A 55,132-nucleotide genomic window follows, 5' to 3' on the forward strand; every position below is an offset into this window, starting at 1 on the left:
AGGCCAGCGCCGCAGGCAGTCACCATGGGGGCACGGAAGTCAGTTCCTACCCTCGGTCCACCTCCTCGTCGATGTCAACAAGCAGGAGGTTGCCCAATGAGCGCCGCGCAGGGCCGCCCCGAGCAAGCTCGCTCCCGCTTGGCGGGACAGGCCGCAGGCCGAAGGGTGCACCAATGACCCCGCATGGCTTTGCCGGCCGCACGGACTTCCAGCGCCTGCTCACCGAGGCTCTGGCCTGGGCCGGCGACCAGGGGCAGCGCGAACTGCATGCCTGGGACGCGAGCTTCGTCGACTGGCCGCTGTCCGACGCGGCGACACTGGCGGCCTTGACCGCCTGGGCGCGGCCCGGGCGCCAGCTGCATCTGCTGGCCCTGCAGTACGACGACGTCGCGCGGCGCCATCCGCGCTTCGTGCGCTGGCGGCGCGATTACGCGCATTGCGTGACGGCGCGCGCCGTCGAGCCCGAGCTCAGGCTGGAGGCCGCGCCCGAAAGCTTGCTGCTGGCGGTTGGTGAGCAGGGGGCGCTGAGCCTGCGCCTTTTCGACCGCCACCTCTGGCGCGGCGAGCTGGCGCTGGGGGCGGCCGAATATCAGCGGGGGCTGGAATGGTTTGATGCCCTGGCGCAACGTTCCAGCGAATCATTTGCGCCGACGACTTTGGGACTATGAGTCTTTGTGACAAGCCAACCCCTATAATCAATGGCTAGGCGAGGGAAGCGCTCGAGGTTTTCCGCGTCTTGTTCTGTTGGGGTCGACAGTCGGTGCAACGAAAAGTGCTGGCGCTCGGCCCCAAAGTTATGGTGTGCACCGTCGTTTAAACGTTTGAGGACAAGTATGAAAAAGTCGATCCTGTTGGCTTCCCTGCTGGCTGCCGTTGCCCTGACCGCTTGCAGCAAGAAGGAAGAGCCCAAGGTGGAAGTGCCCGCTCCCGTCGCCGCCGCCGCTTCGGCCGTGGTTGATGCCGCTTCTGCCGCCGCCAGCGCCGTTGACACGGCCGCCTCGGCCGTCGTGGACGCTGCCGCTTCGGCCGCTTCGAAGTAATCACTTCGTCCCCACGGAAAGAGCCGTCGCTGCTCAGGCAGCGACGGCTTTTTCTTTTCCGACACCCTGAATCCCGGGTTTCGGCCGGAATTACAAAACTTTGCCGGCTCCCTGCTGCCGCGTCGAGCGTGCAGCGCGTCCCTGCTTCAGTACAGGTCCAGCCAGTCAAAACCCAGCGCCGGATCCGCCACGCGGACATCGGCCGATGAGCGGCCCAGCGCCCCGGCCAGCGCCTCGCGGGCCAGCACGGGCGAGTTGTTGCGCTCGCTGAGGTGGGCGGCGACGACGTCGCCCAGCGCCGCATGCCGGCAGCGCGCGAGCAGGTCGGCCGCCGCGGCGTTGGACAGGTGGCCGTGGCTGCCGAGGATGCGCTTCTTCAGCGACGGCGGATAGGGGCCGTCGCGCAGCAGCGCCTCGTCGTGGTTGCATTCGAGCAGCAGGGCCCGGCAACCCGCCAGCGCCGCGGCGACGTCGTCCGGCGCGCAGCCGAGGTCGGTGAGCAGCCCCAGCCTTGCGGCGCCATCGCCCAGCGTCAGCTGCAGCGGCTCCTGCGCGTCGTGGGGCACGGCGAAGGGCCGCAGTTCCAGGTCGCCCAGCGCGACGATCTCGCCGCTCTTCACGATGCGCAGCAGCGCAGGGTCGAAGTCGGCGCTGCCGACGGCCCGCCAGGTGCCGCGGCTCATCATCAGCGGCAGGCGGTGCCGGCTCGCGAAGGCGAGCGCGCAGCCGATGTGGTCGCCGTGCTCGTGGGTGATGAAGAGGGCATCCAGCTCGGCCGGCGTGCAGCCGGCGCGGGCGAGGCGGCGTGTCAGCTCGCGTGCGCTGAAGCCGGCATCGACGAGCAGCCGTGTGCTCGTGATGCCCTGGCTGGCCTCGACCAGCGTCGAGTTGCCGGAACTGCCGCTGCCGAGACTGCAGAAGCGCATCACAACCTGTGAGCCCTGACAGCCGACCGACCCTGCCGGGGCGCCGGTGGCACCCGCGGGAAGGTTGGGCTTATTTCAGGTCGTCCATCAGCAACGACAGGATGCGCTTGGCGTTGTCGTCGGCGACGGCCTGGCCGTGTTCGTTCAGGATGCCGACCGTGCTCTTGACGCCCTCGGCCTTGACCGACACGCGGTAGCGCACCGGCGCCGCTGCCTTGGCGCCGAACAGGCGCTGGAAGAAATTGGGCTCGTCCTTGCCCGCCTGCTCGGGGTCGGCATAGCGCAGATAGAACAGGCCGGCCGCGCGGTCGCGGTCCTCGATCGTGAAGCCATGGCGGTCCAGCGACAGGCCGACGCGGCGCCAGGCGCGGTCGAAGCCGTCGGCGACGCTGAGGCTGTCGGGCACTTCGGACAGCGGGCGGCGCGCCTTCGGTGCCTCGCCGCCGACCCTCAGCGTGCTGGCCGCCGTGGCGGGTGCCGGCTTGCCGGCCTCGGCGACGACGGCCTTGGCCGCCTCTTCCTTGCCGCCGAGCTTGAGCATCAGGCGTGACAGCATCTCGGCTTCGAGATAGGGGTCGCTCGGGCGGCCCTGCCAGGCGGTCGAGTCGCGGCCGGAGGTGGTGTAGACCTCCTGCAAGCCGCGGTGGCTGATGAAGATGTCGGTGCCGTTCGCGCTGCGGTCCACGCGGGTGCGGTACATGTCGCGCTCACCGGTCGAGTACAGGCCCTCGAAGACCTTGCCGATGGTCGAGCGGATGAAGTCCTGAGGCAGCTTGGCGCGGTTCTCGGCCCAGTTGGTTTCCATGACGCCGAGCTCGGGCTGCTCCTTGACGACCTCGAGGCCGCGCTCCTGCCAGAAGGCGCGCAGCTGCGGCCAGAGCTGTTCGGGCGTGGCCGACACGTGCAGCCAGCGGTCGGTGCCGCTGCGCTCCATGCGGATGTCGCCGATGGCATTGGTCGCCACGCTGCCGGTCGCCGCGGCCTGGGCATTCGCCGAGTTGGCGGGCCTGACGGCGGACAGCTGCGAGGCCGTGATGGAGCCGCCCTGCACCTGGGCGCGACTGTCCTTGGCGAGCTGGGTCAGGTCGGGCGGGACTTCCAGGCCCTGGGTCTGCTTGGCTGCGGTGTGGTAGTCGACCTTGTCGCTAGAGAAGAGGCTGTCGAAGGTGCTGCAGCCGCCGAGCGACAGGACGAAGGCCGTGCAGGCCAGGCAGGTCGCCGTCGGGCGAATCGAGAGAAGGGACGTCACGCTGGAAATCTCCGGGGAACAAAGGCGCCGGGCAAGGCCGGCGCAGCGGCGCATTAGACCAGAGGCTCAGGCGAGCCCGGCTTCGTTCATGGCCTGGCCGACGCCGGCCTGGCCGGCGGCCGTCAGCGGCGTGATGGGCAGGCGCACCGTGGCGCCGCAGCGGCCCAGGCGCGACAGCGCCCACTTGGCCGGCGCGGGGCTGGGTTCGCAGAACAGCTGCTTGTGCAGGCCGAGCAGCTTCAGGTGGATCTTGCGGGCCTCGACGGCGTTGCCTTCGATGGCGAGGCGGCACATCTCGGCCATCTCGCGCGGCGCGACGTTGGCCGTCACGCTGACATTGCCGTGGCCGCCGAGCAGCATCAGCGCCACCGCCGTGCCGTCGTCGCCCGAGTAGACGTGGAAGCCCTTGGGCGCGTGCTTGATGAGGTGGGCGGCGCGCTCGATGTTGCCGGTGGCCTCCTTGACGCCGAAGACGCCGGGCAGCGAGGCGCAGCGCAGCGTCGTCTCGGGCAGCATGTCCGCGACGGTCCGGCCGGGCACGTTGTAGAGCATCATCGGGATGTCCACGGCCTCGGCGATGGCCTTGAAGTGCTGGTAGATGCCTTCCTGCGAGGGCTTGTTGTAGTAGGGCACGACGGACAGCGTGCAGTCGGCCCCGACCTCCCTGGCGTAGCGGCTCAGCTCGATGGCCTCGGCCGTCGAGTTGGCGCCGGTGCCGGCCAGGATGGGGATGCGGCCCTTGGCGTGCTCGACCGCGACACGGATGATTTCGCGGTTCTCTTCCATGCTGACCGTGGGCGACTCGCCCGTGGTGCCGACGACGCCGACGCAGGCCGTGCCGGACTCGACATGCCAGTCGATCAGGCGACGCAGGGCCGGGTAGTCGATGCTGCCGTCATCGTTCATGGGGGTGACGAGGGCGACGATGCTGCCGAGGATGGGCTTCATGGTGTGAATGTGCTGTGAATCGGTCGATTTTAGGGCGGTCGGACGGCCGCAACGCGCTGGACGAAACGTGGCGGCGTTTCGGCTTTAGCGCCGTTCTCGAACAGGTCTTCGTAAGCCACGATGTTCCAGCCCTCGCAGACGCGCAGCAATTCGCCCCGCTGCAGCAGGAACTCGGGCCGCGACGGCCGGCCGATGCTCTGCTGGCCGTCGGCGAAGGTTTCCCAGACCAGCCAGCCGCCGGGCTCGACGGCGGCGCGGATGTCGCCGAGCAGCGGGCGCCACAGGTAGTTGCAGACGACGACCAGGTCGAAGCGGCGGCCGGCCAGCGGCCAGGGGCCGGATTCGATGTCGGCGTCGATGATCTCGGCCTGCGCGCGCAGCGGCGCGGTGGCGGCCGTGTCGCGGTCGAGCCCGGTGACCCGCCAGCCGGCCGCGGCCAGCCAGGCCAGGTTGCGGCCCGAGCCGCAGGCCAGGTCCAGCGCCGTGCCGGGTGTGGCGGGCGCGAAGCGCCGCAGCCAGGCCGAGGGCGTCGGGCTCATCCGAAGCAGGCCCAGATCTGCTCGCTGAGCTGGATCATGACGGCCGGGTGGCGGTAGGCCAGCGTGGTCGCCGCCAGCACGGCGACGGCGAGCGCGGGCAGGATCCAGCGGCGCGGTTTCATGCCGGCTGGGCCTGCAGCGAGCGCGCGATGGGCGTTTCGCGCACCGGCAGATTGGCCAGCAGGGCCATCAGGCCCAGGGCCACGGCCAGCCACCAGACGACGTCGTAGCTGCCCGTCGCGTCGTACAGCCGCCCGCCCAGCCAGACGCCCAGGAAGCTGCCGATCTGGTGGCTGAGGAAGACGAAGCCGCCCAGCATGGACAGGTGTTGGGCGCCGAAGATCTGGGCGACGACGGCATTGGTCGGCGGCACGGTGGACAGCCACAGGAAGCCGATGACGGCGGCGAAGACGTAGACGCTGGCCGGCGTCAGCGGCAGCGAGATGAAGGCGACGATGGCGATGGAGCGCAGGCCGTAGATGGCCGACAGCAGATAGCGCTTGGGCAGGCGCTGCCCCAGCATGCCGGCCGCAAAGGTGCCGAAGATGTTGAACAGGCCGATCAGCATCAGCGCGCCGGTCGACACGCCCAGCCCCAGGCCGTGGTCGCGCAGATAGCTGGGCAGGTGCACGCCGATGAAGACGACCTGGAAGCCGCAGACGAAGTAGCCCAGCATCAGCAGCTGGAAGCTGCGGTAGCCGAAGGCCTCGCGCAGCGCATGGCCGATGCTTTGGTGGCCGGCGGCGGCTGCGCCGGTGCGGCGCTCGCGGATGCCCAGTGCCAGCGGCACGATGAGCAGGGCCGTGCCCGCCAGCAGGAAGAGGGCGCCCTGCCAGCCCAGGTGCGCGATCAGCCAGGTCTCGGCCGGGATCATGAAGAACTGGCCGAAGGAGCCCGCCGCCGCGGCGACGCCGAAGGCCCAGGAGCGCTTCTCGTCCGACACGGTGCGGCCCAGCACGCCGTAGATGACGGCATAGGTCGAGCCCGACTGCGCGATGCCGATCAGCACGCCGGCGCTGAGCGTGAAGGCCAGCGGGTGGCTGGACACGGCCATCAGCAACAGGCCGAGCGCATAGCTCAGGCCGCCGGCGATCAGCACCTTCCAGGCGCCGAAGCGGTCGGCCAGCATGCCGGCGACGGGACCTGCAATGCCCCAGGCCAGGTTCTGCACGGCCATCGCGAAGGAGAAGGTTTCGCGCGTCCAGCCGCGCTCGGTGATGATGGGCTGCAGCCAGAAGCCGAAGCCGTGGCGTATGCCCATCGACAGCGTGACGACGAGGGCGCCGCACAGCAGCACCTGCTGGACGGACAGGCCGGGGGAAGTGGGGCGGTGGACGGTCATCGCGAGAATGTAGTCAGCGCCGCTTGACCTTGGCTTTGCCGGCCTTTTTCTTCTTCGCCGCCTTGGGCGCATCGGCCGTCGACGTGCTGACCTGGGCGCTGGACGCGGCCACGTCGGCCAGCCGGGTCAGCAGGCGGCCCTGCTTGACGCGCAGCAGCGGCATGTCCACCTGGGCCAGGTCGGCCAGCGGGTCGCCGCCCAGCAGCAGGAAGCTGGCCTCGCAGCCGGGCTCGAAGCAGCCGATGCGGCGGTTGGGGAAGAGGGCGCGCGGCGTGTCTTGGGTGGCCAGGCGCAGCAGCGTCGTGCGGTCGAGGCCGAGCTCGTCCAGCGCATGCAGCTCGGCGCGCGCGGTGCCGATGAAGACGTCGGAGCCGATCAGCAGCTGCACGCCGGCGGCCTGCAGCCTGGCCAAATTGGCGCGCTGCACCTCGCGCAGCGCGACCAGCGGCGCGGCATCGAGCTTGAAGAGGGCGGTGGCGGCCGTCGTCGTGATGACGGCGGTGTGCTGGCGGGCGGCCTGGCGGGCCGCGTTCTCGCTGATGGCAAAGACCTCGGGCGCCTCGTCCAGCGTGTTGGCATAGCCGGGCAGGTGGGCGATGGCGTCCACGCCCGCGGCCAGGGCGGCGTCGAAGTCGGCGGCGGTCTCGACGTGGGCGACGACGCGCCGGCCGTCGGCATGGGCCAGGCGGGTCAGCTCGCTGGCCGTGTCGGGCCGCAGGCCGAGTCGGCCGAACAGGGCCGGCTGCTGGCGCAGGTCGGGGCGCTCGCTGTGGGCCAGCACGATGCGCAGCCAAGCGCCGCCGCGGGCCTTGATGGCCGGCCATTGCTCGATGGCCTGCTCTGGGCCGTCGACGAGGACGATCTGCTGCTGTGCCGCGGCCGCCTCGGGGCTGGGCTCGGGCAACACGGCGGCCAGCGGGTAGCCGTCGGGCGCGGTGATGCAGGCGGTGACGAAGCTGGTGTCCGGCGCCGCGGGCCTGGCGGCCAGCGGCCGCACCGCGGCCACGCCGGCCGGGTCGCCGCAGAGCATGGCGGCGTAGAACACGCCCTCGTCCAGGTAGCGGTCGGCGTACTGGCTCCAGCCCCAGGCGGTCTGCAGATTGTGGTTGTGGGCCTCGGCCAGCGGGTTGATGAGGGCCTGCTGGTTGCGCAGGTCCATCTTGCGGTTGACCTTGGCCGGCTTCTTCGCGACGAAGACGCCGTTCTCGATATAGAGGTTGCCGCGCTGCAGCTTCTGGCCGTCGAACCAGCGGGCGTTCTTCAGCTCCCAGGACAGCGGGGCGCTGGCCTGGTAGGGCTGCGGGGTGGGCGCCTGGGCCTGGGCGAGGCCGGTGGCGAGCAGCAAAAGTGAGGTCAGGAATCTCAAGCGGCAGGGCTCGGTAGAGCAGGGCATCCAAAGGGCGGCGAATCCTACTTCTTAGAATCCCGCCCCTATGTCCAGCCGTCCGTCTTCCAATCCCGCCAGTTACGGCGAAGCCTCCATCCGTGTCTTGAAGGGCCTGGAGCCCGTCAAGCAGCGGCCGGGCATGTACACCCGCACCGACAACCCGCTGCACTGCATCCAGGAGGTCATCGACAACGCCGCCGACGAGGCGCTGGCCGGCTTCGGCAAGCGCATCGACCTGACCCTGCACGTCGACGGCTCGGTCTCCGTCGCCGACGACGGCCGCGGCATTCCCTTCGGCCTGCACCCGGAAGAAGGCGTGCCCGTCGTCGAGATCGTCTTCACGCGGCTGCATGCGGGCGGCAAGTTCGACAAGGGCTCGGGCGGCGCCTACAGCTTCTCGGGCGGCCTGCACGGCGTGGGCGTCAGCGTGACCAATGCGCTGGCCAGGCGGCTGGAAGTGGCCGTCTGGCGCGACAAGCAGGTGGCTGGCATCGCCTTCGAGCATGGCGACGTCGTGCAGCAGGTGGTGAGCCGCCCGGCTGCCAGCGGCGACCGCAAACAGGGCACAACGGTGCGCGTCTGGCCCGAGGCCAAATACTTCGAGAGCGCCGAGCTACCGCGTCACGAACTGATTCATCTGTTGCGCTCCAAGGCCGTGCTGATGCCCGGCGTGACGGTGACGCTGAAGGTCGAGAAGACCAATGAGACGACGACCTGGCTCTACAAGGCCGGTCTGCGCGACTACCTGGCCCAGTCGCTGAACGCCGACCCGCTGATCCCGCTGTTCGAGGGTGAGGGCTTCGCCACCGCCGGCGAGAGCGAGAACTTCGCCGAGGGCGAGGGCGCGTCCTGGTGCGTGGCCTTCACGGAAGACGGCGCGCCGCTGCGCGAGAGCTATGTGAACCTGATCCCGACGGTGGCCGGCGGCACGCACGAGTCCGGGCTCAAGGACGGCCTGTTCGGTGCGGTCAAGGGCTTCATCGAGATGCATTCGCTGCTGCCCAAGGGCGTCAAGCTGATGCCCGACGACGTGTTCTCGCGCGCCAGCTTCGTGCTGTCGGCCAAGGTGCTGGACCCGCAGTTCCAGGGCCAGACCAAGGAGCGCCTGAACTCGCGCGACGCGCTGCGCCTGGTGTCCGCCTACGTGAAGCCGGCGCTGGAACTGTGGCTGAACCAGCATGTCGACCAGGGCAAGAAGCTGGCCGAGCTGGTCATCAAGCAGGCCCAGACCCGCCAGCGGGCCAGCCAGAAGGTCGAGAAGCGCAAGGGCTCGGGCGTGGCCGTGCTGCCGGGCAAGCTGACCGACTGCGAGAGCCGCGACCTGACGCTGAACGAGGTCTTCCTCGTCGAGGGCGACTCCGCCGGCGGCAGCGCCAAGATGGGGCGCGACAAGGAGACCCAGGCCATCCTGCCGCTGCGCGGCAAGGTGCTGAACGCCTGGGAGGTGGAGCGCGACCTGCTGTTCAAGAACAACGAGATCCACGACATTTCGGTCGCGCTGGGCGTGGACCCGCACGGCCCCAGCGACACGCCGGACCTGTCCGGCCTGCGCTACGGCAAGGTCTGCATCCTGTCGGACGCCGACGTCGACGGCTCCCACATCCAGGTGCTGCTGCTGACGCTGTTCTTCCGCCATTTCCCCAAGCTGGTCGAGGCCGGCCATGTCTTCGTCGCCCGCCCGCCGCTCTACCGCGTGGACGCGCCGGCCCGCGGCAAGAAGCCTGCGGCCAAGCTCTATGCGCTGGACGACGGCGAGTTGACCGCGACGCTGGACAAGCTGCGCAAGGAAGGCGCCCGCGAGGGCTCGTGGAGCATCAGCCGTTTCAAGGGCCTGGGCGAGATGAACGCCGAGCAGCTGTGGGACACGACGCTGAACCCGGAGACGCGCCGCCTGTCGCGCGTGGAGTACGGCCAGTTCGACTTCATGGCCACGGTCGATGCTTTCAACAAGCTGATGGGCAAGGGCGAGGCCGCGTCGCGCCGCGAGCTGATGGAATTGCACGGCGACGCCGTGGAAATCGACATTTGAGATGAGCCTGCGCCTGCGCCCCACGATGCTGTCCGACCTCGACTGGGTGGTATCGGTCGAGCGCGACGCTGCCAACCTGCCCTTCATCACGGCCTGGGAGAGGCCGCAGCACGAGGGTGCGATCCGCTTCCCCGACTCGCGCCACTTCATCGTCGAGGAGGGCGATCAGCTGGCGCGCATCGGCTTCGTCGTCCTGCAGGGCTGCCGCAACCCGAACGGCTCGGTCGAGCTGAAGCGCCTCGTGCTGCAGGCCAAGGGCCGCGGCCTGGGGCGCGCGGCGGTGCGCCAGCTCAAGGCGATGGCCTTCACGCAGCTGAAAGCGCATCGCTTCTGGCTCGATGTGAAGGCGCTGAACACGCGTGCCCTCAAGCTCTACCAGGGCGAGGGCTTTGTCGAGGAGGGCCGGCTGCGCGAGAGCGTGCGGGTGACCATCGACGGCGCCGACGGCTATGACTCGCTGATCGTCATGTCGCTGCTCGACCGCGAATACCAGGCCCGCGTGGCCCTGGGGCTGGAGGCGGCATGAGGCGCTGGCTGCTGCCACTGTTGCTGCTGGCACTGGCGCTACCGGCCCGGGCCGAGCTCTGGGGCTTTGTGGACGCGGCCGGTGTGGCGCATTTCGCGTCTAGCCAGATCGACCCGCGCTATGCCCCCGTGCTGGGCCGCCAGGGCACGCAGCGCGTGCCGGGCAAGACCGACGCCGGCACGGCCATGCTGACCTGGCTGGACATTGCCCCCGAGGTCAAGGCCGTGCAGCCCTGGGTGCGCGAGGCGGCTGAGCAGACCGGCGTGGACGCCGAGCTGCTGAAAGCCGTCATTGCTGTCGAGTCCAGCTACCAGAAGGGCGCCGTGTCGCCGCGTGGCGCCGTGGGCCTGATGCAGATCACCCCCGAAACGGCCAGCCGCTACGCGTCGCCGGCCGAGGCGGCGCGGCTGATCGAGCCCCGCATCAACATCCACACCGGCGCGCGCATGCTGGCCGACCTGATCCGCCGCTTCGGCCATATCGACGCGGCGCTGGCGGCCTGGAATGCCGGCGAGGGCGCCGTGCGCCGCGCCGGCGGCCGCGTGCCCGACATCGAAGAAACCCAGGCCCATGTGCATCTCGTGCTCGAGCTGTACTGGGCCTTGCTGCAGCAGAGCCAGCCGGCGCATGCGCAGCGTTTGACCCTGCATCCATGAGTTCCCAGACCACGATCGACTTCAACGGCCCCACCGATGGCGGCAACAACGGTGACAGCGACAGCAACGCGCTGACGCTGGCCACCTACGCCCAGCAGGCCTATCTCGAATACGCGCTCAGCGTCGTCAAGGGCCGCGCGCTGCCGTCCTATGCCGACGGCCAGAAGCCCGTGCAGCGCCGCATCCTCTACTCCATGCACCGCCTGGGCCTGGGCTGGAGCGGCAGCTCCGGCGCCAAGCCGGTCAAGGGCGCCAAGGTGGTGGGCGATGTGCTCGGCAGCTTCCACCCGCACGGCGACCAGTCGGTCTACGACGCGCTGGTGCGCATGGCCCAGGACTTCTCGCTGCGCTACCCGCTGATCGACGGCCACGGCAACTTCGGCAGCCGCGACGGCGACGGCGCCGCGGCGATGCGCTACACGGAAGCCCGCCTCGCGCCCATCGCCCGCCTGGTGCTGGACGAGATCGACGAAGGCACGGTGGACTTCCGCCCCAACTACGACGGCACGACACAGGAGCCCGTCGAGCTGCCGGCGCGCCTGCCGTTTGCGCTGCTGAACGGCGCCAGCGGCATCGCCGTGGGCCTGGCGACCGAGATCCCCAGCCACAACCTGCGCGAGGTGGCCGCGGCCGCCGTCGCGCTGCTGAAGGACGACAGGCTGAGCGACGACGCGCTGTTCGAGCTGCTGCCCGGCCCGGATTTCCCCGGCGGCGGCCAGCTCATCAGCGCGCCCGAGGACATTCGCGCGGCCTACACCTCGGGCCGCGGCAGCCTCAAGCTGCGTGCGCGCTGGAAGATCGAGGACCTGGCGCGTGGCCAGTGGCAGCTCGTCGTCACGGAGCTGCCGCACGGCACCAGCGCGCAGAAGGTGCTGGAGGAGATCGAGGAGCTGTCCAACCCCAAGGTCAAGGCCGGCAAGAAGACGCTGAGCGCCGAGCAGCTGCAGCTCAAGGCCAGCCTGCTGGCGGTGCTGGACTGCGTGCGCGACGAGTCCAGCAAGGACGCGCCGGTGCGCATCGTCTTCGAGCCCAAGAGCCGCACGGTCGAGCAGCAGGACCTCGTCAATGCGCTGCTGGCCCACACCAGCCTGGAGAGCAGCGCGCCGGTCAACCTGACGATGATCGGCGCCGATGGCCGCCCGACGCAGAAGAGCCTGCGCGAGGTGCTGGTGGAGTGGGTCGGCTTCCGCCAGACGACGGTGCGCCGCCGCACCGAGCATCGCCTGGCCCATGTCAACGACCGCATCCATGTGCTCGAAGGCCGGCAGCTGGTGCTGCTGAACATCGACGAGGTGATCCGCATCATCCGCGAGTCGGACGAGCCCAAGGCGGCGCTGATCGCGCGCTTCATGCTCAGTGACCGTCAGGCCGAGGACATCCTCGAGATCCGGCTGCGCCAGCTGGCGCGGCTGGAGGCCATCAAGATCGAGCAGGAGCTGTCCAAGCTGCGCGACGAGCGCGCGAAGCTGGAAGACATCCTCGGCTCCGCCGCGGCGCTGCGCCGCACCGTCATCAAGGAGATCGAGGCCGACGCCAAGCAGTACGGCGACGAGCGCCGCACGCTGATCCAGGCCGAGAAGCGCGTCGTCGCCGAGGTGAAGATCGTCGACGAGCCCGTCACCGTCATCGTCAGCCAGAAGGGCTGGGTGAGGGCGCTGAAGGGCCATGAGGTCGACGTCGCCGCGCAGACCTTCAAGGCCGGCGACGCGCTGTGGGGCGCATTCCGCTGCCGCAGCGTCGACCCGCTGATCGTCATCGGCAGCAACGGCCGCGCCTACTCCGTGCCCGTGTCGACGCTGCCGGGCGGCCGCGGCGACGGCCAGCCCATCACGACGATGATCGAGCTGGAGACCGGCAGCCAGATCGCCCACTACATCGCCGGCGCGCCGACCCAGCGCCTCGTGATGGCCGGCTCGACCGGCTATGGCCTGATCGCGCAGATCGGCGACCTGGTCGGCTCTAAGCGCGCCGGCAAGACCTTCCTGGCGCTGGACGCCGGCGAGCTGCCGCTGCTGGCGCTGGTGCCGGGCGATGCGGTGGCGCTGCAGCTGGGCGTGCTAAGCGCCGGGGGACGGCTGCTGGGCTTCCCGCTCGACGAGCTCAAGCACCAGCCCAAGGGCGGCAAGGGCCTGATGCTGATGGACCTGGAGGTCAAGGACAGCGTGCTGTCGCTGGCCTGCTTCACGACCCAGCTGCGCGTGCACGGCAGCGGCCGCGGCGGCAAGCCGCGCGAGGAGCTGCTGAGGAACCAGTCGCTGGCCGCCCACGCCGGCAAGCGGGCGCGCAAGGGCAAGAACGTCGAGGGCCTGCAGAAGGTGATGCGCCTGAGCGCCGAATGAGGCGCGCCGGCCGGGGCAAGCCTGGCTTGCTGACGGCAGGCAGCGACGACCTCAAGGCCTTCGGCCTGTCGAATGCCATGCTGTCGGCCTGGCCGCCATCGGCTTCGTCGTGATGCGCCGGCGCGTCAGTCCTGCATCGGGAAGAACCGGTCCCGGAACACCATGCTCTGCGTCGTCCGCACGACGACGCCGTCCTTGAAGTGGACGTTGAAGCGCAGCCCGTAGCCCGATGCGTCGGGCTCGACGGTCCAGTCCCAGACCTCCTCGCCGCTGAGGCGGAAGAACACCCGGCTGCGCTCGGTGCCGAGCAGGCGGCCGACCTGCTCCGGCGTCATGCCGGGCTCGATGCGGGCGCGGCCGGCGGGCGAGAGGCCATCCGTGACGCCGACCAGCCGGCCATCGGCGGCCAGGCGGACCAGATAGCAATGCCTGCCCATGGGCTGGCTCGAATACTCCAGCGTGCGCCCGCCGTCGCCGTCGGGCCAGACGCGCCGTGGCTGGCCGTAGAGCGCGACCACGTCGGCCTCCAGGCTGGCGCCGGGCCGCAGCCGCGCGTCACGGTCCGGCGTCGCGCAGCCGGCGAGCAGCGCTGTGCAGAGGGCGAGGGCGGCAAGGCGCATGGCGGTCGGGTGTTCGGTCAGCGCCGGGCCAGGGCCTTGGCGCAGTCGGCCACGAGGCCGGGGCCCTTGTAGATCAGGCCGGTGTAGACCTGCACGAGGTCGGCGCCGGCCTCGATCTTCGCGCGTGCGTCGTCGCCGCTCAACACGCCGCCGACGCCGATGATGGGATAGCCCTGGGGCAGGGCAGCGCGCAGCAGGCGGATGACGCGGTTGCTGGCCTCGAAGACGGGCGCGCCGGACAGGCCGCCGGTCTCGTCCGCGTGCGCGAGGCCCTGCACCTGGTCGCGCGCAATCGTCGTGTTGGTCGCGATGACGCCGTCGATGCCGTTGACCTTGAGCGTCTGCGCGATGACGCCGACCTGGGCCTCCTCCAGGTCGGGCGCGATCTTCACGAACATCGGCACCGTGCGGCCGGTCTGGCCCTCCAGCTGCAGCTTGCGCTGCTGCAGGCGCGACAGCAGCGCGTCCAGCGCCTCGTCGCTCTGCAGCGCGCGCAGGTTCTTCGTGTTCGGGCTGGAGATGTTGATGGTGATGTAGTCGGCATGCGGGAACACGCCTTCCAGGCCGAGCAGGTAGTCGTCGGCCGCGTTCTCGATGGGCGTCGCGGCGTTCTTGCCGATGTTCAGGCCCAGCACGCCGCCGGCCGCGCGGAAGCTGTAGGCGCGCTTCACGTTCGCGACGAAGCTGGCCAGCCCCTCGTTGTTGAAGCCCAGGCGGTTGATCAGCGCGTTCGCCTCGGGCAGGCGGAACATGCGCGGCTTGTCGTTGCCGGGCTGGCCCTTGGGCGTCACGGTGCCCACCTCGATGAAGCCGAAGCCCATCGCGCCCAGGCCGTCGATGCAGCGGCCGTTCTTGTCCAGGCCGGCGGCCAGGCCGATGCGGTTGGGGAAGCGCAGGCCGGCCAGCGTGACGGGGTCGCTGATGCGCTCGCCACTCCACAGGCATTGGGCCGGCGTGTTCTGCAGCCGGGCGATGCCGTCCAGCGTCAGTTCATGGGCGTGCTCGGGGTCCAGGCCGAACAGGAAGGGGCGGGTGAGGGCGTAGGGGATCAGGGGCATGGGCGCGATTGTCCATGCCGCCCTGGGATACCCCGGGATAATCACGGGCTGCACTGGCCCGGAAGACCCGTATGAAGCCGCTCGACGACCCCCAACATGACCGCGAAGCCGGTTCCCGCGACGCGACCCGCGACACGACGCGCACCGACGACACCCGCATCGGCGCCGTCCGCGCGCTGATCAGCCCGGCCCTGCTGCTGGAGGAACTGCCCATCCCGGACGCGGCGCTGTCGCTGGTGGAAGAGGCCCGCCAGCAGATCAGCGACGTGCTGCACGGCCGCGACGACCGCCTGCTCGTCATCGTCGGCCCCTGCTCCATCCACGACCACGACCAGGCCATGGACTACGCGCGGCTGCTGAAGGCCGCCCGCGACGAGCTCAGCCGCGACCTGCTGGTGGTGATGCGCGTCTACTTCGAGAAGCCGCGCACTACCGTCGGCTGGAAGGGCTATATCAACGATCCCAGGCTCGACGGTAGCTTCCATATGAACGAGGGCCTGCGCCTGGCCCGCCAGCTGCTGCTGGACATCAACGGCCTGGGCCTGCCGGCCGGCACCGAGTTCCTGGACCTGCTGTCGCCGCAATACATCTCCGACCTGATCGCCTGGGGCGCCATCGGCGCGCGCACCACCGAGAGCCAGAGCCACCGCCAACTGGCCTCGGGCCTGAGCTGCCCGGTCGGCTTCAAGAACGGCACCGACGGCGGCATCAAGGTCGCCAGCGACGCCGTGCTGGCCGCCGGCAGCGCCCATGCCTTCATGGGCATGACCAAGATGGGCACGGCCGCGATCTTCGAGACGCGCGGCAACAGCGACTGCCACGTCATCCTGCGCGGCGGCAAGGCGCCCAACTACGACGCGGCCTCGGTCGCCGCCGCCTGCGAGGCGCTGAAGGCCTCGGGCCTGCGCGAGCAGGTCATGATCGACTTCTCGCACGCCAACTCCAGCAAGAAGTACGAGCGCCAGGTCGACGTCGGCCGCGACGTGGCCGGCCAGATCGCCGGCGGCGACGCACGCATCACCGGCGTGATGATCGAGAGCCATCTGCAGCCGGGCCGGCAGGACCTGGCCGAGGGCCAGACCCGCGCCGACCTCAAGCCCGGCGTGTCCATCACCGACGCCTGCCTGGGCTGGGCCCAGACCGAGCCGCTGCTGCGCGAGCTCGCCGCCGCCGTGCAGAAGCGCCGCGGCTGACCCGGCCCGAGAATCCACGACATGAACCAAGACCAACTCAAGCAACTCGTTGGCCGCGCGGCCCTGGATTACGTCCCCGCCGGCCAAGTCCTCGGCGTCGGCACCGGCTCCACGGTGGACTGCTTCATCGACGCCTTGGCGGCCAGCGGCATCGCCATCCCCGGCGCCGTGTCCAGCTCCGAGCGCTCGACGCAGCGCCTGCTCGGGCACGGCATCAAGGTGCTCGATGCCGCCGACGTGACGGGCCTGGCCGTCTACATCGACGGCGCCGACGAGATCGACGGCCGCGGCTTCATGGTCAAGGGCGGCGGCGCCGCGCTGACGCGCGAGAAGATCGTCGCCGACCTGGCCGCGAAATTCGTCTGCATCGCCGACGAATCCAAGCTCGTGCAGACGCTGGGCGCCTTCCCGCTGCCGGTCGAGATCATCCCGATGGCGGCGGCCCAGCTGACGCGCCGCTTCGCCAGCATCGGCGGCACGGCCAGCCTGCGTGCCGGCGTCGTCACCGACAACGGCGGCCACATCCTCGACGTGCGCGGCCTGGCCATCACCGACCCGCTGGCCTTCGAGACCGAGGTCAACCAGTGGCCCGGCGTCGTCACGGTCGGCGTGTTCGCGCGCCACAAGGCCAGCGTCTGCCTGCTCGGCGGCGCGGGCGGCGTGAAGACGCTGAGCTTCTGAACCCGGGCCGCATGCAAAAAGGGGCGTCTGCCGACGCCCCTTGCAGCGCTGGGGAGGGCCCGCCTCAGTTGCGGCCGACCGCGCTCCAGGCGGCGGCGACCTGGGCCGAGTAGTCGGCGCCCAGCGTCGTGGCCAGTTCCTGGGCCGCGGCGATGGTCGCGGCGCGCGCGCCGGCGTAGTCGGTGCTGGAGGTCATCTTCGTGGTCAGCGCGCGGTACCAGATCTTGGCCGCCGCGGTGCGGCCGATGCCGGCCAGCGTGCCGCTGCCGGTGGCCACGCGGGTGTTGCCGCTCACGCAGGTCGGGCTGTTGCCGTAGGGGCTGCTGCTGCCCTCGGCGAGCAGGAAGTAGAAGTGGTTGGCGACGCCCGAGCTGTAGTGCACGTCGAGGCTGCCCACGCCCGAGTACCAGCAGTCGGCCGAGCTGCCGTCGATGCTGGGCTTGTACATATAGCGCAGCGCACCGCCGGCCACCATGACCTTGTCGCCGATCAGGTAGTCGCCCACGTCGCTGGTGTTGGCGGCGTAGAACTCCACCATCGTGCCCATGATGTCCGAGGTGGCTTCGTTGAGGCCGCCGGATTCGCCCGAATAGGTCAGGTTGGCTGTGCGGCTGGTCACGCCGTGCGTCATCTCGTGGCCGGCCACGTCCAGCGCCACCAGGGGCTTGAGCGAGGTGCCGTCGCCGTCGCCGTAGGTCATGCAGAAGCAGGAGTCCGACCAGTAGGCGTTGTTGTAGCTGCGGCCGTAGTGCACGCGGTTGTAGGCGCCCTTGCCGTCGTTGGCGATGCCGCTGCGGCCATGGACGTTCTTGTAATAGTCCCAGGTCACGGCCGTGCCGTACTGGGCGTCGGTGGCGGCGCTGGCCGTGTCGCTGGTGGTGTTGTTGCCCCAGATGTTGTCGGCGTCGGTCAGGATGGCGCCGCCGCTGGTGCGGTTCTTCATGTCGATGGTGTAGGTGCTGCCGCGGCTGGGGTCGCGCAGCTCGTAGCCGGTGCTGGTGCTGTTGGTCGTCAGCGCGACATTGCCGCTGTACAGCGTCCTGCCGGTGCCGGCGGCGGCGGCCGTGTGGATGTCGTCCCAGGCATCCAGTTGGCGGCCGTTCGTCGCGTCGACGATCACATGCTTCTCGAACGGCGTGCCGTCGGCGCCTTCGCCGGACACGGGCACGTCCCAGGCCAGCGCGGGCGCCTGGTCGCGGGCGTAGATGACGAGTTCGGGCTTGCCCACGTTGCCGGCCAGCGTGCGCGTGACGGTCATCGCGGCGCGGTTGGCGTTCAGGGCCGGCTTGCCGGCGGCGCCGACGCGCCAGTGCAGGTTGTGGTGCATTGCGCGCAGATTGCCCATGCGGTCGGTCTGCACGACGAGGTCGCCGCCGATGACGCGCAGGCCGCCGACCGTGCGGTCCATGCGCACATGGCTGCTGCCGTCCGCGTCGACGACGATGTCCCGCACCTGGTAGCTGTGGTCGCTGCCGTGCATGCTCAGGCCGGGGAACTGGCGCACATGGGCCTCGGCGCGCGACTGCATGGATTGCAGCTGGGCCGCATCGGCATGGAAGGACTGGGCTTGGGCCAAAGAGGCCGTGAGGGCCGCACTCAGCAGCGTGAGGCGAAAGATGGGGCAATGCATGGAAAGCTCCTGACTTGTTGGAAGCGGCGGATCTGCCGCAGGTCTGCGCCGGTGAGGCGCGGGCGCGACTGTGCTTGCGCCGCCTGCGGCCAGCGGTCAGGGCTGTCCCCGATCTGGCGTCGGCGCACAACAGCCGCAGGCGGCCGACACCGGGCGCTGGAGGCGCTCATTCATTGGTGGCAGCGGGCCCGGGCCGGCATGCCTGCGATCCAGGGACGGGGAGACCCTGATTCACAAAACTTAAAAGAAGCGGGCGCCGGCCCGGGCGCCCGCGACGCGGTGCGGTAAGGCCCGCTCAGAAGGTTTCCCAGTCGCCGTCGTCGGCCGCCGGGGGCGGGACGGGGGCGGCAGGCCGCGGTGCGACGGCCGGCTTCACCGCCGGCATGGCGGCAGGCGTGGCCGCAGCCTTCCTGGGCGCGGCCGGCTTCGCGACGGGAACCTTGGCGGGCACGGGCCGCGGGGCCGCCGCCTTGGCCGCCGTCTGCCTTGCGGCCGTGCCGCCGAGCTTGAACACGCCGATGGCCTCGGCCATGCGGGCCGACTGCTCGCGCAGGCTCTCGGCCGCGGCGGCGGACTCTTCCACCAGGGCCGCGTTCTGCTGCGTCATCTGATCGAGCTGCACGACCGAGCCGTTGACGACGCCGATGCCCTCGCTCTGCTCGCGTGCGGCGGCGCTGATCTCGCCGATGATGTCGGTCACGCGCTGCACGCTGGCGACGATCTCGGTCATCGTGGCGCCGGCGGCCTGGACCTGCTCGGTGCCGGAGTCCACGCGCTCCACGCTGGCGCTGATGAGGGTCTTGATCTCCTTGGCCGCCTCGGCGCTGCGCTGGGCCAGCGCACGCACCTCGCCGGCCACGACGGCGAAGCCGCGGCCCTGCTCGCCGGCGCGCGCCGCCTCCACGGCCGCGTTCAGCGCCAGGATGTTGGTCTGGAAGGCGATGCCGTCGATGGTGCCGATGATCTCGTTGATCTTGCGCGAGCTCTGGCTGATCTCGTCCATCGTCGCGACGACCTGGGACACCGCCGCGCCGCCGCGCTGGGCCACGCTGGCGGCCGAGCTGGCGAGCTGGTTGGCCGTCATCGCCGCGTCGGCCGTCTGCTTGACGGTGCCGGTCAGCTCGGACATCGACGAGGCCGCCTGCTGAAGGTTGGAGGCGGTCTGCTCGGTGCGCTGGGACAGGTCGTGGTTGCCGACCGCGATCTCGGCGCTGGCCGTGCCGATGCTGTCGGCCGCGCTGCGCACGTCGCCGATGAGGCGCTGCAGCGAGGACTGCGTGTTCTGCAACGCCTGCAGCAGGCGGCCACCATCGCCGCTGCCGCCGTCCCGGATGGCATGGGTCAGGTCGAAGCGGGCCAGGGCCTCGGCGGCCTCGGTCGCCTCGCGCAGGCTGGCGCCAGCGCCGCCGCCGGCACCCAGCACGGCGCCGATGCCGACCAGCCAGGCCAGGCCCAGCGTCCAGCCCAGCCAGGTCTTCGCGGAGCCCGCGTCGGCGAGCGCCGAGAAGGCGGCGATGCCGCCGGTGGTGGCCAGGATCAGCACCAGGCCCAGGGCCAGGGTCAGGCGTTGCGCGGGGCTGCGCGAACCCCACAGGCTGTTCAGCATTTCTTGCTCCTTGATTGGCGGCCGCCTCGCGGCCCGCTTAGGCGTGGCAGTGTCGTCATGCCCTTCGCCGATGCGGCGGTGCTCAGTCCGGCAAAGCGGCAATAGTTGTGCGTCTGGCCCGCCGCAGCGCGAAGCGCAGCGGGTCCACCGCGTCCAGCAGTTCGGCTTCCAGCGGCCGCGGGCCGCCCAGCGCGAGCGCCGCCGCCAGCTCGCCCGCCAGCGCGGCCCAGGAGATGCCGCGCGATGCGAAGCCGGTGCAGACGACGAGGCCGGGCCGGCGGGCCTGCAGCCGCAGCTGGCTGGCGGCGGGGCCGGAGGCGGCGAGGCCGCCGACGAGGGGCAGCCGGTCGGGGGCGATCAGCCGCCAGCCGACGCGGCCGGCCAGCGGCGCCTCGGGCACGCGCGCCAGCCCGGCCAGGCGCGCATAGCGGGCGAGGTTGTCGGCCTGGTCGGCCGCACGCAGCGCGGGGTCGAGGTCGCCGTCCTGCGTCGTCGCGCCGCACCAGGCGCCGCCGCGGCCGTCGGCAATGGCATAGCCCTCGCCGGCGATGGGCAAGGCCGGGCACCAGGGCGCCTGCGGCAGATGGCTGAGCTGGCCGCGCTGCACGACGAGGCCGGTCGCCAGCTCGCCCAGCAGCGGCAGCTGGCCGTGGCCGCCGGCCAGCACGACCAGGGGCGCGCTCGCGATGACCGCACCGCCGGCGTCCAGCAGCGCCCAGCCGGCATCGGATTCGCGCAGCGCGGCCACCGGCGCAGCCAGCCGCAGTGCCGCGCCGCTGGCCGCCAGCATGGCCCGCGTGTAGGCGGCCGGGTCCAGCGCGCCGCCGCCGGGGTAGAACCAGGCCGGGTGGGCCAGCGCGGTGCCCGCCAGCGCCGCGGCCTCGGCGGCGGACAGGGCCTGCACATAGCCGTCCATGCGGCTCATCGCGGCCAGCGGCAGGCGCGTCTCCAGCCGCAGCAGGCCGGGCTGATGCGGCAGGCCCAGTTCGGCGACGAGGCGCTGCGTGGCCAGCGCCGCGGCGCGATTGAAGCGCGCGTGCGGGCCGTCGTCGGGGTTGACGGTGCCGTGGAAGAGGCCGGTCGGGTTGCCCGAGCTGGCCTGGGCGGGCGCCCCCAGCGCGTCGACGACGGTGCAGGCCACGCCGGCCCGCGAGAGCGCCAGCGCACAGGCCGCGCCGGCGAGGCCGGCGCCGACGATGACGGCCTCGCGGGCCTCGGGCGCGAGCGGCTCGCGGCCGGCCGGGCGCTGCGGACTGTGCCGCGGTGCGAAGCGGGCGACGGTCATCTCCGGCTTGTTCGCAAAGCCCGGCGCCAGACAGACCTTGAAGCCCAGCGCGGCCAGCGCGCGGCGCATGGGCCGGTTGATGCTCCAGGTCGCGGCCGTCGTGCCGGGCGCGGCATGGCGGGCCAGGCTCTTCAGCAGCCATTCGTCCCACAGCTCGGGGTTGCGCGCGGGCGCGAAGCCGTCGAGATAGAGCGCATCGGCCTGCAGCACCAGCTCGCGCAGCAGTTCGCGCGCATCGCCCAGGCCGAGCAGCAGCTCGACGCGGCCGGCCTCGAAGCGCAGCGTGTGCAGCCCCGGCGTCAGCGGCGGCCAGGCCGCGACGAGCTGGGCCGCCAGCTCCGGCAGTGGGCTGGCCGCATGAGCGCGCGCCAGGTCCTCGCGGCGCAGCGGGTGCTTCTCGACGCTGACGAAGACGAGGCGCTCGCAGCGTGCCGGGTCCTGCCGCCAGGCGTCCCAGGTGGCCAGGAAGTTGTTGCCCAGGCCGAAGCCGGTCTCCAGCACGACGAAGCGCCGCCGCCCCTGCCAGCGGCCGGGCAGACCGTTGCCGCCGAGGAAGACGTGGCGGGCCTGGGCCAGCGCGCCGGCGCGCGAGTGGTAGACGTCGCCGAAGGCGGGCGCGGCGGGGGCGGCCGGGTCGGAGAAATCGACCTCGGCGGGGACGATGGTAGCGAGCCTCAAAGCTCGACGGTCTCGCCGTGCTGGGGCACGCGCACGGGCAGGCCGAGTTCGTCCTGGATGCGGCAGCGCAGCGCATCGGCCGCGGCCGGCTCGCCGTGCACCACATAGACCTGGCCGGGCGGCCGGGGCAGGGCACGCAGCCACTGCACGAGGCCCTCGGCATCGGCATGGCCGGAGAAGCCGTCGAGGTGGCTGATCTCGGCATTCACCGGCACCCAGCGCCCGCGCAGCTTGATCTCGCGCTCGCCCGCCACCATGCGCGCGCCCCGCGTGCCGCCGGCCTGGAAGCCGGGGAAGGCGATGTGGTGCTGGGGCTGGGGCGCCAGCGTCTCGATGTAGTTCAGCACGCGGCCACCGGTGGCCATGCCGCTGGCCGAGATGACGATGGACGGCCGCGCCTTGCGCTGCGCCAGGCTGGCCGCGAGCTTGAGGCTCTGGGCCTGCTGGGTGACGTAGTGGACGCGGTCGGTCAGGCCGCGGGCCTCGTCGACGGAGATGCGGAGCAGCCTGGCGTGCCTGAGGGTCAGCTCGGTGGCTTGCTCGGCCATCGGGCTGTCCAGCCAGATCGGCACGTCCAGCGGCAGCTCGCCGGCGCGGCGCAGACGCTGCAGCACCAGCAGCAGGGCCTGGGCGCGGCCGACCGCGAAGCTGGGCAGCAGCACCGAGCCGCCGCGCTTGAGCGTCGTGCGCAGCAGCTGCGCGAGGCGGGCCTGCACGTCCTCGGCCGGGTGCAGGCGGTTGCCGTAGGTGGACTCGATCATGACGACATCGGCCGCCGGCGGCACCTGGGGCACGGGCATCAGCAGGTCGTTGTTGCGGCCGATGTCGCCCGAGAACAGCAGGCTGCGTTCGCCGCGGCGCACGTGGATGGAGGTGGCGCCGAGCAGATGCCCGGCCGGCGTGAAGCGGATCTCGGTGCCGCCCAGCGTGAGCCGGCCGTCGCGCGGCAGCGGCACGAACTGCTTCATCGTCGCCTCGGCCTCGCGCACGCCGTACAGTGGCAGGGCCTTGTCGTGGCGGCTGGACTGGTCGCGGTTGGCGCGCTTGGCGTCTTCTTCCTGCAGATGGGCGCTGTCGCGCAGCAGCACGTCGCAGAGGTCGCGCGTCGCGGCGGTCGCGTAGATGGCGCCCTGGAAGCCCTGGCGGCGCAGCGCCGGCAGATAGCCGCAGTGGTCGAGGTGGGCGTGGGACAGCAGCACGGCGTCCAGCTCGGAGGCATCGACGCCCAACGGCATCCAGTTGCGTTCGCGCAGGGTCTTGAAGCCCTGGAAGAGGCCGGCGTCCAGCAGCAGGCGCTGGTCGCTAAAGCTCAGCAGGTGGCGCGAGCCGGTCACGGTGTCGGCGGCGCCGAGGAAGGTCAGTGTCATGGAGCACCCAGGGTTTGCGTCGGGCCGGTCCGGGCCATCGCCGCGCCCCGCGCGATGAAGCGCGCCGCAGGCGATGGCATGCCCCCGATCTTAGAGAGAGACCCCGCCTGCCTCGCCACGCCGGGAGCGGCCTTCGAGCTTGGCCGGGACGCGGCCGCCACGAAAAAACGGCCCGTGCTCCTGGGAGTGCGGGCCGTTGGCGGGAGGCTCTGCCCGGTCAGCGCTTGGGCTGCGTCAGGCGCGGGCCGTTGTTGTGGCGCGGGGCGCTGCCGCCGTCACGGCTCGGCTGGGCCGAGGCATTGCGCGGCGCATGCTGGGCATGGGGCTTGGCGCCACCGTGGCCGGCAGGTGCGCCGGCGGGCTTGGCGCCGCCGTGGCCCGTGTGGGCTTGCGGCTTGCCGCCGGGGCGGCCGCCGTCGCGCGAGCCGCCGCGGTTGTCGCCGCCGCGGCCGCCGCCGTTGCCGCCGCCCGGGCGGCCACCGCGGCCGGCGTGGGCCGGCGGGTTGGGGTTGCGGCCCCGGCTGCCGTTGGGGTTCAGCACGGTGCGGCCCAGCACGATGGGTTCGGCGCGCTCGTTCGGGTCGGGCGCGAAGCCGGGCACGACTTCCTTCGGGATCTCGCGCTTGATGAGACGCTCGATGTCGCGCAGGAAGCCGTTCTCGTCCACGCAGACCAGGCTGACGGCCTCGCCCTGCGCGCCGGCGCGGCCGGTGCGGCCGATGCGGTGCACATAGTCCTCGGGCACGTTGGGCAGCTCGAAGTTGACGACGTGGGGCAGCTGGTCGATGTCGATGCCGCGGGCCGCGATGTCGGTGGCGACGAGGCAGGTCAGGTCGCCGCTCTTGAAGTCGGCCAGCGCCTTGGTGCGCGCGCCCTGGCTCTTGTTGCCGTGGATGGCCATCGCGCTGATGCCCTGGTCGTTCAGGTAGTCGGTCAGGCGGTTGGCGCCGTGCTTCATGCGCGTGAAGACCAGCACCTGGTGCCAGTCACCCGACTTGATCAGGTGGACCAGCAGCTCCTTCTTGCGCTCGCGGCCCACCGGGTGGACCTTCTGCGCGATCTGGTCGTTGGTCTGGTTGCGGCGGGCCACCTCGATGAGGGCCGGCTGGTTCAGCAGGCGGTCGGCGAGGGCCTTGATGTCGTCGCTGAAGGTGGCGCTGAACAGCAGCGACTGCTTCTGCGCGGGCAGCAGGGCCAGCACCTTCTTGATGTCGTGGATGAAGCCCATGTCCAGCATGCGGTCGGCTTCGTCCAGCACCAGGATCTCGACCTTGCTCAGGTCGAGGTTGCCCAGGCCGGCGTGGTCCAGCAGGCGGCCCGGCGTGGCGACGAGGATGTCCACGCCGTCGCGCAGCTTGTTGATCTGCGGCTGCATGCCGACGCCGCCGAACATGACCATGCTCTTCAGCTGGGGCAGGTATTTGCCGTAGGTCTGCACGCTTTCCTCGACCTGGGCGGCCAGTTCGCGGGTGGGCGTCAGCACGAGGGCGCGCACGGCCGGGCGGCCGCGCTTGTCCAGCGTGCGCTGGCCGGCCTGCAGGCGGTGCAGCAGGGGCAGCGTGAAGCCGGCGGTCTTGCCGGTGCCGGTCTGGGCACCGGCCATCAGGTCGCCGCCCTTCAGAACGGCGGGGATGGCCTGGGCCTGGATGGGGGTGGGGGTGGTGTAGCCGGCGTCGGCAATGGCCTTGAGCAGCGGAGCTGCCAGGCCGAGGGTGTCGAAACTCATCGAATCCTAAGGGGGGAGGGCACGCCTACTTTCACCGGGGCTCGCCATGCCGCCGGGGCGGCGACACCAGTCTTCGGGCAAGCCAGGCCGCGTGCGGGGGCCAGAAAAATGAAACGCCGCGCAAGACTGAGAGCGCGGCGTTGGGCTGCATTCTAACGGCGGAAGCATGAGAGAACCGTGACCGAGTCGATGCCCGCGCGCCCGTTGCGGCGACAATAGCGGCAACGCAGGCCCTACACGGGGCCTGCCGCCATTTCAGCCTCACAGGATTTGCCCCATGGCCCAGTACGTCTTTTCGATGAACCGTGTGAACAAGACGGTTCCACCCAAGCGCCACATCCTCAAGGACATCTCGCTGTCCTTCTTCCCCGGCGCCAAGATCGGCGTGCTGGGCGTGAACGGCTCGGGCAAGTCCACGCTGCTGAAGATCATGGCCGGCGTCGACAAGGAGTACGAGGGCGAAGCCGTGCCGATGCCGGGCATCAAGATCGGCTACCTCGAGCAGGAGCCCAAGCTCGACGCCGACCAGACCGTGCGCCAGGCCGTGGAAGAAGGCATCGGCGGCGTGCTGGCCGCCAAGAAGCGCCTCGACGAGGTCTATGCCGCCTATGCCGAGCCGGACGCCGATTTCGACGCGCTGGCCGCCGAGCAGGGCGAGCTGGAAGCCGTCATCGCCGCCGCCGGCTCCGAGAACACCGATCTGCAGCTGGAGCTGGCCGCCGACGCGCTGAACCTGCCGCCCTGGGACGCCGTCATCGGCGTGCTGTCCGGCGGCGAGAAGCGCCGCGTGGCCCTGTGCCGCCTGCTGCTGAGCAAGCCCGACATGCTGCTGCTCGACGAGCCCACCAACCACCTGGACGCCGAGAGCGTGGAATGGCTGGAGCAGTTCCTGCAGCGCTTCCCCGGCACCGTCGTGGCCATCACCCACGACCGCTACTTCCTCGACAACGCCGCCGAGTGGATCCTGGAACTGGACCGCGGCCACGGCATCCCGTGGAAGGGCAACTATTCCGAGTGGCTGGACCAGAAGGAACGCCGCCTGGAGCAGGAGCAGAAGAGCGAAGACGCGCGCATGAAGGCGATGAAGGAGGAGCTCAAGTGGGTGCGCTCCAACGCCAAGGGCCGCCAGGCCAAGAGCAAGGCGCGCCTGGCCCGCTTCGAGGAGCTGAGCGACGTCGAATACCAGCAGCGCAACGTGACGAACGAGATCTTCATCCCCGTGGCCGAGCGCCTGGGCAATGAGGTCATCGAGTTCGAGAACGTCAGCAAGAGCTTCGGCGACCGCGTGCTGATCGACAACCTGAGCTTCAAGGTGCCGGCCGGCGCCATCGTCGGCATCATCGGCCCCAACGGCGCCGGCAAGTCCACGCTGTTCCGCATGCTGCAGGGCGTGGAGCAGCCGGACAGCGGCAACGTCAAGATCGGCAAGACCGCCAAGCTGGCCTTCGTCGACCAGAGCCGCGCCAGCCTCGAGGCCGGCAAGACCGTCTGGGAGGACGTCTCCGGCGGCCTCGACAACATCGTCGTCGGCAAGTTCGTCATGCCCAGCCGCGCCTATCTCGGCCGCTTCAACTTCAAGGGCAACGACCAGCAGAAGCTGGTCGGCTCGCTGTCCGGCGGCGAGCGCGGCCGCCTGCACCTGGCCAAGACCCTGGCCCAGGGCGGCAATGTGCTGATGCTGGACGAGCCGTCCAACGACCTCGACGTCGAAACCCTGCGCGCGCTGGAAGAGGCGCTGCTGGAGTTCGCCGGCTCGGCCATGGTCATCAGCCACGACCGCTGGTTCCTGGACCGCATCTGCACCCACATCCTGGCCTGCGAAGGCGACTCGCAGTGGTTCTTCTACGACGGCAACTTCCACGAGTACGAGGCCGACAAGAAGAAGCGCCTGGGCGAGGAAGGCGCGCGCCCGAAGCGCATGCGCTTCAAGCCGATCAAGTAACCGGCCGGGGCACAGGTTTCGACACAGTTCTTTACCCCGCCCCCAAAGACGCCACACAGGGTCCCCGGAAGATGAGGGCATTGCCCCTTCTTCCAGGAGATCTCTGATGCAAGCCCTCCGAATCCGGACCCTGATGCGCGTGGCCGCCGTGGCGGCGGCCCTGGCCCTCGGCGGCTTGGCGGCCCAGGCCCAGCCTGGTCCCGACCGTCATGGCGCGCCCCCCGACATGATGGAGGCCGGCCCCTTCGGCGGCCACCTGGGGCATCTGCTCGATCTGGCCAACGCGACGGACGCCCAGCGCAGCCAGATCGAGGCCATCTTCAAGGCCGCCCGCCAGGATCTCGCCGGCCAGCGCGATGCCGGCCGCCAGTTGCGCGAGCAATGGGTCGCGCTCTTCGCCGCGACCAACGTCGACGCCGTTGCCATCGAGTCCGTGCGCGCCCAGATGAGCGCCCAGCACGACGCCGCCTCCAAGCGCATGAGCCAGGCCGGCATCGACGCGGCCCGCGTGCTGACGCCCGAGCAGCGCGGCAAGATCGCCGAGGCCGTGAAGAAGCACCCGGCCCGCATGGGCGGCCGTCAGCCGGGCTGATTGCCCCCCGGCGAGGAGTTCTGCGATGCTTGAGTCTCGTAGCGCCGGCGCCGAAGTGCACCGGCTCCCGTTCCCTTCCAACGCTCCCCTGATGAGTGCCCGACTGCTGTTGATCGATGATGACGCCCGCCTGACCGGCATGGTTGGCGACTATCTCCGCGCCGCCGGCTTCGAGGTCAGCGCGGCCGGCAGCCTGGCCCAGGCGCGGGAGGCGCTGACCCAGGGCCGCTTCGAGCTGATCGTGCTGGACCTGATGCTGCCCGACGGCGACGGCCTGGACTTCTGCCGCTGGCTGCGCGGCGATGCGCGCTGGCGCCATCAGCCGGTGCTGATGCTGTCGGCCCGCGGCGAGCCCATGGACCGCATCCTCGGCCTGGAGCTGGGCGCCGACGACTACCTGGCCAAGCCCTTCGAGCCGCGCGAGCTGCAGGCCCGCATCAAGGCCCTGCTGCGCCGCCTGGAGCCCAAGCTCGACGGCGACGAGGTGCTGCGCTTCGGCCGGCTCGACATCGACCTGGCGGCCCGCGTGGCGCGCCTGGACGGCAGGATCTGCGATCTGACCAGCCACCAGTTCGACCTGCTCGTCGTGCTGGCCCAGAGCCCGGGGCGCGTGCTCAGCCGCGACCAGATCATGGACGCCCTCAAGGGCCATCCGCTGGAAGCCTTCGACCGCTCCATCGACGTGCACATCTCGCGCATCCGCGCCGTCATCGAGGACGACCCCAAGAACCCGCGTCGCGTGCTGACCGTGCGCGGCGCCGGCTATGTCTTCGCCCGCAAGCAGGACGCCGACGCGGACGCGGCTTGAAGAGTCTCTACTTCCGCATCTACCTGACGCTGGTTGCACTGCTGCTGGCCTTCGCCTTCGGCTCGGCCTGGCTGTTCCAGCGCCACATCGAGCAGGAGCGCGGCAATGTCGAACTGGTGGCCGGCGAACGGCTGAACGCGATGGCCGGCCTGCTCAAGCTCGCGCTGCCGCAGGCGACGGCGCCGCGCGAGGCGCAGGCCGATGCCTTTGCCGACTGGGGCGGCCGGCTGCGCATGCCCATCGCGCTGGTGGATGCCGAGGGCCGGCGCATCGCGACGACGCTGATGTTCCAGCGCCGGGTCGACGACCGGGGGGCCATCATCGTCAGCGCCAGCCTGGGAGACGGCCGCAGCCTGGAGATGGTGCGCAGCGTGCGCCCGGCGATGCCGCAGGGCGGGCCGCCCGGCCCGCCGGGCAGCGGCCCCGCGGCCCGGCCGCCGCGGCTGGACGAGGGCCCCTGGGCCGGCCCCTGGCTGCACCGCTCGGTGTCGCCCAACGCGCCGGCCGTGTCCACGCTGGCCATCGTGCTGGTGCTGCTCTTCATCGGTGTCGCGGCCGGGGCCTATCCCGTCGTGCGCCGCCTCACGCGCCGGCTCGAGATGCTCAAGCGCGGCGTCGAGCAGTTCGGCGCCGGCCAGCTCGGCCTGCGCGTCGACGACAGCGGCAGCGACGAGGTCGCCGCGCTGGCCGGCAGCTTCAACCAGGCCGCGGACCGCATCGAGACCCTGCTGCGTTCGCACCAGAGCCTGCTGGCCAATGCCAGCCACGAGCTGCGCTCGCCGCTGGCGCGGCTGAAGATGGCCTTCGCGATGCTGGACGACGCCGGGGCGGCCCAGCGCGAGCGGCTGGCGCACGAGATCGACGTCAACATCGCCGAGCTGGACGCGCTGGTCGAGGAGGTGCTGCTGGCCAGCCGCCTGGAGGCGGGCAGCGCCGTGGGCGACAGCCATGCCGTCGAGTTGCTGGCCCTGGGCGCCGAGGAGGCGGCGCGCGCCGAGGTCGCCTTCGAGCCCGAGACGGACGCGGCCCGCATCGACGGCCAGGAGCGCCTGCTGCGCCGCGCGCTGCGCAACCTGCTGGACAACGCGCGCCGCTACGGCGGCCCCGAGGTGAAGCTGGTGCTGCGCCCGGTGGCCGGTGGCTACGAATACGTCGTCGCCGACCGCGGCCCCGGCGTGCCGGCGGACATGCGCGAGCGCATCTTCGAGCCCTTCTTCCGCCTGCCCGGCCATGCCGAGATGGCCGGCGGCGTCGGCCTGGGCCTGAGCCTCGTCAAGCAGATCGCCGAGCGCCACGGCGGCAGCGTGCGCTGCCTGGCCCGCGACGGCGGCGGCAGCCGCTTCGTGCTGTTCCTGCCCTCGTCAAAGCGCTGATTCGCGGTTCTCGTCGAAGACGCGCCTGAGCAGCAGGCCGAGCAGCAGCGCCGCGGTCAGCAGGCCCGCCGTGGCCGCCTGCCAGAAGCCCACGGCGCCCGCGCCGTGCGGGCCGAAGGCCAGCAGATAGCCGCCGCCGATGCCCAGGCCCCACAGGGCGACGACGTAGATGACCATCGGCAGCGTCGCGACCTGGTAGGCGCGCAGCACATAGGCCGCCACGGTCTGCAGCGCGTCGCCGAGGTGGAAGAACCAGACCCAGACCAGCAGCGGCAGCGCGGCGGCGGCCGTGGCCGCGTCGGACGTGTAGAGGCCGACGATGGACTCGCGCGCGAACGCGACCACCGCGCCCACGCTGGCCGCGACGAGGGCCGTCAGCACCACCGCGTGGCGGCCGACGGTGCGGGCCGCGCGCTTGTCGCCCGCGCCCAGCTGCTGGGCCACCAGCGTGCCGGCGGCGGTGGCCAGGGCCAGCGCGATCATGAACATCATCGCGATGAGGTTGACCGCGATCTGGTGGCCGGCCACCGGCGTGGCGCCCAGCCGCGCGACGAAGAAGGCCATGAAGGTGAAGCCCGTGACCTCGACGAGGATGGAGCCGCCCATCGGCAGGCCCAGGCGCACGAGCCCGGCCAGTTCGGCCCGCTGCGGGCGCGTCTGCCAGAGCGGGGGGATGCGGAAGGGCTGGTAGAAGCCGTCGCGGCGCAGCAGCACCTGGGCGGCCAGGGCCTGGGCCGTCATCGCGATGGCCGTGGCCCAGCCGCAGCCGCCCACGCCCAGCGCCGGGATGGCGCCCCAGCCGAAGACGAGCACGGCATTCAGCGGCACCTTGGCGGCCAGGCCGGCGAGCTGCAGAACCATCACGGCCTTGGGCCGGCTGACCGCGGTCGAGAAGCCGCGGAAGGCCGCGAACAGCAGGGCCGCCGGCAGCGCGAAGGCCTCGGGGCGGGTGTAGGCCCGCACCTTCTCGGCCTGGGCCGCGTCGAGCTGGGCCAGCCAGATGAAGGGGTCGGGGAACCACAGCGCCAGGCTGCCCGGCACGCACAGCAGCAGGGCAAGCCACTGGGCCTGCATGAAGCTGCGGCCCGAGCCGGGCAGGTCGTCGGCGCCGAACTGCCGGCCGGCGATCGGCCCGACCGCCAGCACGATGCCCATCAGGCCGACGAAGATGGTGACGTAGGCCGCCGAGCCCACCGCGAGGCCGGCCAGGTCCTGCGGGCCGACGCGGCCCATCATCAACGTGTCGACCGTGCTGAACATCATCACGGCCAGCTGGCCGACCAGCACGGGCCAGGCCTGGGGCAGCAGTTGGCGGGCGCTGTCGATGAAGCGGATGCGCTTGCTCAGGGCTGTGTTCCTCTTTCGGCGTAGCGATTGAACCGCCAGGCCGTGGCTTCGTGGTTGATGCGCTGCCAGACGGCGCGCTTCTCGAAGGGGTCGAGCGCCGGCCAGTGCTGGACCTCGTCGAACGTGCGGCCGCAGCCCTTGCAGACGGGGTCGCCCTGGGCCGTCGAGCAGATCGCGATGCAGGGCGAATCCGGCGTCGTGGCGTACCAGGCGAGCCAAGCCTCGAGGGCCCGGGGCTTGAGCGTGCCGGCGTCGACCGCGGTGGCGCGGCTCAGCGCGAGCAGTGCATAGGCTTCGGCCAGCGCGCGCACCTCGGGCGCGGCGCTGATGCCGTCGGGCGACGGCGAACGCTCGCGCCACCAGTTGATGGCGGCCTCGAGGTCCGTGACATGGATCGGCCGAGGATTCAAGCCACCAGTCCCATCGCCGCCCGCACCTCGCGCAGCGTCTTGCGCGCGACGGCGCGGGCGCGCTCGGTGCCGACCTCCAGCGTCCAGCGCACCTGCTGCGGGTCCAGCGCTGCGGCGCGTTCGCGCCAGGGCGCCTGTTCGCGCTGGATGGCCTCGATCAGCGGCTGCTTGCAGTCCAGGCAGCCGATGCCGGCGCTGCGGCAGCCGGCCTCGCAGGCGCTGCGCGTGGCCGCGTCGGTGTAGATCTGGTGCAGCGGCCAGACGGGGCAGCGCGCCGGGTCGCCCGCGTCGCTGCGGCGCACGCGCTGCGGGTCGGTGGGCATGGTGCGGATCTTGGCGGCCGTGACCTCGGGCGCGTCGCGCATCGCGATCGCGTTGTCCAGGCTCTTGCTCATCTTCTGGCCGTCCAGCCCGGGCACGCGGGCGGTCTCGGTCAGCAGGGCCTGGGGTTCGACGAAGACGGATGCGTCGGCCGCGTAGACGCGGTTGAAGCGCCGCGCGACCTCGCGCGTCACCTCGACGTGGGCGGCCTGATCCTCGCCGACCGGCACGCCGGCGGGCTTGTAGAGCAGGATGTCGGCCGCCTGCAGCAGCGGGTAGCCGAGGAAGCCGTAGGTGGCCAGCTCGGGGTCGGCGGCCACCTGGTCCTTGTAGCTCGGCATGCGCGCCAGCCAGGACGACGGCGTGCACATGGCCAGCAGCGTGAACAGCTCGGCGTGCTCGGGCATGCGGCTCTGCAGGAAGAGGGTGCAGCGCTCGGGGTCGATGCCGGCGGCCAGCCAGTCGGTCACCATGTCGTAGACATGGCGGCTCAGCGTGTCGCGGTCGGGGTGCGAGGTGGTCAGCGCATGCCAGTCGGCGACGAAGAAGAAGCAGTCGTGGCCGTCCTGCAGGCGCAGCCAGTTCTTGATGGCGCCGTGGTAGTGGCCGAGGTGCAGGGCGCCGGTCGGGCGCATGCCGGAAAGCACGCGCGGGCGGATGGGGACAGGGGTCGACATGGGGCCAGGATTGTCGCTCCCCTAAACTTGCGCCCCCATGAAGCGATTGGTCATTCTGATTTCCGGGCGGGGCTCCAACATGGAGGCCATCGTCAAGGCCTGTGCGGCCGAGGGCTGGCCGGCGACGGTCGCCGCCGTCATCAGCAACCGGCCGGATGCCGGCGGCCTGGCCTTCGCGGCCGGGCGCGGCATCGCGACGGCCGTGGTCGACCACAAGCTCTTCCCGCGCCGCGAGGACTTCGACGCCGAGCTGGCCCGCGTCATCGACGGCTTCGGCGCCGACCTCGTCGTGCTGGCCGGCTTCATGCGCATCCTGACGCCCGGCTTCACGGCCCGCTATGCGCGGCGCATGCTGAACATCCACCCCTCGCTGCTGCCGGCCTTCACGGGCCTGCACACGCACGAGCGGGCGCTGGAGATGGGCTGCAAGCTGGCCGGCGCGACGGTGCATTTCGTGACGGCCGAGCTGGACCATGGCGCCATCCTCATGCAGGCCGCCGTGCCGGTGCTGCCGGGCGACGACGCCCAGGCCCTGGCCGCGCGCGTGCTGACGGCCGAGCACCGCATCTACCCGCAGGCGGTGCGCTGGTTCGCGGAAGACGCGCTGGCCTGGGACGGCGACGTCGTGCGCCACCGCGACGGCGCCGCCCAGCAGCTGATGCTCAGCTGAGCAGCCCGGCGAGGATGTTGATGGCCAGGGCCAGCACGCCGGTGTTGAAGGCGAAGGCCAGCAGGGTCTGGACCAGCACGAGGCGGCGCATCGGCCGCGCGCTGATGCCGACGTCCGAGGTCTGCGCCGTCGCGGCCAGCGTGATCGAGAAATAGAGGAAGTCGCCGTAGTCCGGCGGTCCGTCGTCACCCGGGAACAGCAGGCCCGGCGCGGTCTGGCCGGGGCGGTGGTAGAGGCTGGCATAGGCCAGCGCGAACTCGACCGGCAGCAGCAGCCAGGAGCCGCAAACCGTGGCCAGCACCAGCAGCAGATAGCCGGGCTGGTGCGATTGCTTGGCGGCCTGCAGCTCCAGCGTGATGGCCGCCAGGCTGGCCAGCGCGCCCAGCACGGCCAGCAGCAGCACGACCGGCACGCCCTCGGCCAGCCGGCGGGCGCGCTGCTGCACATGGTGCACCGCGTCGCCGGTCAGCATCATCCAGACGATCAGCGGCAGATAGATCCAGACCGTCAGGTTCCAGCCGATCAGGGCGCGCGTCTGCCAGGCCAGCACGCCGGGCCAGAGGGCGGCCAGCAGGCTGCCGGTCAGGATGGCGGCGAGCAGGCGAGGGCGCAGGCGCAACTGGGTCCAGAGATTCATGCAGGGCGGCTTGGGATAATGGGGCGATGCATCCTAATGCCCTGCTGGAGCTGTGCGCCGAGCTGATCGCCGCCGTCAACAAGCTCGACGCGCCGGCCGACGCCACCGTCTCGGCCTTCTTCCGCCAACACAAGAACCTCGGCCAGCGCGAGCGCGCCAGCCTGGCCGAGACCGTCTACGCGATGCTGCGCGAGCGGCTCAAGTTCCAGAACCTGGCCCAGAGCGGCAGCGGCCCGCTGCCGCGCCGCCTGGCCATGCTGGCCTGGCGCGGCAGCGACGCCTTCCTGCGCGGCGCGCTCGGCCCGGCGGAGAAGCAGTGGCTGGAGCAGATTCAGGCCATTGACCCGCGGAGCCTGGCGCCCAAGCTGCGCCACAACCTGCCCGACTGGCTGGCCGAGCCGCTGCTGGCCCGCCTCGGCGAGGACGAATTCTGGAAGCTCGCGGCCGCGATGAACGAGGCCGCGCCGCTGGACTTGCGCGTCAACACGCTCAAGCTCAAGCGCGAGGAGGCTCAGGCCCAGCTGGCCGCGGCCGGCATCGAGGCCATGCCGACGCCTTATTCGCCGCTGGGGCTGCGCGTGCAGGGCAAGCCGGCGCTGAACAAGCTGGCGCTGTTCACCAGCGGCGGCGTCGAGGTGCAGGACGAGGGCAGCCAGCTCCTTGCCCTGCTGCTGGCGCCCAGGCGCGGCGAGATGGTCGTGGACTTCTGCGCCGGCGCCGGGGGCAAGACCCTGGCCCTGGGCGCCGCGATGCGCAACACCGGCCGGCTCTATGCCTTCGACGTGTCCGGCCACCGGCTGGACGCGCTGAAGCCGCGGCTGGCGCGCAGCGGCCTGTCCAACGTCTACCCGGCGCAGATCGCGCACGAGCGCGACGAGCGCATCAAGCGCCTGGCCGGCAAGATCGACCGCGTGCTCGTCGACGCCCCCTGCTCGGGCCTGGGCACGCTGCGCCGCAACCCCGACCTGAAATGGCGCCAGTCGCCCCAGGGCCTGGCCGAGCTGCAGGACAAGCAGCGCGCCATCCTGGCCAGCGCCGCCCGCCTCGTGAAGCCGAGCGGCCGCCTGGTCTACGCGACCTGCAGCCTGCTGAACGCCGAGAACGAGGCCATCGCGGCCGAATTCGCGGCTGCCCACCCCGATTTCAGGCCGCTGGCGGCCGACGAGGCGCTGGCCAAGGCCCAGGTCGAGCGCGCCGGCGAGTTGGTGGAGAACGGCGCGCTGCGGCTGTGGCCGCACCGGCATGCGATGGACGGTTTCTTCGCCATTGCGTGGGAACGGACGGCTTGACGAGGGTCAAGGAGCGCGCCGATTCGCACGCCGACGCCCGAATGCGGTGTTCCAGCCCCCTTGAATTTGGGGTCGCGCCTCTACAATTGACCCCTCTTTTCATGGCCGCCTCGGCCGAGGTCCTGGACGAATGAACGACATCCTGAACGCGCTGCTGAACTGGCTGGCCAATGGCCTGGCGGATTTCAGCGCCTGGCAACTCGTGGTCTACACGCTGGTCGTGACCCACATCACGATCGCTGCGGTCACGATCTTCCTGCATCGTTCCCAGGCCCACCGTGCGCTGGATCTCGGCCCCATCCCGTCGCATTTCTTCCGTTTCTGGCTGTGGCTGACGACCGGCATGGTCACCCGCGAGTGGGTCGCCATCCACCGCAAGCACCACGCGCGCTGCGAGACCGAGGAAGACCCGCACAGCCCGCAGACCCGCGGCCTGCGCAAGGTGCTGGCCGAGGGCGCCGAGCTCTACCGCGCCGAGGCCAAGAACGCCGAGACCATCGCCAAGTACAGCCGTGGCACGCCCGACGACTGGATCGAGCGCAACCTCTACAGCCGTTTCAGCTGGCAGGGCGTTGGGCTGATGCTCATCATCAACATGGCCCTGTTCGGCGCCCTCGGCGCGACGATCTGGGCCATCCAGATGGCCTGGATCCCCTTCTGGGCCGCCGGCGTCATCAACGGCATCGGCCACTACTGGGGCTATCGCAATTTCGAGGCGCCCGACGCGTCGACCAATCTGACGCCCTGGACGCTGATCGTCGGCGGCGAAGAGCTGCACAACAACCACCACACCTACCCGACCTCGGCCAAGTTCTCGGTCAAGCCCTATGAGTTCGACATTGGCTGGGTCTATATCCGCGGCCTGGAGATGCTGGGCTGGGCCAAGGTGCGCAAGACCACGCCCAAGCTGAGCCTGGGGGAAGTCAAGCCGGCCGATGCGCGCACGCTGGAGGCGCTGATCGCCAACCGCTACGAGGTCATGGCCAGCTATGCTCGCGACCTGAGGGCGGCCTGCGCGACCGAGCTGGCCAAGATCCAGGCCGAGGGCGGCCGGCACAGCGAGCGCTTCGCGCAGTTCAAGCTGGCCACGCGCTGGATGCACCGCGACGAGGAGCGCATCCCGGCGGCCGTGCAGGGCGACCTTGCCAACGCCCGCGCCGCCAGCCCCGTCATCGACAAGCTCGTGACGATGCGCGAGGAACTGCGCCAGATGTGGACCCGCACGAATGTGTCGGCCGAGCAGTTGGTGGCCGACCTGCAGGCCTGGTGCCGCCGTGCCGAGGAAAGCGGCATCGCCGAGCTGCAGGCCTTCTCGATGCGCCTGCGCGCGGCCCACGCCTGACGCGATATTTCGCCGCAGGGGTGTTAAGACGCTGATGGACGTTGCGGTGGTCGTGACGACTGCCATCCGCTACGCACGCATGACCGGCGACTTGGCTGCTATGGACGGCACGCCGCTCCACGAAGCCACGTTGTTCTTCGAGCGCGTGAGCTCGCTGCGCTCACCGGGCAGCACCGCAGCGACTGCCTGACCATCAGGTCCGCCCCGGTCGACTGGCCGGGGCGACGAATCGCCGCTGCTGCGCGACAAAACCGGCTCAATCGCCGCTGCTAGGTGACAGAAGGCTGCCTTCAGGGGCGGAATCAGCGCCGACACACGACACAGGCCGACAGCACCGGGCAGGGCAGCCGCCCCTTGCCTGAGGGGGCTGGCGCCCTGGTTCGCTGGGCTCAGCTTGCGTAGCATTCAGAGGAACTGCCGGCACATCAGCGGCAGGTGACGCCCACCGTGGCGCAGGCCCCTTAGGTCTCTGATGCCTCCCTTCCTCGCATGGCGCTCTATCGCGCTATGCACTGTTCCTGCAGGCGCCAATGCCTCGCAGCGGTTCTGTTAGTGGGCGAACTCTTCTGCTGCGTTAAATCATTGGAGCACTCCATGAACATGGACAAACTTCGCTTCCCCTCAGGGCGGTCTGTTGACCGGGCCCGTCAAGACGCCAAAACTCTCTCGCGCGAGGCCGGCATCCCCCTGGCACAGGCCCTCGACCAGGTTTGCTCGAAGAACGGCATGCACCAGCCTTGGAACAGCGCCTTGGCGTCCCTCAAGGCAAGTGCCAACGCGGTGGTCTGCGTCTGCTGCAGCGAGCCACAGAGCGACAGGACCAACCCGTTGATGGTGGTCAGCGCAGATTTCGACGATGGTGGCCAAGAGCTGGTGCACTTGCACTGCGCGAAGAACGACTCCCGCTACGGCTGCTGTTGGTGCTGCAGGGATGAGCGAATCTTCCTGGCTGTCGACCTCAATGACGCCGATGAGTGCCCCGACCACCGTGGGGAGTCGGTCTCTGACTCGTTGGAGGAGGACATCGACTCCTACATCGAGAACGTGCGGAACAACAGCTAGTCGCAGGTCCTTCCAGTCCGCCTCGGTCAGCAGGCCGAGGCGGACTGTTTCACGGATTTCTAGTCCGTCACGCTGCTCGCGGACGCGTTGTCAGCAATGGCAACGACTTGCACGCGATTCAGGGTATTCCGACACGGCCAACGGAGCGGCGTCGAGAACGATGTTTCACGGAAATCGACACTGGGAGTGTGGGCTGGTGCGTCGATTACGTAATCAGTTATCAAACCCGATTTACCTAAAACGACGCGCTTTGGGCCGCCCAGGGCTAAGAAGCAACGCTACTTTCAAGGCCACCTTGCGCCTGCCCACAATGCCGTTCCGTCGACTTCCTGCCGCCCTCCTGCAACTGTTGCTGGCCTTCAATCTGCTGGCAATCCTTGGCAACGTTACGGGCCTGAAGGTGTTGGTCGCCGAAGCGGGCAGGACGCCCATCGTCGCGACGTTGCTCAATTGGGTCGGGGTGTTGCCCCAAGGCGAGCCTACGGCTGCCAGTGGAAGGCGCGTGACCAGCATGGGGATGGAGTCGTCACAGGCCGGCGAGAGCATGGCGGCCGGACAACCGGGGCGCCGCAACGGGATGGACCTCCAGGCGGCGCGCGCCGGGGTGCGCGAGCAGCTCCAAGCGCTCCACGCTACCCCTGCTGGCGTCACGCTGACCACGACCCCCGCCGGTCAGGCCGATGCGCTCAATCAGCTCGAGGGGCGTGCGCTGGGGCAGCGCGCTGCGCGGGGGCTCGGGCAGCCAGGCGTCGTTGGCCCCTCGCCTTGAGGCTGCAGCCGTCGAAGGGGCCCACCAGGCCCGCACGGCTGAGGCGTCGCCTAATTTTTCCGGAGCCCCCGGGAAATCAACGCTAAGTTGTTGATTTCACAGGAAATTGGCCATCTGCGTCTTAACACCCCGCCGCAGTAAAAGGGCGCCCCGCGGGGCGCCCTTTTTTCTGGTCTGGCCTAGACTTGAAGCATGGATGCCGATTGCGTGCCTAGGAGGTTTGCCATGAAGTGCCGCTGGATCGCTGTGGGCCTGCTCGCCCTGTCTGCCGCTGCGCGTGCCGACGTGCAGGTGAATTTCGTGCATCCCGAGAAGTTCTCGGACATCCGCGACAACAACGGCTTCCGCGACGAGCGCGTGCTGGGCGAGCTGAGGGCCCATATGGTCAAGGAGGCTGCCAAGCTGCTGCCGGGCCGCGACGTGCGCTTCGACGTGACCGACGTGAATCTGGCGGGTGAGATCGAGCCGTGGCGCCACGGCCAATGGATACGCGTCATGCGCTCCATGACGCCGCCGGCCATCACGCTGAGCTACGAGGTGCGCGACGGCGGCAAGATCGTGCAGCACGGCGAGGCCGCGCTGCGCGACATCGCCTACCAGGACCGGGCCATTGCGCCTTTCTCCAGCAGCGACCCGCTGCGCTACGAGAAGAGCATGCTGGACAGCTGGATGCAGCGCGAGTTCAACGCCAAGGTGACGCAGCGCTGATTCCTCGGCGGCCCAGAAAGAACAAACCCGCCAGCGTTGCCGCTTGGCGGGTTTGTCTTTTCTGAAGCGATCAGATCACTTCAGCTTGATTTCCTTGTACAGGACGTGCTTGCGCGCCTTGGGGTCGAACTTCATGAATTCGAGCTTTTCGGGCGTGGTCTTCTTGTTCTTGTTCGTCGTGTAGAAGTGGCCGGTGCCCGCGGTGGACTCCAGCTTGATCTTTTCGCGGCCGCCTTTGGATGCCATGGTCGTGTTCCTTCAGTAAGGTCAGTGGGCGCGGATCAGAGCTCGCCCTTGGCGCGCAGATCGGCGACGACTTGGTCGATGCCGACCTTGTCGATCAAACGCAGAGCGGCGTTGCTGATGCGCAGGCGCACCCAGCGGTTTTCCGATTCCACGAAGAAACGGCGGTATTGCAGGTTCGGCAGGAACCGGCGCTTGGTTTTGTTGTTGGCGTGGGAAACATTGTTCCCGACCATGGGCTTCTTGCCCGTGACTTGACAGACGCGTGCCATGACGCTTCTCCACTCTGACGTTTGACCAGTTGCACGAGAACTCCCGCGCAACCCTTTGACCGCAATGCCTGCTAAACCTTCCCCGGGGCTTGTCGCCAAGGGTCGGGCGCGGTCCATCCAGCAGGCAAGCCGGCGAGTATAGCGGAAAACCCGGGATACAGGAGAGGGCTTCGTGCGGCCCTTTCCGATCAACCGTTCTCCTGCTCCAGGAAGCGCTGGGCGTCCAGCGCGGCCATGCAGCCGGTGCCGGCGCTGGTGATGGCCTGGCGGTAGACATGGTCCTGCACGTCGCCGGCGGCGAACACGCCGGGCACGCTGGTCATCGTCGCGAAGCCGTTCAGGCCGCTCTTCGTCAGGATGTAGCCGTCCTTCATCTCGAGCTGGCCCTTGAAGATGTCGGTGTTGGGCTGGTGGCCGATGGCGATGAAGCAGCCGTGCACGGAGATCTCGGCCTTGCTGCCGTCCTGCACGTTATGCGTGCGCACGCCGGTCACGCCCGAGGCGTCGCCCAGCACCTCGTCGAGTTGCTGGAAGAGGTGCAGCTTGATCTTGCCGGCGGCGGCCTTCTCCATCAGCTTGTCGATGAGGATGGGCTCGGCGCGGAACTTGTCGCGGCGGTGGATCAGGTGGACGGTGCTGGCGATGTTGGACAGGTAGAGCGCCTCCTCGACGGCCGTGTTACCGCCGCCGACGACGCAGACTTCCTGGCCGCGGTAGAAGAAGCCGTCGCAGGTCGCGCAGCCGCTGACGCCGCGGCCCATGAAGGCCTGCTCGGAGTCGAGGCCGAGGTATTTGGCCGACGCGCCGGTGGCGATGATGAGGGCGTCGCAGCTGTAGCTGCCGCTGTCGCCGATCAGCGTGAAGGGGCGCTTCGCGAAGTCGACGCTGTTGATGTGGTCGAAGACGATCTGGGTCTGGAAGCGCTCGGCGTGCTGCTGGAAGCGCTGCATCAGCTCGGGGCCCTGCACGCCCATCACGTCGGCCGGCCAGTTGTCCACCTCGGTCGTCGTCATCAGCTGGCCGCCCTGGGCCATGCCGGTGATCAGCGTGGGCTTCAGGTTGGCGCGGGCGGCGTAGATGGCGGCCGTGTAGCCGGCGGGGCCGGAGCCGAGGATCAGCAGGCCGTGGTGTTGGGTGGTTGCGGTCATGGCGGGGAGTTGGGGGCGGCGGGCGGGCCTGCAAGCCGGTTCGGGGTGAAAACCCCGAGCCCGGGCGTTGAGGCAAGCGCTGTCAGGTGTGCAAAATGCACGCCATTTTAGGCAGGCGTCTTTTCGGGCGCCGGCCCGAGGCCCCAAACCTGGAGAGTGCACATGGCGATGATTTCCAACCTGGACCTGATCCGCCGGGTTCCGCTGTTTTCGATGCTGACCACCGATCAGGCCCAGTCCATCGCCGACAGCGTCGTGAAGCGCCGCTTCAAGCGCGGCGAGCTGATCGTCGAGCAGGGCACCAAGTCCAATGCCCTCTTCATCCTGCTGAACGGCCGCGCCCGCGTGCTGACGGCGGACCACCGCGGCCGCGAGGTCATCCTGGCCGTGCTGCAGTCGGGCGACTATGTCGGCGAGATGAGTCTGATCGACAACGAGCCGCACTCGGCCACCGTGCGTGCCGAGGTGCAGACCGACATGCTGGTGCTGGGCCGCATGGAGTTCGCGCGCTGCCTACCGGAGGGCAGCAGCCTGTCCTACGGCATCCTGCGCGGCCTCGTCGCGCGGCTGCGCAACGCCGACCGCCAGATCGAGTCGCTCGCGCTGCTGGACGTCTACGGCCGCGTCGCGCGCACGCTGCTGGACATGGCCGAGGACGAGAAGGGCATCAAGCTGATCCGCGGCAAGGTGTCGCGCCAGGACATGGCCAAGGTCGTCGGCGCGTCGCGCGAGATGGTCAGCCGCGTCATGAAGGACCTGGAAGAGCGCGGCGTCATCGAAACGCTTGAGAACGGTTCGGTGGTCATCAAGGAACGCTTGACCCACGACTGAACGGCACAATGCAGGGATGAGTTTTCCCCTCGGTTCCCTGCTGGGCGGCGATGGCGCCGCGAGCGAAACCGCCGCCCCGGCCAAACCTACCCGCCGCCAGGCCCTCAAGCGCGAAGCCAGCCCGCCGTCGGCGGCCTCCAGACTGCTGCGCACGCCGCTGTGGCTGGCCCTGACCGCCTTGCTGCTCGCGCTGCTCGTGCTGGCCCTGGCCACGCATGACCTGCGCGACGCGGCCTTCAGCACCAGCGGCCAGCGCGAGCTGGTGCACAACCGCGTCGGCGGCTTCGGCGCCTGGCTGTCGGACGGCCTGCTCTTCGTATTCGGTTTCTCGGCCTGGTGGCTGCCGCTGCTGGCCCTGCGTGCCTGGCTGCGCAGCCTGGCAGGCCTGCTGCGGCACGACACGCCCGAGGCGCCGCGCTGGAGCCAGCGTGCGCGCTGGTGGGCCGGCGTGCTGCTGCTGGTGGGTGCGAGCTGCGCGCTGGAATGGAGCCGGCTGTACGCGCTGGAGCCGCGCCTGCCGGGCCACGCCGGCGGCGTGCTCGGCTACACGCTGGGCCCGCTGGGCATGAAGGGCCTGGGCTTTGCCGGCTCGGGCGTCGTCTGGATCGTGCTGCTGCTGACCGGCATGTCGTGGGCGCTGCGCTTCTCCTGGGGCCATCTGGCCGAGCGCATCGGCGAGCGCATCGAGCAGCTGCGCGAGAAGCGCATCGAGCAGCGCGAGATCAAGGCCGACCAGAAGGCCGGACAGCAGGCCGTCAAGGAGCGCGAGCTGGAGGTCGAGGTCGAACGCGAGGCCGAGCGCCAGCTGGAGCGCGACCTGGGGCTGGAGCATGCGCCCCTGGTCATCGAGCCGCCGGTCGTCGAGGTACCGCAATCCACCCGCGTCGCCAAGGAGCGCCAGCAGACGCTGTTCGCCGACGTCGGCGACGCCAAGCTGCCCCAGGTCGACCTGCTGGACGCCGCGCCAGGCCGCCAGGAGACGGTCACGCCCGAATCGCTGGAGATGACCAGCCGCCTGATCGAGAAGAAGCTGCGCGACTTCGGCGTCGAGGTGCACGTCGTCGCCGCGTCGCCCGGCCCCGTCATCACGCGCTACGAGATCGAGCCGGCCACCGGCGTCAAGGGCTCGCAGGTCGTCAACCTCGCCAAGGACCTGGCGCGCTCGCTGAGCCTGGTGTCCATCCGCGTCGTCGAGACCATCCCGGGCAAGAACTACATGGCGCTGGAGCTGCCGAACGCGCGCCGCCAGACCATCCGCCTCTCCGAGATCCTCGGCTCGCAGGTCTATGCCGACGCCGCATCCCAGCTGACCATGGGCCTGGGCAAGGACATCATCGGCCTGCCCGTCGTGGCCGACCTGGCCAAGATGCCGCACTGCCTCGTCGCCGGCACGACCGGCTCGGGCAAGTCCGTCGGCATCAACGCGATGATCCTCAGCCTGCTCTACAAGGCCGAGGCCCGCGATGTGCGCCTCATCCTCATCGACCCCAAGATGCTGGAAATGAGCGTCTACGAGGGCATCCCGCATCTGCTGGCGCCGGTCGTCACCGACATGAAGCAGGCCGGCAATGCGCTGAACTGGTGTGTCGGCGAGATGGAGCGGCGCTACAAGCTGATGTCCAAGATGGGCGTGCGCAACCTGGCCGGCTACAACAAGAAGATCGACGAGGCCAAGGCCAACGGCATCAGCATCCCCAACCCTTTCGCGCTGAACAACGACGACCCGGAGCCACTGGAGCGCCTGCCCTTCATCGTCGTCGTCATCGACGAGCTGGCCGACCTGATGATGGTCGTCGGCAAGAAGATCGAGGAACTGATCGCGCGCCTCGCGCAGAAGGCCCGTGCGGCCGGCATCCACCTGATCCTGGCCACGCAGCGGCCGTCGGTGGACGTCATCACCGGCCTCATCAAGGCCAACATCCCGACGCGCCTGTCCTTCCAGGTCAGCTCCAAGATCGACAGCCGCACCATCCTCGACCAGATGGGCGCCGAGGCGCTGCTCGGCATGGGCGACATGCTCTACATGCCGTCCGGCACCGGCCTGCCCATCCGCGTGCACGGCGCCTTTGTCAGCGACGACGAGGTGCACCGCGTGGTGGAGTACATCAAGTCCCAGGGTGAACCCAACTACATCGAAGGCATCCTCGAAGGCGGCGTGCTCGACGACGCCGGCGGCGAGGCGCCCGCGCCGGGCGAGGCCAGCGGAGAGCAGGACCCCATGTACGACCAGGCCGTGGCCATCGTGCTGCAGCACCGCAAGGCGTCGATCTCGCTGGTCCAGCGCCATCTGCGGATCGGCTACAACCGCGCCGCGCGGCTGCTGGAGCAGATGGAGAACTCGGGCCTTGTCGGCGCCCTGGCATCCAACGGCAGCCGTGAATTGATTGTTCCGAAGCGAGACGAATGAAGTACCTCCTCATCGCCCTGACTCTGTGTGCAGCCGGCACCGCCCATGCCGACGCCGTCGATGCGCTGCGCGACTTCGCCCATGATGTGAAGAGCGGCAAGGCCAATTTCACGCAGACCGTCACGTCGCCGGACGGCAAGCGCAAGAAGCTGTCCAGCGGCAGCTTCGAGTTCGAGCGGCCCAACCGCTTCCGCTTCGCCTATGCCAAGCCCTTCGAGCAGACCATCGTGGCCGACGGCCAGAAGGTCTGGATCTACGACGCCGACCTGAACCAGGCCAGCTCGCGCAAGCTGGCCGACGCGCTGGGTGCAACGCCCGCGGCCTTGCTGGCCGGCGCCAACATCGAACACGACTTCACGCTGAAGGCCCAGCCCAGCGAAGGCGGTGTGGACTGGGTGCAGGCCAGCCCGAAGCAGGCCGAGTCGACGATCCAGTCGCTCAAGCTCGGCTTCCGCGCCAAGGAGCTGGCGGCGATGGAGATCGTCGACGGCTTCGGCCAGCGTTCGCGCCTGGACTTCAGCGCCGTGCAGGCCAATGTGCCGGTGCCGGCCGAGCGCTTCCAGTTCAAGCTGCCGGCCGGGGCGGATTTGATCGAGCAGTAGTGAGCGGTTCGCTGTTCGACGACGAGCCCCTGCCCGACGCAACGCCTGCGCCGGCGGCACCGCTCGCCGGCATCCCGCTGGCAGAACGCCTGCGGCCCAAAACACTGGACGAGGTCATCGGCCAGCGCCATCTGCTCGGGCCCGGCATGCCGCTGCGCGTCGCCTTCGATGCCGGCCGCCTGCACAGCATGATCCTGTGGGGCCCGCCCGGCGTCGGCAAGACGACGCTGGCGCGGCTGATGGCCGGCGCCTTCGACGCGCAGTTCATCGCGATCTCGGCCGTGCTCGGCGGCGTCAAGGAGATCCGCGAGGCCGTCGAGCGTGCCCAGGTGGCCGCGGCCCAGGGCCGGCGCACGGTCGTCTTCGTCGACGAGGTGCACCGCTTCAACAAGTCGCAGCAGGACGCCTTCCTGCCGCACGTCGAGGCCGGCCTCTTCACCTTCATCGGCGCGACGACGGAGAACCCGAGCTTCGAGGTCAACTCGGCGCTGCTGTCGCGCGCGACCGTGCAGGTGCTCAAGAGCCTGGATGCCGGGGAACTCGGCCAGCTCATCGCGCGTGGTGCCGCCGAACTCGGCGTGCCCGAGCCCTCGCCCGAGGCGGCGCAGCGCCTCATCGGCTATGCCGACGGCGATGCGCGCCGGCTGCTGAACGCCTTCGACACGGCGGCCTCGCTGGCCGAGGGCGCGCCCATCGACGAGGCCCTGCTGGAGCGCGCTTTAGGCGAGCAGCTGCGCCGCTACGACAAGGGCGGCGACCAGTTCTACGACGTGATCTCCGCGCTGCACAAGTCCGTGCGCGGCAGCAGCCCCGACGGCGCGCTCTACTGGTTCGCGCGCATGCTCGACGGCGGCGTGGACGCCCGCTACATCGCTCGCCGCCTGATCCGCATGGCCAGCGAGGACATCGGCCTGGCCGACCCGCGCGCGCTGCGCATCACGCTGGACGCGGCCGAGGCCTATGAGCGTCTGGGCTCGCCCGAGGGCGAGCTGGCGCTGGCCGAGGCCGTCGTCTATCTCGCCATCGCGCCCAAGTCCAACGCGGTCTACAAGGCCTTCAACGAGGTCAGGGCCTTCATCAAGCAGGACACCTCCCGCCCGGTGCCCGTGCATCTGCGCAACGCGCCCACGCGGCTGATGAAGGAGCTGGGCTACGGCAAGGCCTACCGCTATGCCCACGACGAACCGAACGCTTATGCCGCCGGCGAGCAATATCTGCCGGACGGGCTGGAGGGCCAGCGCTTCTACGAACCCGTGCCGCGCGGCCTGGAGCTGCGCATTGCCGACAAGCTGGCCGAACTGCGCCGGTTGGATGATGAGGCGGCTGGCGAGGGCTAGCGCGGCGCTGGCCGCGCTGCTGCTGAGCTTCGGCGCTGCACGCGGAGCCGACGGCCCGACGCTGGCCCGCGTGCGCGACACCGGCGTCATCGTCATCGGCTACCGGCCGGCCTCGCTGCCCTTCTCCTACCTCGATGCCCAGCTGCGCCCCACCGGCTACACGGTGGAGCTGTGCGAACGCATCGTCGCCGCCGTTCGCAGCCGGCTGCAGCTGCCCGACCTGGAGGTGCGCCGCGTCGAGGTGGCCTCGGCCACGCGCATGCCCCTCGTCATCAACGGCACGCTGGACCTGGAGTGCGGCATCACGACCAACACGGCCGAGCGGGCCCGCAGCCAGGCCTTCTCGCTGACCATCTTCGTCGCCGAGACGCGGCTGATGACGCGCGGCGGCGAGCGCGTGCAGGGCCTGGCCGACCTGCGCGGCCTGGCCGTGGCCTCCACCATCGGCACGACCAGCATCCAGCACCTGGCCAAGGTCAACGGGCAGCAGGGCCTGGGCATTCGCATCCTCGGCGGGCTGGACGACCCCGAGGGCTTCCAGCTGCTGCGCAGCGGCCGGGCCTCGGCCTTCCTGATGGACGACGTGCTGCTGCGCGCGCTGCTGGCCCAGCAGGGGCCGGGCGCGGACGACTACCGCATCTCCGACCAGGCACTGACTGTCGAGCCCTATGCCATCGGCCTGCGCAAGGGCGACCCGCAGTTCAAGGCCCTGGTGGACGAGGTGCTGGCCGGGCTGTATCGCAGCGGCGAGATCCACGCGATCTACCGCCGCTGGTTCGAGTCGCCGCTGCCGTCACAGGGGCTGAACCTGAAGCTGCCGATGAGTGCCGCCTTCCGCCGCGTCATCGCGAATCCGACCGATTCGCCCGATCCCGAGCGCTACCGCTGAGTGCAAAACCAAACGCAACCACAGAGGCACTGAGGCACAGAGAGAAGAAGCCTCGCGGGCTGTTTCTCCGTGGCTCTGTGACTCTGTGGTTGCATTTCCAGCGTCAGCGAAAGGCGTCCAGCTGGATGCCGTGCCGGTGCAGCTTGTCGTACAGCGTCTTGCGCGGCGTGCCCAGCATCTCCATCGCGGCGGGCACTTTGCCCTGGCAGCGGCGCAGCGCCTGCTCGATCAGCGTCTTCTCGATCAGGTCCATCTGCCGCGCGAGGTTGAGCGCCGGCACGGCCTGCAGCGCGGCCTGGGGGTCGAGGTCGTCCAGGGCCAGCACGAAGCGGTCGGCCGCGTTGCGGATCTCGCGCACATTGCCCGGCCAGTCATGGGCGATCAGCTCGCGCAGCTTTTCGGGCGTCAGCTCGGGGGCGGCGCGCTCGTAGCGCGCGCAGGCCTGGGCGACGAAGTGCTCGAACAGCAGCGGGATGTCCTCGCGGCGCTCGCGCAGCGGCGGCAGGTTCAGCGTGGCGATGTTGAGGCGGTAGTAGAGGTCGCTGCGGAACTCGCCCTTGCCGGCCTGCTCCTTCAGGTCGGACTTGCTGGCGGCGATGAAGCGCACGTTGACGGGCAGCTCCTCGTTGGAGCCCAGGCGTTCGACGCGGCGCTCCTGCAGCACGCGCAGCAGCTTGATCTGCAGCGCGACGGGCATGGTCTCGATCTCGTCCAGCAGCAGCGTGCCGCCGTTGGCATGCTCGATCTTGCCGATGCGGCGCTTGGCCGCGCTCGTGAACGAGCCGGGCTCGTGGCCGAAGAGCTCGCTCTCGAACAGCGCCTCGGGCAGGCCGCCGCAGTTGATGGCGACGAAGTGGCGGTCGCGGCGCGGGCTTTGGTCGTGCAGGCAGCGGGCCACCAGCTCCTTGCCGGTGCCGGTCTCGCCGACGATGAGCACGTCGGCCGATGTGCCGGCCAGGTTCAGCACCTGGCGGCGCAGCTGATGCATCGCGGGCGACTGGCCGAGCAGTGCGGCCTCGATGCCGCTGGCGCGTTGCAATTGGGCGCGCAGCTCGTCGGCCGAGTGGCGCAGCGTGCGCAGGTCCAGCGCGCGGCGGGCCACGTCCAGCAGGCGTTCGGGCGCGAAGGGCTTCTCGATGAAGTCGTAGGCGCCGGCGCGCATGGACTGCACAGCCATGGCCACGTCGCCGTGAGCCGTGATGAGGATGGCGGGGATGCTCGGGTCCGTGGCCTGCACATGGGCCAGCAGCGCGCGGCCGTCCATGCCGGGCAGGCGCACGTCGGTGATGACGATGATCTGCGCGCCGGGCTGGATGTGGGGCAGGGCCTCCTCGGCGCTGCGGCAGGGCAGCACCGTGAAGCCTTCCAGCTCCAGCGTCTGCGTGAGGCTGACCCGCACCGGCAGGTCGTCCTCGACGAACACGACCTTGTAGCCTTCAAACATTGCTTGCCTCCGCTGCCGCCGTCCATGTCTCGACGGCGAGGTCGAACTCGAAACTCATGCCTTGCTCCAGCCGCTCGGCGCGCAGCGCGCCGCCGAACTCGTGCACGATCTTGGCCGAAATGACCAGGCCCAGGCCCAGGCCTTCGCCGGCCGGCTTGGTCGTGAAGAAGGGCTCGAAGAGGCGCTGCAGGTCGGCCTCGCCGACGCCGCCGCCGCTGTCCTGCACGCGCACCAGTGCGCGGCGGCCCTCGTCCTGGGCGACGACGCGCACGATCAGCCGCCGCTCGCCCTCCTGCTGCATCGCGTCGATGGCGTTGCCGAACAGGTTGACCAGCACCTGCTCCAGCCGGTTGGCCTCGGCGCGCACGCGCAGGCCCGCGGGCACGTCGACCTCGGCCAGCAGCCCGAGGGCGCGGCTGCGGTGTTCCAGCAGCAGCAGCGCGTTGCGCACGCAGTCCAGCAGCGAGGTGCTGCCGACGAACTGCTCGTCGGCCTTGCGCGCGAAGCTCTTGAGCTGGCGCGTGATGCGGCTCATGCGCTCGACCATGTCGTCCATGATCTGCAGATTGCTGGCCACGGCGTCGTGGCGACCGGCTTGCAGCAGCCGCACCGAGTTGCGCGCCAGCGCGCGCAGCGCCGTCAGCGGCTGGTTGACCTCGTGGGACAGGCCGGCCGACATCTGGCCCAGCACCGCGAGCTTGCTGGCCTGCAGCAGCTCGCCCTCGGTCTGCAGGCGCTGCGCGATCTGGCTCTTCAGCGCGTCGTTGGTCTGGCGCAGCTCGGCGGTGCGGCTGTCCACCAGCTGTTCGAGCTGCGCATGCGCCTGCTGCAGCTCGGTCTGGGCCCTGGTGAGCTGGCGCAGCGCGCGCCGGCGCGAGGCCAGGTAGAGCGCCGCCAGGCCCACGCTGGCGCCGAAGGCCGCGCCGCCCCAGGCGGCGATCTGGGCGCGCTGCCTGACCTCGGTCAGGTCCGACAGCGCGACGAGGCGCAGGCCCAGCGGCACGATCTGGCGCTGCTGGGCCAGCATGGGCCGCATGCCGGGCAGCGGCAGCCGCACCTGCTGGCCCTGGTGCACCTCCAGCGAGGCGGGCAGCTCCAGGTCGGGGCCGATGGACTGGGGGTAGCGCGCGCTGGCCTGCAGGGCCTGGCGGCGCGACGGGTCGGCATGGTCGAGCACGGCGTACTTCCATGCCTGCACCGAACTCATGATGACGACGTCCTGGTCGTCCGCCACGAGGATGCGCTCGCCCTGGGAGCGCAGGCCGAGGTCGACCCAGGTGGCCTCCAGCGGCGCGAGGTTGAAGCGCACGACGATGACGCCCGCCGTGCGCCCGCCCTGGCGCAGAGGGTGCAGCAGATAGAAGTCGGTGCTGCCGGTGTTGGGGTCGGCGGCGAAGAAGTGGTTGCGATCCTGCACCAGGGCCTCGGCGAGGCGCGGCGGCGGTGTCAGCGTCTCGCTGGCCGACAAGACCTGGCCCTGGGCATCGGCGACGAAGATCTGGTTGGTGCCGGCGCGCACATTGACGCGGGCCAGCACCTGGCTGGCGGCGCGGCGGCGCCCGGCGTCGTCGGGCGCGAGCATCAGCGCCTGCAGCGTCGGGTCGATGGCCAGCAGGCTGGGCAGGGACGCATGGCGGCCCAGCTCGGCGGCGAGGTTGGACGCGTAGAGCTCCAGCCGCTCGGTGCTCAGCGCCGACAGCTGCTCGCGGCCGCTGCGTTCACTCAGGCGGTGCGCGAGCACGAAGCCCAGCGCCATCAGCAGGCCGGTCAGCACGAAGTAGAAGCCGGGGCGGCTCGGCAGCCGGCTCAGAAGCCGGGCGCGGGCGCGCAGCGGGGACGGGGAGGAGGGCGCAACCATGACAGACGGGCCGTTAGTGTGCCCACGCCGTGCGGCTCCCGGCGGCCCCGGTGGCGGTTTTTTAGGGTCTGGCGAAGAATCGCCCAGCGGCGCTGCGGTTTGTGCGGATTTCCGCCCAGGTTTCGCTGTTCCACACTCGTGAAGTCCGACCAAGGCCGCCCGCGTGGGGCGGATCGAACGCCAGGCAGTTTCAGACCGTCGGTGAATACCCTGGAAACCCGGTCCTGCACCGTGTTTTGGCACGAGGGTTGCGATTTGTCCCGGGTCGCGTGGCGCATGCTGCGCCCAACAAAATCTTCTGGAGCCCTTATGGAGACTCTGATTCAACAGATCATCAACGGCCTCGTGCTCGGGAGCATGTACGCCCTCGTCGCGCTGGGCTACACGATGGTCTACGGCATCATCAACCTCATCAACTTCGCGCACGGCGAGATCCTGATGGTCGGCGCCATGGTCAGCTGGACCGTGATCAGCGCGCTGGCCGACACCGGCATGCCGGGCTGGCTGCTGATGCTGATCGGCCTGGCCTGCGCCATCGTCGTCTGCGCGCTGCTGAACTTCTCGGTCGAGAAGATCGCCTACCGGCCGCTGCGCAGTGCGCCGCGCCTGGCGCCGCTGATCACGGCCATGGGCATGTCGCTGCTGCTGCAGGTGGTCGCGATGATCATCTGGAAGCCCAACCCCAAGCCCTTCCCGCTGCTGCTGCCCACCGACCCCTTCGACCTCGGCGGCCCGGTCATCACGGTCACGCAGTGCCTGATCCTCGGCCTCACGGTCGTCATCCTCGCGGGCCTGATGTATCTCGTGAACTTCACCAAGCTGGGCCGCGCGATGCGCGCCACGGCCGAGAACCCGCGCGTGGCCGGCCTGATGGGCGTCAAGCCCGACTTCATCATCTCGACCACCTTCGTCATCGGCGCCGCGCTGGCGGCCGTGGCCGGCCTGATGTGGGCGGCCAACTACGGCACGGTGCAGCACACGATGGGCTTCATGCCCGGCCTGAAGGCCTTCACGGCCGCGGTGCTGGGCGGCATCGGCAACCTGGCCGGCGCCGTCGTCGGCGGCGTGCTGCTGGGCCTGATCGAGGCCATCGGCGCCGGCTACCTCGGCGACCTGACCGGCGGCGTGCTCGGCAGCCACTACGCCGACATCTTCGCCTTCATCGCCCTCATCCTCGTGCTGACGCTGCGGCCCTCGGGCTTGCTCGGCGAGCGCGTGGCTGATCGCGCCTGAGGAGACACGGACATGCAAGCCAAGAAACTCATCACCTTCCTCGCCGCCGCCGTTGGCCTGATCGCCGTGCCGCTGTTCGCGCAGCAGCTCGGCAACGGCCCGGTGCGCATCATCGACCTGGCGCTGCTCTACGTGCTGCTGGCCCTGGGCCTGAACATCGTCGTCGGCTACGCCGGCCTGCTGGACCTGGGCTATGTTGCCTTCTACGCGGTGGGCTCCTACATGTTCGCGCTGATGGCCAGCCCCCACCTCAGCGAGAATTTCGAGGCCATCCAGGCCGCCTTCCCGACCGGCCTGCACTCGCCGATCTGGCTGGTCATCCCGGCGGGCGCGGCGCTGGCGGCCTTCTTCGGCGTCGTGCTGGGCGCGCCGACGCTGAAGCTGCGCGGCGACTACCTCGCCATCGTCACGCTGGGCTTCGGCGAGATCATCCGCGTGTTCCTGAACAACCTCGAGTACCCGCTCAACATCACCAACGGCCCGCGCGGCATCGGCCAGATCGACTCCTTCCACATCCTCGGCGTGGACCTGGGCAGGTCGTGGCAGATCGGCGATTTCACGCTGCCCTCGGTGACGCTGTACTACTACCTCTTCCTTCTGCTGGTCGTCGTGGGCGTGGTGATCTGCTACCGGCTCGAGAACTCGCGCATCGGCCGTGCCTGGATGGCCATCCGCGAGGACGAGATCGCCGCCAAGGCCATGGGCATCAACACCCGCAACCTGAAGCTGCTGGCCTTCGGCATGGGCGCCACCTTCGGCGGCGTGTCGGGCGCGATGTTCGCGAGCTTCCAGGGCTTCGTGTCGCCCGAGTCCTTCAGCCTGCAGGAGTCGGTCATGATCGTCGCGATGGTCGTGCTGGGCGGCATCGGCCACATCCCGGGCGTCATCCTCGGCGCGCTGCTGCTGTCGGCCATGCCCGAGGTGCTGCGTTACGTCGCCGGCCCGCTGCAGCAGATGACGGACGGCCGGCTGGACGCGTCCATCCTGCGCCAGCTGCTCGTCGCGCTGGCCATGATCGGCATCATGCTGGCCCGCCCGCGCGGCCTGTGGCCTGCGCCCGAGCATGGCAAAGGCGCCCCGGGCGCGGTGAAGTGAAGGAGGGCGAACCATGAGCATCCACGACAACATCGTTCTCAACGTCAGCGGCGCGTCCAAGCGCTTCGGCGGCGTGCAGGCCCTGTCCGACGTCGGCATCCAGATCCGCCGCGGCCAGGTCTATGGCCTGATCGGCCCCAACGGCGCCGGCAAGACGACCTTCTTCAACGTCATCACGGGCCTCTACGTGCCGGACGGCGGCAGCTTCTCGCTGGGCGGCACGCCCTACACGCCGCAGGCCGTGCACCAGGTCGCCAAGGCCGGCATCGCGCGCACCTTCCAGAACATCCGCCTGTTCGCCGACATGACGGCGCTGGAGAACGTGATGGTCGGCCGCCATATCCGCACCAGGTCCGGCCTGGTCGGCGCGGTGCTGCGCACGCCGGCCTTCAAGGCCGAGGAGGCCGCGATCAGGGCGCGCGCCGAGGAGCTGCTGGACTACGTCGGCATCGGCAAGTACGCGGAGTTCAAGGCCCGCACGCTGAGCTACGGCGACCAGCGCCGGCTCGAGATCGCGCGGGCGCTGGCCACCGACCCCCAGCTGATCGCGCTGGACGAGCCGGCCGCCGGCATGAACGCGACCGAGAAGGTCGTGCTGCGCGAGCTGATCGACCGCATCCGCAACGACGGCCGCACCATCCTGCTGATCGAGCACGACGTGAAGCTGGTCATGGGCCTGTGCGACCGCGTGACCGTGCTCGACTACGGCAAGCAGATCGCCGAAGGCACGCCGGCCGAGGTGCAGAGCAACGAGAAGGTGATCGAGGCCTACCTCGGCGCCGGCCACAAAGCCCACTGAAGCGGGGAAGAACAAATGGCAGAAGCAAAGCAAACCCTGCTCAAGGTCAGCAGCCTGAAGGTGGCCTACGGCGGCATCCAGGCCGTCAAGGGCGTGAACTTCGAGGTGCGCGAGGGCGAACTGGTGTCCCTGATCGGCGCCAACGGCGCGGGCAAGACGACGACGCTGAAGGCCGTCACCGGCATCCAGCCCATCGCCGCCGGCGACGTGACCTATCTCGGCGAGTCCATCAAGGGCAAGGGCGCCTGGGACCTGGCCAAGAAAGGCCTGGTCATGGTGCCCGAGGGCCGCGGCACCTTCACGCGCATGACCATCACCGAGAACCTGCAGATGGGCGCCTACAACCGCAACGACGGCGAGATCCAGTCCGACATGGACAAGGTCTTCGCGCTGTTCCCGCGGCTGAAGGAGCGCGCCAAGCAGCTGGCCGGCACGATGTCCGGCGGCGAACAGCAGATGCTGGCCATGGGCCGCGCGCTGATGGCGCGGCCCAAGGTGCTGCTGCTGGACGAGCCGTCCATGGGCCTGTCGCCCATCATGGTGGACAAGATCTTCGAGGTCGTGAACGACATCCACCGGCAGGGCGTGACCATCCTGCTCGTCGAGCAGAACGCCAGCCGCGCGCTGGAGCTGGCCAACCGCGGCTATGTGATGGAATCCGGCGAGGTCACGATGGACGGCGAGGGCCAGGCCCTGCTGAACGACCCCAAGGTGCGCGCCGCCTACCTGGGCGAGTAGGCCGGCGGCCGTCCCGAGGGCGCCTTCAGCCGAGCGCCTGCGCGATCAGCGCGGCCTGCTCGCGGCGGTGCAAGGCCAGCGACGAGCAGGCGCCGGCGGCCGTCACCGCGCGGGCGACCGGCTGCCAGACGATGCCGGCCGGCGCCAGCCCGGCCAGCTCATCGCGCAGGAAATGCCAGGCGCCCTGGTTCAGCGTTTCCTCCTGGGCCCAGATCAGCGTGTCCAGCTTGCGATAGGGCGCCAGCGCCCGGGCCAGCTCCGCGCCCGGGAAGGGGTAGAGCTGCTCCAGCCGCAGCAGGGCCACGTCGCGCCGCGCGCCGCGTGCGCGGGCCAGTTCGTGGTGCAGCTTGCCGCTGCACAGCACGAGGCGGCGCGCGTCCTGCGGCGCGGCGAGCGCGTCGTCCAGCACCGGATGGAAGCCACCGGTCAGCAGTGCATCCGGCGGCGAATGCGAGGCGGGATCCTGGTAGAGGGCCGACTTGGGCGTCAACGCGATCAGCGGCTTTCTCTCGGCGTCCAGGGCCTGGCGGCGCAGCAGATGAAACCACTGCGCCGCCGTGCTAGGGCAGGCGACGCGCAGATTGCCGGCGCCGCAGAGCTGCAGGAAGCGGCTCAGATAGGCGTTCGAGTGTTCGGGCCCGACACCCTCGTAGCCGTGCGGCAGCAGCAGGGCGAGGGCGCTTGGCTGGCCCCACTTGTCCTCGCCGGAAGCGATGTACTGGTCGAGGAAGACCTGGGCGCCGTTGACGAAATCGCCGTACTGCGCCTCCCAGATCGTCAGGTCCGCGAGGCGCTGCACGCTGTGGCCGTATTCGAAGCCGAGCACGCCTTCTTCGGACAGCGGCGAGTTGACGACCTCGAAGGGCGCGACCGCGCCGAGCTGCTGCAGCGGCAGGAATTCGTCCGGGCCGGTGAGCGCCTGGTTGTGCCAGACCGCGTGCCGGTGCAGGAAGGTGCCGCGGGCAACGTCCATGCCGGAGATGCGCACGCCCACGCCGGCCTCCAGCAGCGACGCATAGGCCATGTTCTCGGCGAAGCACCAATCCGCGCGCGCCGCCCCGTCGCCGGCGGCGATGCGCTGCCAATGCGAAGCCAGCTCCGCCAGCTTGGGATGCGGGCGGAAGCCCCGCGGCAGGCGCGTCATCGCGGTGATCCAGCCGCGCAGCCGCGCCTGCGTCGGCAGTGACTGCGGCAGGGCGCCGGCATGGGGCGTGCGAGCTGTGGTCTCGACGCCCGGGTCGGCGATCGAGAAGGCCCGCTCGGCCGTGGCCCGCTGGCGCTCGATGTGCGCGGCGATCTGCTGTGGGCCGCAATGGCCGGCGGCAACCAGGCGCGCGGCCACGACGTCGACGACCGAGGCCTGGCGGGCGGCCATCGCATACAGGCGCGGGCTGGTCAGCGACGGTTCGTCATGCTCCGAGTGGCCGAGGCGGCGGTAGCCGACCAGGTCGATGACGATGTCGG

General features: G+C 70.1%; 51 protein-coding genes and 1 pseudogene (1 of these 52 cut by a window edge). 28 read left to right on the forward strand and 24 right to left on the reverse strand.

All coding sequences use genetic code 11. The features are described from left to right. Positions 1–173 precede the first annotated feature (173 nt). Positions 174–668 (forward strand): hypothetical protein, encoded by a 495-nt coding sequence (locus tag NYP07_RS21375; protein WP_268153776.1) that lies wholly within the window; start codon positions 174–176, stop codon positions 666–668. Positions 669–833: 165 nt separating this feature from the next. Next, positions 834–1,040, forward strand: a complete 207-nt coding sequence (locus NYP07_RS21380; RefSeq protein WP_268153777.1) for a hypothetical protein — start codon at positions 834–836, stop codon at positions 1,038–1,040. Between the two features lie 146 nt (positions 1,041–1,186). On the opposite strand, the gene NYP07_RS21385 is transcribed toward NYP07_RS21380, so the two are convergent. The 7 genes from NYP07_RS21385 to NYP07_RS21415 all read right to left on the reverse strand — a co-directional run bounded on the left by NYP07_RS21385 (position 1,187) and on the right by NYP07_RS21415 (position 7,410). Then, positions 1,187–1,966, reverse strand: a complete 780-nt coding sequence (locus NYP07_RS21385) for an MBL fold metallo-hydrolase (protein ID WP_268153778.1) — start codon at positions 1,964–1,966, stop codon at positions 1,187–1,189. Between the two features lie 70 nt (positions 1,967–2,036). After that, positions 2,037–3,215: an outer membrane protein assembly factor BamC gene (gene bamC / locus NYP07_RS21390; protein WP_268153779.1), complete on the reverse strand. Its 1,179-nt coding sequence runs from the start codon at positions 3,213–3,215 to the stop codon at positions 2,037–2,039. 66 nt (positions 3,216–3,281) lie between these two features. Further along, positions 3,282–4,163, reverse strand: coding sequence for a 4-hydroxy-tetrahydrodipicolinate synthase (dapA, locus tag NYP07_RS21395; protein WP_268153780.1), 882 nt, complete (start codon positions 4,161–4,163; stop codon positions 3,282–3,284). Positions 4,164–4,192: 29 nt separating this feature from the next. Continuing rightward, positions 4,193–4,702, reverse strand: a complete 510-nt coding sequence (locus tag NYP07_RS21400) for a class I SAM-dependent methyltransferase (protein WP_268153782.1) — start codon at positions 4,700–4,702, stop codon at positions 4,193–4,195. Further along, positions 4,699–4,824 carry a hypothetical protein gene (locus NYP07_RS21405; protein WP_268153784.1) on the reverse strand — a complete coding sequence of 42 codons (126 nt, stop codon included), beginning with the start codon at positions 4,822–4,824 and terminating at the stop codon, positions 4,699–4,701. The genes NYP07_RS21400 and NYP07_RS21405 overlap by 4 nt, the downstream gene beginning before the upstream one ends. Continuing rightward, a complete protein-coding gene (locus tag NYP07_RS21410) occupies positions 4,821–6,044 on the reverse strand; it encodes an MFS transporter (protein ID WP_268153786.1) in 1,224 nt (407 codons plus the stop codon). The genes NYP07_RS21405 and NYP07_RS21410 overlap by 4 nt, the downstream gene beginning before the upstream one ends. 13 nt (positions 6,045–6,057) lie before the next feature. Further along, positions 6,058–7,410: an amidohydrolase family protein gene (locus NYP07_RS21415; RefSeq protein ID WP_268153787.1), complete on the reverse strand. Its 1,353-nt coding sequence runs from the start codon at positions 7,408–7,410 to the stop codon at positions 6,058–6,060. A 67-nt stretch (positions 7,411–7,477) separates the two neighbouring features. Between NYP07_RS21415 and NYP07_RS21420 the strand changes: the two genes are divergently transcribed. From NYP07_RS21420 to parC, 4 genes are read left to right on the forward strand one after another with little or no spacing between them, the layout of a single operon-like run. Next, positions 7,478–9,460 (forward strand): DNA topoisomerase IV subunit B, encoded by a 1,983-nt coding sequence (locus NYP07_RS21420; protein ID WP_268153788.1) that lies wholly within the window; start codon positions 7,478–7,480, stop codon positions 9,458–9,460. Position 9,461: 1 nt separating this feature from the next. Beyond that, the gene (locus tag NYP07_RS21425; RefSeq protein ID WP_268153789.1) at positions 9,462–9,986 is read left to right on the forward strand and encodes a GNAT family N-acetyltransferase; all 525 of its coding nucleotides are present in this window, start codon (positions 9,462–9,464) and stop codon (positions 9,984–9,986) included. Beyond that, the gene (locus NYP07_RS21430; RefSeq protein ID WP_268153791.1) at positions 9,983–10,642 is read left to right on the forward strand and encodes a lytic transglycosylase domain-containing protein; all 660 of its coding nucleotides are present in this window, start codon (positions 9,983–9,985) and stop codon (positions 10,640–10,642) included. Before NYP07_RS21425 ends, NYP07_RS21430 begins: the two co-directional genes overlap by 4 nt. Continuing rightward, entirely contained in the window at positions 10,639–12,981 is a 2,343-nt protein-coding gene (parC, locus tag NYP07_RS21435; RefSeq protein WP_268153793.1) for a DNA topoisomerase IV subunit A, read from the forward strand. The genes NYP07_RS21430 and parC overlap by 4 nt, the downstream gene beginning before the upstream one ends. A 125-nt stretch (positions 12,982–13,106) precedes the next feature. On the opposite strand, the gene NYP07_RS21440 is transcribed toward parC, so the two are convergent. Next, a complete protein-coding gene (locus tag NYP07_RS21440) occupies positions 13,107–13,601 on the reverse strand; it encodes an outer membrane protein assembly factor BamE (RefSeq protein ID WP_268153795.1) in 495 nt (164 codons plus the stop codon). A 17-nt stretch (positions 13,602–13,618) separates the two neighbouring features. Continuing rightward, entirely contained in the window at positions 13,619–14,659 is a 1,041-nt protein-coding gene (locus NYP07_RS21445) for a quinone-dependent dihydroorotate dehydrogenase (protein WP_268153797.1), read from the reverse strand. Positions 14,660–14,730: 71 nt separating this feature from the next. Between NYP07_RS21445 and NYP07_RS21450 the strand changes: the two genes are divergently transcribed. Together NYP07_RS21450 and rpiA are read left to right on the forward strand one after the other, a co-directional pair. Continuing rightward, positions 14,731–15,852: a 3-deoxy-7-phosphoheptulonate synthase gene (locus tag NYP07_RS21450; protein WP_268153799.1), complete on the forward strand. Its 1,122-nt coding sequence runs from the start codon at positions 14,731–14,733 to the stop codon at positions 15,850–15,852. Between the two features lie 21 nt (positions 15,853–15,873). Continuing rightward, positions 15,874–16,533, forward strand: a complete 660-nt coding sequence (gene rpiA, locus NYP07_RS21455) for a ribose-5-phosphate isomerase RpiA (protein WP_268153801.1) — start codon at positions 15,874–15,876, stop codon at positions 16,531–16,533. A gap of 64 nt (positions 16,534–16,597) precedes the next feature. On the opposite strand, the gene NYP07_RS21460 is transcribed toward rpiA, so the two are convergent. From NYP07_RS21460 to NYP07_RS21480, 5 genes and pseudogenes are all read right to left on the reverse strand, one after another. Continuing rightward, on the reverse strand, positions 16,598–18,163 hold the full coding sequence (locus tag NYP07_RS21460; RefSeq protein WP_268153803.1) for a M4 family metallopeptidase: 1,566 nt from the start codon (positions 18,161–18,163) through the stop codon (positions 16,598–16,600). Between the two features lie 295 nt (positions 18,164–18,458). Next, positions 18,459–19,562 (reverse strand): annotated as a pseudogene (locus NYP07_RS21465) (methyl-accepting chemotaxis protein); the annotation flags it as partial. A gap of 289 nt (positions 19,563–19,851) precedes the next feature. Next, positions 19,852–21,732, reverse strand: a complete 1,881-nt coding sequence (mnmC, locus tag NYP07_RS21470) for a bifunctional tRNA (5-methylaminomethyl-2-thiouridine)(34)-methyltransferase MnmC2/FAD-dependent 5-carboxymethylaminomethyl-2-thiouridine(34) oxidoreductase MnmC1 (RefSeq protein ID WP_268153805.1) — start codon at positions 21,730–21,732, stop codon at positions 19,852–19,854. Next, positions 21,729–23,099, reverse strand: a complete 1,371-nt coding sequence (locus NYP07_RS21475; protein WP_268153807.1) for an MBL fold metallo-hydrolase RNA specificity domain-containing protein — start codon at positions 23,097–23,099, stop codon at positions 21,729–21,731. The genes mnmC and NYP07_RS21475 overlap by 4 nt, the downstream gene beginning before the upstream one ends. 217 nt (positions 23,100–23,316) lie before the next feature. Further along, entirely contained in the window at positions 23,317–24,825 is a 1,509-nt protein-coding gene (locus NYP07_RS21480; RefSeq protein WP_268153809.1) for a DEAD/DEAH box helicase, read from the reverse strand. A 277-nt stretch (positions 24,826–25,102) separates the two neighbouring features. Here NYP07_RS21480 and ettA point away from each other — a divergent pair, with 277 nt between their 5' ends. The 4 genes from ettA to NYP07_RS21500 all read left to right on the forward strand — a co-directional run bounded on the left by ettA (position 25,103) and on the right by NYP07_RS21500 (position 29,540). Beyond that, entirely contained in the window at positions 25,103–26,767 is a 1,665-nt protein-coding gene (gene ettA, locus NYP07_RS21485; protein WP_268153810.1) for an energy-dependent translational throttle protein EttA, read from the forward strand. 106 nt (positions 26,768–26,873) lie between these two features. Then, a complete protein-coding gene (locus NYP07_RS21490) occupies positions 26,874–27,359 on the forward strand; it encodes a Spy/CpxP family protein refolding chaperone (RefSeq protein ID WP_268153812.1) in 486 nt (161 codons plus the stop codon). A gap of 91 nt (positions 27,360–27,450) precedes the next feature. Beyond that, positions 27,451–28,167 (forward strand): response regulator, encoded by a 717-nt coding sequence (locus tag NYP07_RS21495; RefSeq protein ID WP_268153814.1) that lies wholly within the window; start codon positions 27,451–27,453, stop codon positions 28,165–28,167. Next, a complete protein-coding gene (locus tag NYP07_RS21500) occupies positions 28,164–29,540 on the forward strand; it encodes a sensor histidine kinase (RefSeq protein WP_268153817.1) in 1,377 nt (458 codons plus the stop codon). Before NYP07_RS21495 ends, NYP07_RS21500 begins: the two co-directional genes overlap by 4 nt. On the opposite strand, the gene NYP07_RS21505 is transcribed toward NYP07_RS21500, so the two are convergent. From NYP07_RS21505 to trpS, 3 genes are read right to left on the reverse strand one after another with little or no spacing between them, the layout of a single operon-like run. Further along, a complete protein-coding gene (locus tag NYP07_RS21505) occupies positions 29,529–30,827 on the reverse strand; it encodes an MATE family efflux transporter (RefSeq protein WP_268153819.1) in 1,299 nt (432 codons plus the stop codon). The two genes, NYP07_RS21500 and NYP07_RS21505, sit on opposite strands and share 12 nt — an antisense overlap. A gap of 56 nt (positions 30,828–30,883) precedes the next feature. Further along, entirely contained in the window at positions 30,884–31,297 is a 414-nt protein-coding gene (locus tag NYP07_RS21510; protein ID WP_268153821.1) for a DUF3717 domain-containing protein, read from the reverse strand. Further along, entirely contained in the window at positions 31,294–32,295 is a 1,002-nt protein-coding gene (trpS, locus tag NYP07_RS21515; protein WP_268153823.1) for a tryptophan--tRNA ligase, read from the reverse strand. The genes NYP07_RS21510 and trpS overlap by 4 nt, the downstream gene beginning before the upstream one ends. 37 nt (positions 32,296–32,332) lie before the next feature. Here trpS and purN point away from each other — a divergent pair, with 37 nt between their 5' ends. Then, positions 32,333–32,965 carry a phosphoribosylglycinamide formyltransferase gene (purN, locus tag NYP07_RS21520; RefSeq protein ID WP_268153824.1) on the forward strand — a complete coding sequence of 211 codons (633 nt, stop codon included), beginning with the start codon at positions 32,333–32,335 and terminating at the stop codon, positions 32,963–32,965. Here the strand turns inward: purN and NYP07_RS21525 are convergent. Next, positions 32,958–33,602 carry a DUF1345 domain-containing protein gene (locus NYP07_RS21525; protein ID WP_268153826.1) on the reverse strand — a complete coding sequence of 215 codons (645 nt, stop codon included), beginning with the start codon at positions 33,600–33,602 and terminating at the stop codon, positions 32,958–32,960. The two genes, purN and NYP07_RS21525, sit on opposite strands and share 8 nt — an antisense overlap. A 26-nt stretch (positions 33,603–33,628) precedes the next feature. On the opposite strand from NYP07_RS21525, the gene NYP07_RS21530 reads away from it, so the two are divergent. The 6 genes from NYP07_RS21530 to NYP07_RS21555 all read left to right on the forward strand — a co-directional run bounded on the left by NYP07_RS21530 (position 33,629) and on the right by NYP07_RS21555 (position 38,772). Further along, entirely contained in the window at positions 33,629–34,891 is a 1,263-nt protein-coding gene (locus tag NYP07_RS21530) for an RsmB/NOP family class I SAM-dependent RNA methyltransferase (RefSeq protein ID WP_268153828.1), read from the forward strand. A gap of 130 nt (positions 34,892–35,021) precedes the next feature. Continuing rightward, positions 35,022–36,233: a DesA family fatty acid desaturase gene (locus tag NYP07_RS21535; protein ID WP_268153830.1), complete on the forward strand. Its 1,212-nt coding sequence runs from the start codon at positions 35,022–35,024 to the stop codon at positions 36,231–36,233. Between the two features lie 34 nt (positions 36,234–36,267). Then, positions 36,268–36,423: a hypothetical protein gene (locus tag NYP07_RS21540; protein WP_268153832.1), complete on the forward strand. Its 156-nt coding sequence runs from the start codon at positions 36,268–36,270 to the stop codon at positions 36,421–36,423. Between the two features lie 404 nt (positions 36,424–36,827). Beyond that, the gene (locus NYP07_RS21545) at positions 36,828–37,295 is read left to right on the forward strand and encodes a hypothetical protein (RefSeq protein ID WP_268153834.1); all 468 of its coding nucleotides are present in this window, start codon (positions 36,828–36,830) and stop codon (positions 37,293–37,295) included. A 295-nt stretch (positions 37,296–37,590) separates the two neighbouring features. After that, the gene (locus NYP07_RS21550; RefSeq protein ID WP_268153836.1) at positions 37,591–38,064 is read left to right on the forward strand and encodes a hypothetical protein; all 474 of its coding nucleotides are present in this window, start codon (positions 37,591–37,593) and stop codon (positions 38,062–38,064) included. Positions 38,065–38,289: 225 nt separating this feature from the next. Beyond that, a complete protein-coding gene (locus tag NYP07_RS21555) occupies positions 38,290–38,772 on the forward strand; it encodes a DUF3016 domain-containing protein (protein ID WP_268153838.1) in 483 nt (160 codons plus the stop codon). 75 nt (positions 38,773–38,847) lie between these two features. On the opposite strand, the gene rpmG is transcribed toward NYP07_RS21555, so the two are convergent. From rpmG to trxB, 3 genes are all read right to left on the reverse strand, one after another. Next, positions 38,848–39,018: a 50S ribosomal protein L33 gene (gene rpmG, locus NYP07_RS21560; protein ID WP_025564431.1), complete on the reverse strand. Its 171-nt coding sequence runs from the start codon at positions 39,016–39,018 to the stop codon at positions 38,848–38,850. A 35-nt stretch (positions 39,019–39,053) separates the two neighbouring features. Continuing rightward, complete coding sequence (gene rpmB / locus NYP07_RS21565; RefSeq protein WP_268153841.1) at positions 39,054–39,287, reverse strand: 50S ribosomal protein L28; 234 nt, start codon at positions 39,285–39,287, stop codon at positions 39,054–39,056. 188 nt (positions 39,288–39,475) lie between these two features. Further along, entirely contained in the window at positions 39,476–40,435 is a 960-nt protein-coding gene (gene trxB / locus NYP07_RS21570) for a thioredoxin-disulfide reductase (RefSeq protein ID WP_268153843.1), read from the reverse strand. A 162-nt stretch (positions 40,436–40,597) separates the two neighbouring features. On the opposite strand from trxB, the gene NYP07_RS21575 reads away from it, so the two are divergent. Genes NYP07_RS21575 through NYP07_RS21595 form a run of 5 tightly spaced genes read left to right on the forward strand, consistent with a single transcriptional unit; the run spans position 40,598 to position 46,501 of the window. After that, complete coding sequence (locus tag NYP07_RS21575; protein WP_132569602.1) at positions 40,598–41,266, forward strand: Crp/Fnr family transcriptional regulator; 669 nt, start codon at positions 40,598–40,600, stop codon at positions 41,264–41,266. A 16-nt stretch (positions 41,267–41,282) separates the two neighbouring features. After that, positions 41,283–43,673 (forward strand): DNA translocase FtsK, encoded by a 2,391-nt coding sequence (locus tag NYP07_RS21580; protein WP_268153846.1) that lies wholly within the window; start codon positions 41,283–41,285, stop codon positions 43,671–43,673. After that, entirely contained in the window at positions 43,670–44,275 is a 606-nt protein-coding gene (gene lolA / locus NYP07_RS21585; RefSeq protein ID WP_268153848.1) for an outer membrane lipoprotein periplasmic chaperone LolA, read from the forward strand. The genes NYP07_RS21580 and lolA overlap by 4 nt, the downstream gene beginning before the upstream one ends. Before the next feature lie 29 nt (positions 44,276–44,304). Then, positions 44,305–45,612, forward strand: coding sequence for a replication-associated recombination protein A (locus tag NYP07_RS21590; RefSeq protein ID WP_268153867.1), 1,308 nt, complete (start codon positions 44,305–44,307; stop codon positions 45,610–45,612). Continuing rightward, entirely contained in the window at positions 45,590–46,501 is a 912-nt protein-coding gene (locus NYP07_RS21595; protein WP_268153850.1) for an amino acid ABC transporter substrate-binding protein, read from the forward strand. The genes NYP07_RS21590 and NYP07_RS21595 overlap by 23 nt, the downstream gene beginning before the upstream one ends. 103 nt (positions 46,502–46,604) lie before the next feature. Here the strand turns inward: NYP07_RS21595 and NYP07_RS21600 are convergent, their stop codons facing one another. Further along, entirely contained in the window at positions 46,605–47,945 is a 1,341-nt protein-coding gene (locus NYP07_RS21600; RefSeq protein WP_268153852.1) for a sigma-54-dependent transcriptional regulator, read from the reverse strand. Then, a complete protein-coding gene (locus NYP07_RS21605) occupies positions 47,938–49,803 on the reverse strand; it encodes a sensor histidine kinase (RefSeq protein WP_268153854.1) in 1,866 nt (621 codons plus the stop codon). The genes NYP07_RS21600 and NYP07_RS21605 overlap by 8 nt, the downstream gene beginning before the upstream one ends. A gap of 309 nt (positions 49,804–50,112) precedes the next feature. Here NYP07_RS21605 and NYP07_RS21610 point away from each other — a divergent pair, with 309 nt between their 5' ends. The 4 genes from NYP07_RS21610 to NYP07_RS21625 are packed head-to-tail and all read left to right on the forward strand — an operon-like array spanning position 50,113 to position 53,668. Next, positions 50,113–51,036: a branched-chain amino acid ABC transporter permease gene (locus tag NYP07_RS21610; RefSeq protein WP_268153856.1), complete on the forward strand. Its 924-nt coding sequence runs from the start codon at positions 50,113–50,115 to the stop codon at positions 51,034–51,036. Between the two features lie 12 nt (positions 51,037–51,048). Continuing rightward, entirely contained in the window at positions 51,049–52,131 is a 1,083-nt protein-coding gene (locus NYP07_RS21615) for a branched-chain amino acid ABC transporter permease (RefSeq protein WP_268153858.1), read from the forward strand. Positions 52,132–52,144: 13 nt separating this feature from the next. Beyond that, positions 52,145–52,930, forward strand: coding sequence for an ABC transporter ATP-binding protein (locus NYP07_RS21620; protein WP_268153861.1), 786 nt, complete (start codon positions 52,145–52,147; stop codon positions 52,928–52,930). A 15-nt stretch (positions 52,931–52,945) separates the two neighbouring features. After that, entirely contained in the window at positions 52,946–53,668 is a 723-nt protein-coding gene (locus tag NYP07_RS21625) for an ABC transporter ATP-binding protein (protein ID WP_268153863.1), read from the forward strand. 25 nt (positions 53,669–53,693) lie between these two features. Here NYP07_RS21625 and NYP07_RS21630 read toward each other — a convergent pair whose 3' ends face one another. Then, on the reverse strand, positions 53,694–55,132 hold the 3' portion of the coding sequence (locus NYP07_RS21630) for a 2-oxoglutarate dehydrogenase E1 component (RefSeq protein WP_268153865.1). The gene runs 1,114 nt beyond the window's last position; 1,439 of the gene's 2,553 nt are visible here — the last part of the coding sequence; its start codon lies beyond the right edge, outside the window; the stop codon is at positions 53,694–53,696.

The sequence above is a fragment of the Pelomonas aquatica genome (genome assembly GCF_026712205.1).
GTDB lineage: Bacteria > Pseudomonadota > Gammaproteobacteria > Burkholderiales > Burkholderiaceae_C > Pelomonas > Pelomonas aquatica.

Excerpts from the sequence above, each read along its gene's own strand:
- NYP07_RS21620 (WP_268153861.1), top strand. The coding sequence starts at position 52,145 with ATGAGCATCCACGACAACATCGTTCTCAACGTCAGCGGCGCGTCCAAG.
- rpmB (WP_268153841.1), bottom strand. The coding sequence starts at position 39,287 with ATGGCACGCGTCTGTCAAGTCACGGGCAAGAAGCCCATGGTCGGGAAC.
- NYP07_RS21450 (WP_268153799.1), top strand. The coding sequence starts at position 14,731 with ATGAAGCCGCTCGACGACCCCCAACATGACCGCGAAGCCGGTTCCCGC.
- lolA (WP_268153848.1), top strand. The coding sequence starts at position 43,670 with ATGAAGTACCTCCTCATCGCCCTGACTCTGTGTGCAGCCGGCACCGCC.
- NYP07_RS21420 (WP_268153788.1), top strand. The coding sequence starts at position 7,478 with ATGTCCAGCCGTCCGTCTTCCAATCCCGCCAGTTACGGCGAAGCCTCC.
- dapA (WP_268153780.1), bottom strand. The coding sequence starts at position 4,163 with ATGAAGCCCATCCTCGGCAGCATCGTCGCCCTCGTCACCCCCATGAAC.
- NYP07_RS21495 (WP_268153814.1), top strand. The coding sequence starts at position 27,451 with ATGAGTGCCCGACTGCTGTTGATCGATGATGACGCCCGCCTGACCGGC.
- NYP07_RS21580 (WP_268153846.1), top strand. The coding sequence starts at position 41,283 with ATGAGTTTTCCCCTCGGTTCCCTGCTGGGCGGCGATGGCGCCGCGAGC.
- NYP07_RS21425 (WP_268153789.1), top strand. The coding sequence starts at position 9,462 with ATGAGCCTGCGCCTGCGCCCCACGATGCTGTCCGACCTCGACTGGGTG.
- NYP07_RS21535 (WP_268153830.1), top strand. The coding sequence starts at position 35,022 with ATGAACGACATCCTGAACGCGCTGCTGAACTGGCTGGCCAATGGCCTG.
- rpmG (WP_025564431.1), bottom strand. The coding sequence starts at position 39,018 with ATGGCATCCAAAGGCGGCCGCGAAAAGATCAAGCTGGAGTCCACCGCG.
- NYP07_RS21385 (WP_268153778.1), bottom strand. The coding sequence starts at position 1,966 with ATGCGCTTCTGCAGTCTCGGCAGCGGCAGTTCCGGCAACTCGACGCTG.
- trxB (WP_268153843.1), bottom strand. The coding sequence starts at position 40,435 with ATGACCGCAACCACCCAACACCACGGCCTGCTGATCCTCGGCTCCGGC.
- NYP07_RS21610 (WP_268153856.1), top strand. The coding sequence starts at position 50,113 with ATGGAGACTCTGATTCAACAGATCATCAACGGCCTCGTGCTCGGGAGC.
- NYP07_RS21605 (WP_268153854.1), bottom strand. The coding sequence starts at position 49,803 with ATGGTTGCGCCCTCCTCCCCGTCCCCGCTGCGCGCCCGCGCCCGGCTT.
- NYP07_RS21490 (WP_268153812.1), top strand. The coding sequence starts at position 26,874 with ATGCAAGCCCTCCGAATCCGGACCCTGATGCGCGTGGCCGCCGTGGCG.
- NYP07_RS21530 (WP_268153828.1), top strand. The coding sequence starts at position 33,629 with ATGCATCCTAATGCCCTGCTGGAGCTGTGCGCCGAGCTGATCGCCGCC.
- NYP07_RS21445 (WP_268153797.1), bottom strand. The coding sequence starts at position 14,659 with ATGCCCCTGATCCCCTACGCCCTCACCCGCCCCTTCCTGTTCGGCCTG.
- NYP07_RS21595 (WP_268153850.1), top strand. The coding sequence starts at position 45,590 with ATGAGGCGGCTGGCGAGGGCTAGCGCGGCGCTGGCCGCGCTGCTGCTG.
- NYP07_RS21400 (WP_268153782.1), bottom strand. The coding sequence starts at position 4,702 with ATGAGCCCGACGCCCTCGGCCTGGCTGCGGCGCTTCGCGCCCGCCACA.
- parC (WP_268153793.1), top strand. The coding sequence starts at position 10,639 with ATGAGTTCCCAGACCACGATCGACTTCAACGGCCCCACCGATGGCGGC.
- trpS (WP_268153823.1), bottom strand. The coding sequence starts at position 32,295 with ATGTCGACCCCTGTCCCCATCCGCCCGCGCGTGCTTTCCGGCATGCGC.
- NYP07_RS21375 (WP_268153776.1), top strand. The coding sequence starts at position 174 with ATGACCCCGCATGGCTTTGCCGGCCGCACGGACTTCCAGCGCCTGCTC.
- NYP07_RS21540 (WP_268153832.1), top strand. The coding sequence starts at position 36,268 with ATGGACGTTGCGGTGGTCGTGACGACTGCCATCCGCTACGCACGCATG.
- ettA (WP_268153810.1), top strand. The coding sequence starts at position 25,103 with ATGGCCCAGTACGTCTTTTCGATGAACCGTGTGAACAAGACGGTTCCA.
- NYP07_RS21380 (WP_268153777.1), top strand. The coding sequence starts at position 834 with ATGAAAAAGTCGATCCTGTTGGCTTCCCTGCTGGCTGCCGTTGCCCTG.
- NYP07_RS21555 (WP_268153838.1), top strand. The coding sequence starts at position 38,290 with ATGAAGTGCCGCTGGATCGCTGTGGGCCTGCTCGCCCTGTCTGCCGCT.
- rpiA (WP_268153801.1), top strand. The coding sequence starts at position 15,874 with ATGAACCAAGACCAACTCAAGCAACTCGTTGGCCGCGCGGCCCTGGAT.
- NYP07_RS21440 (WP_268153795.1), bottom strand. The coding sequence starts at position 13,601 with ATGCGCCTTGCCGCCCTCGCCCTCTGCACAGCGCTGCTCGCCGGCTGC.
- NYP07_RS21625 (WP_268153863.1), top strand. The coding sequence starts at position 52,946 with ATGGCAGAAGCAAAGCAAACCCTGCTCAAGGTCAGCAGCCTGAAGGTG.
- NYP07_RS21460 (WP_268153803.1), bottom strand. The coding sequence starts at position 18,163 with ATGCATTGCCCCATCTTTCGCCTCACGCTGCTGAGTGCGGCCCTCACG.
- NYP07_RS21600 (WP_268153852.1), bottom strand. The coding sequence starts at position 47,945 with ATGTTTGAAGGCTACAAGGTCGTGTTCGTCGAGGACGACCTGCCGGTG.
- NYP07_RS21575 (WP_132569602.1), top strand. The coding sequence starts at position 40,598 with ATGGCGATGATTTCCAACCTGGACCTGATCCGCCGGGTTCCGCTGTTT.
- NYP07_RS21525 (WP_268153826.1), bottom strand. The coding sequence starts at position 33,602 with ATGAATCTCTGGACCCAGTTGCGCCTGCGCCCTCGCCTGCTCGCCGCC.
- NYP07_RS21475 (WP_268153807.1), bottom strand. The coding sequence starts at position 23,099 with ATGACACTGACCTTCCTCGGCGCCGCCGACACCGTGACCGGCTCGCGC.
- NYP07_RS21480 (WP_268153809.1), bottom strand. The coding sequence starts at position 24,825 with ATGAGTTTCGACACCCTCGGCCTGGCAGCTCCGCTGCTCAAGGCCATT.
- NYP07_RS21410 (WP_268153786.1), bottom strand. The coding sequence starts at position 6,044 with ATGACCGTCCACCGCCCCACTTCCCCCGGCCTGTCCGTCCAGCAGGTG.
- NYP07_RS21430 (WP_268153791.1), top strand. The coding sequence starts at position 9,983 with ATGAGGCGCTGGCTGCTGCCACTGTTGCTGCTGGCACTGGCGCTACCG.
- NYP07_RS21405 (WP_268153784.1), bottom strand. The coding sequence starts at position 4,824 with ATGAAACCGCGCCGCTGGATCCTGCCCGCGCTCGCCGTCGCCGTGCTG.
- NYP07_RS21545 (WP_268153834.1), top strand. The coding sequence starts at position 36,828 with ATGAACATGGACAAACTTCGCTTCCCCTCAGGGCGGTCTGTTGACCGG.
- purN (WP_268153824.1), top strand. The coding sequence starts at position 32,333 with ATGAAGCGATTGGTCATTCTGATTTCCGGGCGGGGCTCCAACATGGAG.
- NYP07_RS21615 (WP_268153858.1), top strand. The coding sequence starts at position 51,049 with ATGCAAGCCAAGAAACTCATCACCTTCCTCGCCGCCGCCGTTGGCCTG.